This is a genomic window from Lentzea sp. NPDC055074 (genome assembly GCF_053608005.1).
Map to the genome: position 1 here is coordinate 1 of NZ_JBSGUQ010000014.1, position 57,671 is coordinate 57,671.

Annotated in this window: 49 protein-coding genes and 1 riboswitch (1 of these 50 running past the window's edge); of the genes, 26 read left to right on the forward strand and 23 right to left on the reverse strand. The window is 69.2% G+C overall.

Going from position 1 to position 57,671, the window contains the following annotated elements; genetic code table 11:
- Positions 1–263: 263 nt before the first annotated feature.
- Positions 264–950, reverse strand: a complete 687-nt coding sequence (locus ACWF7A_RS28105) for an NUDIX hydrolase (RefSeq protein ID WP_452253485.1) — start codon at positions 948–950, stop codon at positions 264–266.
- A 49-nt stretch (positions 951–999) separates the two neighbouring features.
- Here ACWF7A_RS28105 and ACWF7A_RS28110 point away from each other — a divergent pair, with 49 nt between their 5' ends.
- Both ACWF7A_RS28110 and ACWF7A_RS28115 read left to right on the forward strand, forming a co-directional pair.
- Complete coding sequence (locus ACWF7A_RS28110; RefSeq protein ID WP_452253486.1) at positions 1,000–1,947, forward strand: SPFH domain-containing protein; 948 nt, start codon at positions 1,000–1,002, stop codon at positions 1,945–1,947.
- Complete coding sequence (locus ACWF7A_RS28115) at positions 1,944–2,795, forward strand: hypothetical protein (RefSeq protein ID WP_452253487.1); 852 nt, start codon at positions 1,944–1,946, stop codon at positions 2,793–2,795. The genes ACWF7A_RS28110 and ACWF7A_RS28115 overlap by 4 nt, the downstream gene beginning before the upstream one ends.
- Here the strand turns inward: ACWF7A_RS28115 and ACWF7A_RS28120 are convergent.
- On the reverse strand, positions 2,727–4,004 hold the full coding sequence (locus ACWF7A_RS28120) for an MFS transporter (RefSeq protein ID WP_452253488.1): 1,278 nt from the start codon (positions 4,002–4,004) through the stop codon (positions 2,727–2,729). The genes ACWF7A_RS28115 and ACWF7A_RS28120 overlap by 69 nt on opposite strands.
- Positions 4,005–4,091: 87 nt before the next feature.
- On the opposite strand from ACWF7A_RS28120, the gene ACWF7A_RS28125 reads away from it, so the two are divergent.
- The 3 genes from ACWF7A_RS28125 (at position 4,092) to ACWF7A_RS28135 (ending at position 7,428) form a co-directional block, all read left to right on the forward strand.
- Complete coding sequence (locus ACWF7A_RS28125; RefSeq protein WP_452253489.1) at positions 4,092–4,961, forward strand: SGNH/GDSL hydrolase family protein; 870 nt, start codon at positions 4,092–4,094, stop codon at positions 4,959–4,961.
- Between the two features lie 166 nt (positions 4,962–5,127).
- Positions 5,128–5,445, forward strand: coding sequence for an SSI family serine proteinase inhibitor (locus ACWF7A_RS28130; protein ID WP_452253490.1), 318 nt, complete (start codon positions 5,128–5,130; stop codon positions 5,443–5,445).
- Positions 5,446–5,550: 105 nt separating this feature from the next.
- Positions 5,551–7,428, forward strand: a complete 1,878-nt coding sequence (locus tag ACWF7A_RS28135) for an ABC1 kinase family protein (RefSeq protein WP_452253491.1) — start codon at positions 5,551–5,553, stop codon at positions 7,426–7,428.
- A 172-nt stretch (positions 7,429–7,600) separates the two neighbouring features.
- On the opposite strand, the gene ACWF7A_RS28140 is transcribed toward ACWF7A_RS28135, so the two are convergent.
- Positions 7,601–8,005 (reverse strand): hypothetical protein, encoded by a 405-nt coding sequence (locus ACWF7A_RS28140; RefSeq protein WP_452253492.1) that lies wholly within the window; start codon positions 8,003–8,005, stop codon positions 7,601–7,603.
- A 70-nt stretch (positions 8,006–8,075) separates the two neighbouring features.
- On the opposite strand from ACWF7A_RS28140, the gene ACWF7A_RS28145 reads away from it, so the two are divergent.
- The 3 genes from ACWF7A_RS28145 (at position 8,076) to ACWF7A_RS28155 (ending at position 11,170) form a co-directional block, all read left to right on the forward strand.
- Positions 8,076–8,726, forward strand: a complete 651-nt coding sequence (locus ACWF7A_RS28145; protein ID WP_452253493.1) for a TVP38/TMEM64 family protein — start codon at positions 8,076–8,078, stop codon at positions 8,724–8,726.
- A 422-nt stretch (positions 8,727–9,148) separates the two neighbouring features.
- Positions 9,149–10,738, forward strand: coding sequence for a TROVE domain-containing protein (locus ACWF7A_RS28150; protein WP_452253494.1), 1,590 nt, complete (start codon positions 9,149–9,151; stop codon positions 10,736–10,738).
- 78 nt (positions 10,739–10,816) lie between these two features.
- Complete coding sequence (locus ACWF7A_RS28155; RefSeq protein WP_452253495.1) at positions 10,817–11,170, forward strand: winged helix-turn-helix transcriptional regulator; 354 nt, start codon at positions 10,817–10,819, stop codon at positions 11,168–11,170.
- Between the two features lies 1 nt (position 11,171).
- Here the strand turns inward: ACWF7A_RS28155 and ACWF7A_RS28160 are convergent, their stop codons facing one another.
- Positions 11,172–12,536, reverse strand: a complete 1,365-nt coding sequence (locus tag ACWF7A_RS28160; protein ID WP_452253496.1) for an L-serine ammonia-lyase — start codon at positions 12,534–12,536, stop codon at positions 11,172–11,174.
- A 43-nt stretch (positions 12,537–12,579) separates the two neighbouring features.
- Positions 12,580–12,963: a glycine cleavage system protein GcvH gene (gene gcvH, locus ACWF7A_RS28165; RefSeq protein WP_452253497.1), complete on the reverse strand. Its 384-nt coding sequence runs from the start codon at positions 12,961–12,963 to the stop codon at positions 12,580–12,582.
- A 64-nt stretch (positions 12,964–13,027) separates the two neighbouring features.
- Positions 13,028–13,120: riboswitch (glycine riboswitch) on the reverse strand.
- 225 nt (positions 13,121–13,345) lie between these two features.
- Here gcvH and ald point away from each other — a divergent pair.
- The gene (ald, locus tag ACWF7A_RS28170) at positions 13,346–14,458 is read left to right on the forward strand and encodes an alanine dehydrogenase (protein ID WP_452253498.1); all 1,113 of its coding nucleotides are present in this window, start codon (positions 13,346–13,348) and stop codon (positions 14,456–14,458) included.
- 55 nt (positions 14,459–14,513) lie between these two features.
- On the opposite strand, the gene ACWF7A_RS28175 is transcribed toward ald, so the two are convergent.
- A complete protein-coding gene (locus tag ACWF7A_RS28175; protein WP_452253499.1) occupies positions 14,514–15,191 on the reverse strand; it encodes a TetR/AcrR family transcriptional regulator in 678 nt (225 codons plus the stop codon).
- A gap of 10 nt (positions 15,192–15,201) precedes the next feature.
- Positions 15,202–16,650 (reverse strand): MFS transporter, encoded by a 1,449-nt coding sequence (locus ACWF7A_RS28180; protein WP_452253500.1) that lies wholly within the window; start codon positions 16,648–16,650, stop codon positions 15,202–15,204.
- Between the two features lie 343 nt (positions 16,651–16,993).
- Between ACWF7A_RS28180 and ACWF7A_RS28185 the strand changes: the two genes are divergently transcribed.
- The 8 genes from ACWF7A_RS28185 to ACWF7A_RS28220 all read left to right on the forward strand — a co-directional run bounded on the left by ACWF7A_RS28185 (position 16,994) and on the right by ACWF7A_RS28220 (position 28,899).
- Entirely contained in the window at positions 16,994–17,176 is a 183-nt protein-coding gene (locus ACWF7A_RS28185; protein ID WP_045312139.1) for a hypothetical protein, read from the forward strand.
- Positions 17,176–17,613 (forward strand): hypothetical protein, encoded by a 438-nt coding sequence (locus ACWF7A_RS28190; RefSeq protein WP_452253501.1) that lies wholly within the window; start codon positions 17,176–17,178, stop codon positions 17,611–17,613. The genes ACWF7A_RS28185 and ACWF7A_RS28190 overlap by 1 nt, the downstream gene beginning before the upstream one ends.
- A 22-nt stretch (positions 17,614–17,635) precedes the next feature.
- Complete coding sequence (locus ACWF7A_RS28195) at positions 17,636–18,598, forward strand: ABC transporter ATP-binding protein (protein WP_452253502.1); 963 nt, start codon at positions 17,636–17,638, stop codon at positions 18,596–18,598.
- Complete coding sequence (locus ACWF7A_RS28200) at positions 18,598–19,470, forward strand: ABC transporter permease subunit (RefSeq protein ID WP_452253503.1); 873 nt, start codon at positions 18,598–18,600, stop codon at positions 19,468–19,470. The genes ACWF7A_RS28195 and ACWF7A_RS28200 overlap by 1 nt, the downstream gene beginning before the upstream one ends.
- A gap of 26 nt (positions 19,471–19,496) precedes the next feature.
- Positions 19,497–23,240, forward strand: coding sequence for an ABC transporter ATP-binding protein (locus ACWF7A_RS28205; protein ID WP_452253504.1), 3,744 nt, complete (start codon positions 19,497–19,499; stop codon positions 23,238–23,240).
- Positions 23,241–23,826: 586 nt separating this feature from the next.
- Complete coding sequence (locus ACWF7A_RS28210) at positions 23,827–24,660, forward strand: hypothetical protein (protein ID WP_452253505.1); 834 nt, start codon at positions 23,827–23,829, stop codon at positions 24,658–24,660.
- Positions 24,661–24,954: 294 nt separating this feature from the next.
- Entirely contained in the window at positions 24,955–28,641 is a 3,687-nt protein-coding gene (locus ACWF7A_RS28215; protein WP_452253506.1) for a multifunctional oxoglutarate decarboxylase/oxoglutarate dehydrogenase thiamine pyrophosphate-binding subunit/dihydrolipoyllysine-residue succinyltransferase subunit, read from the forward strand.
- A 78-nt stretch (positions 28,642–28,719) separates the two neighbouring features.
- Positions 28,720–28,899: a DUF6104 family protein gene (locus ACWF7A_RS28220; RefSeq protein ID WP_030471325.1), complete on the forward strand. Its 180-nt coding sequence runs from the start codon at positions 28,720–28,722 to the stop codon at positions 28,897–28,899.
- A gap of 1 nt (position 28,900) precedes the next feature.
- Here ACWF7A_RS28220 and ACWF7A_RS28225 read toward each other — a convergent pair whose 3' ends face one another.
- The gene (locus tag ACWF7A_RS28225) at positions 28,901–29,893 is read right to left on the reverse strand and encodes an aldo/keto reductase (RefSeq protein WP_452253507.1); all 993 of its coding nucleotides are present in this window, start codon (positions 29,891–29,893) and stop codon (positions 28,901–28,903) included.
- Positions 29,894–30,049: 156 nt separating this feature from the next.
- Between ACWF7A_RS28225 and ACWF7A_RS28230 the strand changes: the two genes are divergently transcribed.
- Positions 30,050–31,213, forward strand: a complete 1,164-nt coding sequence (locus ACWF7A_RS28230) for a S8 family peptidase (RefSeq protein WP_452253508.1) — start codon at positions 30,050–30,052, stop codon at positions 31,211–31,213.
- 38 nt (positions 31,214–31,251) lie between these two features.
- Here the strand turns inward: ACWF7A_RS28230 and ACWF7A_RS28235 are convergent, their stop codons facing one another.
- Positions 31,252–32,136: an XRE family transcriptional regulator gene (locus ACWF7A_RS28235; RefSeq protein ID WP_452253509.1), complete on the reverse strand. Its 885-nt coding sequence runs from the start codon at positions 32,134–32,136 to the stop codon at positions 31,252–31,254.
- Between the two features lie 177 nt (positions 32,137–32,313).
- Here ACWF7A_RS28235 and ACWF7A_RS28240 point away from each other — a divergent pair, with 177 nt between their 5' ends.
- Positions 32,314–33,486 carry a S8 family peptidase gene (locus ACWF7A_RS28240; protein ID WP_452253510.1) on the forward strand — a complete coding sequence of 391 codons (1,173 nt, stop codon included), beginning with the start codon at positions 32,314–32,316 and terminating at the stop codon, positions 33,484–33,486.
- Between the two features lie 130 nt (positions 33,487–33,616).
- Here ACWF7A_RS28240 and ACWF7A_RS28245 read toward each other — a convergent pair whose 3' ends face one another.
- The 8 genes from ACWF7A_RS28245 to ACWF7A_RS28280 all read right to left on the reverse strand — a co-directional run bounded on the left by ACWF7A_RS28245 (position 33,617) and on the right by ACWF7A_RS28280 (position 42,958).
- Positions 33,617–34,498 (reverse strand): hypothetical protein, encoded by an 882-nt coding sequence (locus ACWF7A_RS28245; RefSeq protein WP_452253511.1) that lies wholly within the window; start codon positions 34,496–34,498, stop codon positions 33,617–33,619.
- Between the two features lie 66 nt (positions 34,499–34,564).
- Entirely contained in the window at positions 34,565–35,698 is a 1,134-nt protein-coding gene (gene hutI / locus ACWF7A_RS28250) for an imidazolonepropionase (RefSeq protein ID WP_452253512.1), read from the reverse strand.
- Positions 35,695–36,969, reverse strand: a complete 1,275-nt coding sequence (locus ACWF7A_RS28255) for a formimidoylglutamate deiminase (RefSeq protein ID WP_452253513.1) — start codon at positions 36,967–36,969, stop codon at positions 35,695–35,697. Before ACWF7A_RS28255 ends, hutI begins: the two co-directional genes overlap by 4 nt.
- Positions 36,966–38,135, reverse strand: coding sequence for an allantoate amidohydrolase (locus tag ACWF7A_RS28260; protein ID WP_452253514.1), 1,170 nt, complete (start codon positions 38,133–38,135; stop codon positions 36,966–36,968). The genes ACWF7A_RS28255 and ACWF7A_RS28260 overlap by 4 nt, the downstream gene beginning before the upstream one ends.
- Positions 38,135–39,781, reverse strand: coding sequence for a urocanate hydratase (hutU, locus tag ACWF7A_RS28265; protein WP_452253515.1), 1,647 nt, complete (start codon positions 39,779–39,781; stop codon positions 38,135–38,137). The genes ACWF7A_RS28260 and hutU overlap by 1 nt, the downstream gene beginning before the upstream one ends.
- Positions 39,778–41,283, reverse strand: a complete 1,506-nt coding sequence (hutH, locus tag ACWF7A_RS28270) for a histidine ammonia-lyase (protein ID WP_452253516.1) — start codon at positions 41,281–41,283, stop codon at positions 39,778–39,780. The genes hutU and hutH overlap by 4 nt, the downstream gene beginning before the upstream one ends.
- A 239-nt stretch (positions 41,284–41,522) precedes the next feature.
- Positions 41,523–42,434, reverse strand: coding sequence for a hypothetical protein (locus tag ACWF7A_RS28275; RefSeq protein WP_452253517.1), 912 nt, complete (start codon positions 42,432–42,434; stop codon positions 41,523–41,525).
- Positions 42,431–42,958: a SigE family RNA polymerase sigma factor gene (locus ACWF7A_RS28280; protein WP_452253518.1), complete on the reverse strand. Its 528-nt coding sequence runs from the start codon at positions 42,956–42,958 to the stop codon at positions 42,431–42,433. Before ACWF7A_RS28280 ends, ACWF7A_RS28275 begins: the two co-directional genes overlap by 4 nt.
- A gap of 113 nt (positions 42,959–43,071) precedes the next feature.
- On the opposite strand from ACWF7A_RS28280, the gene ACWF7A_RS28285 reads away from it, so the two are divergent.
- From ACWF7A_RS28285 to ACWF7A_RS28300, 4 genes are read left to right on the forward strand one after another with little or no spacing between them, the layout of a single operon-like run.
- Positions 43,072–43,857 carry an IclR family transcriptional regulator gene (locus ACWF7A_RS28285; protein WP_452253519.1) on the forward strand — a complete coding sequence of 262 codons (786 nt, stop codon included), beginning with the start codon at positions 43,072–43,074 and terminating at the stop codon, positions 43,855–43,857.
- 36 nt (positions 43,858–43,893) lie between these two features.
- Complete coding sequence (locus tag ACWF7A_RS28290; protein WP_452253520.1) at positions 43,894–44,316, forward strand: MarR family winged helix-turn-helix transcriptional regulator; 423 nt, start codon at positions 43,894–43,896, stop codon at positions 44,314–44,316.
- Between the two features lie 10 nt (positions 44,317–44,326).
- Positions 44,327–45,169, forward strand: a complete 843-nt coding sequence (locus ACWF7A_RS28295; RefSeq protein ID WP_452253521.1) for a haloalkane dehalogenase — start codon at positions 44,327–44,329, stop codon at positions 45,167–45,169.
- A gap of 9 nt (positions 45,170–45,178) precedes the next feature.
- A complete protein-coding gene (locus ACWF7A_RS28300; RefSeq protein ID WP_452253522.1) occupies positions 45,179–46,165 on the forward strand; it encodes a GNAT family N-acetyltransferase in 987 nt (328 codons plus the stop codon).
- Between the two features lie 31 nt (positions 46,166–46,196).
- On the opposite strand, the gene ACWF7A_RS28305 is transcribed toward ACWF7A_RS28300, so the two are convergent.
- From ACWF7A_RS28305 to ACWF7A_RS28320, 4 genes are read right to left on the reverse strand one after another with little or no spacing between them, the layout of a single operon-like run.
- The gene (locus ACWF7A_RS28305; RefSeq protein ID WP_452253523.1) at positions 46,197–47,093 is read right to left on the reverse strand and encodes an ABC transporter substrate-binding protein; all 897 of its coding nucleotides are present in this window, start codon (positions 47,091–47,093) and stop codon (positions 46,197–46,199) included.
- Positions 47,090–47,755 carry an ABC transporter permease gene (locus ACWF7A_RS28310; protein WP_452253524.1) on the reverse strand — a complete coding sequence of 222 codons (666 nt, stop codon included), beginning with the start codon at positions 47,753–47,755 and terminating at the stop codon, positions 47,090–47,092. The genes ACWF7A_RS28305 and ACWF7A_RS28310 overlap by 4 nt, the downstream gene beginning before the upstream one ends.
- A gap of 5 nt (positions 47,756–47,760) precedes the next feature.
- Positions 47,761–48,399: an ABC transporter permease gene (locus ACWF7A_RS28315; protein WP_452253525.1), complete on the reverse strand. Its 639-nt coding sequence runs from the start codon at positions 48,397–48,399 to the stop codon at positions 47,761–47,763.
- Positions 48,396–49,478 (reverse strand): ABC transporter ATP-binding protein, encoded by a 1,083-nt coding sequence (locus ACWF7A_RS28320; RefSeq protein ID WP_452253526.1) that lies wholly within the window; start codon positions 49,476–49,478, stop codon positions 48,396–48,398. The genes ACWF7A_RS28315 and ACWF7A_RS28320 overlap by 4 nt, the downstream gene beginning before the upstream one ends.
- A 206-nt stretch (positions 49,479–49,684) precedes the next feature.
- Here ACWF7A_RS28320 and ACWF7A_RS28325 point away from each other — a divergent pair, with 206 nt between their 5' ends.
- Positions 49,685–50,848, forward strand: a complete 1,164-nt coding sequence (locus tag ACWF7A_RS28325) for an RNA-guided endonuclease InsQ/TnpB family protein (RefSeq protein WP_452253527.1) — start codon at positions 49,685–49,687, stop codon at positions 50,846–50,848.
- 83 nt (positions 50,849–50,931) lie between these two features.
- A complete protein-coding gene (locus tag ACWF7A_RS28330; protein ID WP_452253528.1) occupies positions 50,932–52,482 on the forward strand; it encodes a bis-aminopropyl spermidine synthase family protein in 1,551 nt (516 codons plus the stop codon).
- On the opposite strand, the gene ACWF7A_RS28335 is transcribed toward ACWF7A_RS28330, so the two are convergent.
- Positions 52,444–55,545 (reverse strand): EAL domain-containing protein, encoded by a 3,102-nt coding sequence (locus ACWF7A_RS28335; RefSeq protein ID WP_452253529.1) that lies wholly within the window; start codon positions 55,543–55,545, stop codon positions 52,444–52,446. The genes ACWF7A_RS28330 and ACWF7A_RS28335 overlap by 39 nt on opposite strands.
- Positions 55,546–55,848: 303 nt before the next feature.
- Positions 55,849–57,045 (reverse strand): NAD(P)-dependent malic enzyme, encoded by a 1,197-nt coding sequence (locus ACWF7A_RS28340; protein ID WP_452253530.1) that lies wholly within the window; start codon positions 57,043–57,045, stop codon positions 55,849–55,851.
- 337 nt (positions 57,046–57,382) lie between these two features.
- Between ACWF7A_RS28340 and ACWF7A_RS28345 the strand changes: the two genes are divergently transcribed.
- Positions 57,383–57,671: the start of a dTDP-4-dehydrorhamnose 3,5-epimerase family protein gene (locus ACWF7A_RS28345; protein WP_452253531.1), read on the forward strand. The gene runs 311 nt beyond the window's last position; 289 of the gene's 600 nt are visible here — the first part of the coding sequence; the start codon lies at positions 57,383–57,385; the stop codon falls past the right edge of the window.

Consider the following 57,671-nt stretch of genomic DNA (forward strand, 5'->3'; position numbering starts at 1 on the left):
GGTGTTGGGTGTTTGGGTTTACAACTCGACACGCTTTTCGTCGAGTTGACACCCCTACCTCCATGTGGCCCGCTCTTGGCTCGGCTCGTGATGGGACCCCACCGCCGACGCCACCATTCAAATCAACAGGCAGCCGCTCCAAGCAACAGGCGTGCCATCTACCACCGGCAGCGCTGGCGCCCTGATCAGATTGCCGGGGGTCTGGGGGCAGAGCCCCCAGGGGAAGCACGCAACAGCAACCCGCCGCACGCAACAGCACCACCCTACGGACCAGGCGCCCGAACCAACGGAGGACTCAACACCCCAACCTCCCCCCGCCGGTACAAAGCAGCCGGCCGCCCCCCATCCCGACTGGTACTCCCCCCGGAAGGCACCAAAAACCCATCCACCCCAGTAACTTTCCGATGAAAGTTGCGAGGATCCAAAGAAACCCCCCAAACGATCTCGTAAACCCTCCGCAACTCGGCCACGGTGAACTCCGAAGCACAAAACGCAGTCCCCAAAGCCGTGTACTCCAGCTTGGCCCGAGCCCTCTCCACCCCATCGCTCAAGATCCGAGCGTGGTCGAAGGCCAGCCCGGAAACCTCCTCCACCGCGACCCAGGACGCGGCAGCGGCATCACTCCCGGCCACAGGCACAGGAAGATCAGGCGCCAACGCCAGGTAGGCGACAGAGACCACCCGCATCCGAGGATCCCGCCCAGGTTCCCCGTACGTCCCCAGCTGCTCGAGATGCAGCCCGGAAACCGAGGTCTCCTCAGCGAGCTCCCGACCGGCAGCGGCGTCGACGGACTCGTCAACCCGAACGAACCCCCCGGGCAGCGCCCACTGCCCGAGATACGGCTCCTCCCCCCGCCGAACCAGCAGCGCGCACAACGCATCCCCCCGCACGGTCAGCACCACGAGGTCGACCGTGACAGCGAAGGGAGGGAAATCACTTGGCTCGTACACCACGGCAGTATAGGCTTATCGTCAGTTTGACGACAAGGAGACGAGCAGCATGGCCGACATCAGCACCTACCCGGGACTCCGCCACCTCAGAGGAGCCCCCACCGTCCACATCCGACACGTCCGGAAGGGCGAGATCATCCACGAGGGCACGGGCCTGAGCTTCTGGTTCCGCCCCAGAACCGCGGTCCTGAGCGAGGTCCCCATGGACGACCGAGAGCTCCCGATGCTCTTCCACGCCCGAACACAGGACTACCAGGACGTGACGGTCCAGCTGACCGTCACCTACCGCTGCGCCAGCCCGGAGACGGCCACCGCGAGGATCGACTTCTCGATCGACCCGGACACGGGAACCTGGCGCCAGGACCCGCTGAGCCAGATCGCGAACACCCTCACCGAGAGCACCCAGCAGCACGCCCTCAAGACCTTGGGCACGGCGACCCTGGAAACCGCCCTCGAGACAGGTGTGGAACGGGTCAAGCAGGCAGTGGCCGAGAACCTGAAGGCGGACCACATCGGCCTGGAGATCATCGACGTCCGAGTGGTCGCCATCCGCCCGGACGCAGACCTGGAGAAGGCTCTCCAGACCACCGTCAGGGAACGAGTCCAGCAGGAGGCCGACAAGGCCACCTACGAACGCCGGGCCATCGCGGTGGAACGAGAACGAGCCATCAGCGAGAACGAGCTCCAGAACCAGATCGAGCTCGCAAAGCGGGAAGAGCTCCTGGTCGTCCAACGAGGCGCCAACGCCCTGAAGAAGGCCGAAGACCACGCCAGGGCGAGCAGAATCGCCGACGACGCCAAGGCCGACGGCATCCGCAAGCTGGCGGAGGCCGAAGCCGCGGGCGAGAAGGCGAGGCTCGACGCCTACAAGGAGATCCCGCAGAGCACCCTCTACGCCCTGGCGGCCAAGGAACTGGCGGGCAACCTCCCGGAGATCGGCAGCATCACCCTGACCCCGGACATCATCCAGCCCATCCTGAACCGGCTCGCGCGATGAGCCTCGCGCCGCGAATCGTGCTGGTGCACAGGCGCACCGAGCTGACAGAGTTGTTGGCACGACACGGGACGCGAGGGCAGGTCGAGTTCTTCCTCAAGTCCCGCAACAGGACTCTGGACGAGGTGGTGGAACGTGACGAACAGGCCAGGAGGGCGTTGGGAGACGTCGGCGCCGCGATCCCGCTGGACTGGCGCCGTGGCGTCGTCGAGCGGGAAGACCTGTCGCGGTTCCTGTTCGCGCCCGAGGACGTAGTCGTCATCGTCGGTCAGGACGGGCTGGTCGCCAACGTCGCCAAGTACCTCGACGGCCAGCCCGTGATCGGCATCAACCCGGACAGGGGCGTGCTCGCCCGGCACTCCCCGTCCGAGGCCGCGGAACTCCTGCACAGCACGAACGACACCGAGGACCGCACGATGGTCGAGGCCAGGTCGGACGACGGCCAGACCCTCTACGCCCTCAACGAGATCTACGTCGGCCACCCGAGCCACCAGACCAGCCGCTACCGCATCGCGAACGAACGCCAGGCCTCGTCCGGCATCCTCGTCGGCAGCGGCACGGGTGCGACGGGCTGGTGCAGTTCCGCCCACCGGGAGAGGAAGAGCCCGCTCACCCTCCCGCAGCCGACCGAGCACCGCCTCGTCTGGTTCGTCCGGGAAGCGTGGTCGTCACCCAGCACCGGCATCACCCACACCGAGGGCGAGATCACCGACCAGCCGCTGGACGTCGACGTCGAGTCCGACGGCCTGGTGGCGTTCGGCGACGGCATCGAGAGCGACGCGCTACGGCTGAGCTGGGGCCAGCGGCTGAGCATCGGACTCGCCACCCGCCGGCTCCGCCTCGTGCGCTGACCCGATCACCAGCAGGCACACCCCGGACAGCACGGCACCGCAGATCAGGTACAGCGCGATGGCCCAGGTTCCGGTGCGCAGCAACGACTGCGCGACCAACGGCGCGAGCCCGCCGCCGAGCACCGCGCCCAGCTGGAAGCTCAACGCCACGCCGCTGTACCGCACGCGGGTCCGGAACAGCTCGGCGAAGTAGGCGGCCGACGGACCGAACAACGCGGCGGAGCCCACGAACCCGAGCACCATCGCGAAGGTGAACCAGCCCGAGTCCGTCAGCCAGAACAACGGGAACGCGAACCCGGCCTGGAAGATCGCCCCGCCGAACATCACCGGCAGCCGTCCGATCCGGTCCGACAGCAGTGCGAACGCGGGCACGGCGACGACCTGCGCCATCGACCCCACCACGGTCGCGATCAGCAGGTCGTCCGCGGAGATCTTCAGCGCCGTGCGCCCGTACCCGATCATGAACACGCTCAGCACGTAAATGAAGATCGTGAAGCCGAGGTTCACGCCGGCGCCCAGCAGCACCACGCGCCACCGGTCGCGCAGCACCTCGGCGATCGGCAGCCGCGCCTTCTCCGCCCGCGCGAACCGCGGCGACTCCGTCACGCGCAACCGGATGTAGAGCCCGATCCCGACCAGCACGATCGAGAACAGGAACGGCACCCTCCAGCCCCAGCTCAGAAACTCCGGCCCGGACGCGCGCGAGGACAGGTACATCGCGAGGTTCGCGAGCACGAGCCCGACCGGCGACCCGATGAACACCCAGCTGCCGTACCAGCCCCACCGCCCCGGCGGCGCGTGCTCGACGGCCATCAGCGACGCGCCGCCCTGCTCGCCGCCCATGAAGAAGCCCTGCACGATCCTCAGCAGCACCAACAACAACGGCGCGAGAATCCCGACTTGGGCGTAGGTCGGCAGCAGGCCGATCGCCGCCGTCGACACCCCTGTCACCGAAAGAGTGATCACGAGCATCGGGCGACGCCCGATCCGGTCCCCCAGGTGCCCGATCACCGCTCCGCCGAGCGGTCGGGCGAAGAAGCCGGCGCCGAACGTCGCGAACGCGAGCAGCACACCGACGCGCGAGTCGAACTGCGGGAAGAAGATCTTGTCGAACACGAGCGCCGAAGCCGTGCCGTAGAGCAGGAAGTCGTACAGCTCGATCGTGTTACCGACCGCCGATGCCGCCGCTACTTTGCGTACCCCCGTCATCGTTCCAGCCTGGTCGAGGGATTGACACTGCGCAATGGTCCGGTCACCCTTCGTCCTACGTTCCTACTCTTCAGTAACGAGGTAGCAATGACGCGCCGAGTGACTGTTGTTTCCCTGCTCACGGCCCTGATCGCGGCCATGGTGGCACCGCACGCCAGCGCCGCCCCGCAGTACCGGAACTACGTCTCGCTCGGAGATTCGTTCGTGTCGGGACCGTTCATCCCCCTGCAGCGGCTCGATCCGCTGAGCTGCTTCAAGTCCACTCAGAACTACCCGTCCGTCCTCGCGAAGAGGCTCGGCATCGCGAACTTCACCGACATCTCCTGCGGTGGCGCGCAGACCAAGGACATGGCGGGCGTCCAGTCGGGCATCCCCGGCCAGTCCGTGACCCAGTTCTCCGCCCTGAAGGCCGACACGGACCTCGTCACGGTGTCCATCGGCGGCAACGACATCGGCTTCTCCGACATCATCCTGACCTGCGCCGGCAAGAGCGTGCTCGACCCGAACGGCGCTCCCTGCAAGGCGAGCTACGGCGACTCGCTGGCCCAGCGCGTCGACGCCACCTCCGCCAAGGTGGCCGCCGTGCTCGCGGGCATCAAGCAGCGCAGCCCGAAGGCCAAGATCGTCGTCGTGGGCTACCTGCGCATCCTGCCGTCGTCCGGCGGCTGCTGGCCCATCGTCCCGATCTCCCGGGGCGACGTGCCGTACCTCGACAACGTGCAGAAGCAGCTCAACGGAATGCTCGGCGCACAAGCGAAAGCGGCCGGTGCCACGTTCGTGAACCCCTACGACATCAGTTCCGGTCGCGATACGTGTGCGGCACCGTGGGACAAGTGGGTCGAGGGCATCATCCCGACGAGCCTCGCGTTCCCGGTTCACCCGAACGCCAAGGGAATGGCTGCGGTGGGTAAGCAGGTCGCCGCCGCGCTCGCCGGGACGGAACTGACCGGCGTCTAGTTGCACGCACTTTCGGCGGTTTACACGATGTGGTGTTTACCGCTCAGTTGGTTGGAGTTCCGGGTCCTTGCCGCGCCAGAGTGTTGGCATGGCAAGGACCCGAATCTTGTTTGCCTGTCTCGCGCTCGCCGCCCCGCTCATCCCCGCGACGGCACACGCAGCGCCTTTGACAGCGCCCCTCCTCCCCGCATCCGGCCTGGTGCTGTCGGTACAACCGGAGATGGGCACGCTCAGCACCACGCAGCTGAACTGCGAACCCGCAGGCGGACTGCACCGCAACGCCGCACAGGCGTGCGACCAGCTCATGCCCGTCGAAGGTGACTTCCGCAGACTGGAAGAGACCGGCGCGATGTGCACGATGGAGCTGAACCCGACCAAGGCGACCCTGCGCGGCAAGTGGCGCACGAAGAGGATCGACTTCCAGCAGGTGTTCTCGAACCCGTGCGTGCTGCGCGCCTACACCGGCAAGGTCTTCGACTTCTGACCCCCTGACCGCGTCACCGGTTGTTCCAGCGCACCGCCGTAGTGCTGGAACAGCCGGTGGCGTTCAGCCGGTGGCCCTCAGCTCCCACCACCTAGGCTGCCGATCATGGGGGACTTCCTCGTCTACACGATCGGCTTCCCGATCACGTTCCTGCTGCTGGTCCTGGGCATGGCCCTGGCCGCACGGCGGATCCTCGGCCTGCGCGTCGGCCTGATCCGCACCGCGCTGATGTGCGCGCTCGCGATGTCCATCGCGACGACGATCTTCGGCGAGACGAGCACGGAGCCGTCCGCCGCCCTGGTCACCGTCCAGCTCGGGCTGTCGATCCTCGTGGTGATCGGCCTGCTGGCGTTCGCCGAGATCATCGTGCCGACCGGCTCGATCCCGCCGCCCACCGAGTGGTGGGGCATGCTGCGCCGCCGCGTCGCACGCACCCGGCGGTACTCGCGGATCACCGCGATCGCGGTCCGGCACGGCCTCGGCCCCTACCTGCGCGGCCGCGAGCGGACCTCCACCGGACTCTCCCGGTCGCTGCGGCTCGCGTTGCAGGACGCCGGCGTCACGTTCGTGAAGCTCGGCCAGGTGCTGTCCACCCGCGCCGACCTGCTGCCCCAGGACTTCGTCGACGAGCTGAGCCTCCTGCAGGACAAGGTGCCCGCGGCGAGGTGGGACCAGGTCCAGGCGGTGCTCGACGCCGAGGTGGGCCTCGACGCGTTCCGGGAGGTCGATCCCGAACCCCTGGCGGCCGCGTCGATCGCGCAGGTGCACCGGGCCGTGCTGAAGTCCGGCGCCGAGGTCGTCGTGAAGGTGCAACGGCCGGACGTCCGCGCCACCGCCGAAGGTGACCTGGACATCGTCACGCGGCTCGCCGAGAAGCTGCAACGCACGCGCTGGGGTGCCGCGCTCGGCATCCGCGACCTGGCGGCGGGGTTCGCCGCCGCGTTGCGCGAGGAGCTCGACTTCAAGATCGAGGCCCGCAACATCACGACCGTCGCCGCGGCCTCGGACTCGTCCGTCGGACTGCCCCACGTCCACCTGTCGACGTCCCGCGTGCTCGTCATGGACCGCCTCGACGGCGTGCCGTTGCGCGGCGCGTCGGAGAACGAGAGCCTCGCGCGCACGCTGCTGCGGTTCGTGCTGCGCCAGGTGATGCTCGACGGCGTCTTCCACGCCGACCCGCACCCCGGCAACGTGCTGCTGCTCGCCGACGGACGCCTCGGCCTGCTCGACTTCGGCTCGGTCGGGCGGATCGACTCCGCGCTGCGCTCCGCGTTGCAACGGCTGCTGCTGGCGATCGACCGCAGTGACCCGGCGGGCCTCACGGACGCGTTGCTGGAGCTGACCTCACGGCCCGAGGACATCGACGAGCAACGGCTGGAGCGCGCGCTCGGGCAGTTCATGGCCCGGCACCTCGGCGCGGGCATGAGGCCGGACGTGGAGATGTTCGGCGACCTGTTCCTGATCGTGTCGCGGTTCGGCCTGAGCATCCCGCCGGAGATCGCGGCCGTCTTCCGGGCCCTCGCGACGCTGGAGGGCACGCTGGCGGTGCTCGCGCCGGGCTTCAACATCGTCGTGGAGTCGCGGTCGTTCGCCGCCGAGCAGATCTCCGACCGGCTCACGCCGGAGTCGGTGCAGCGGACCATGGCCGAGGAGCTGCAGGCCGTGCTGCCGATGCTGCGCCGGCTGCCGCGGCGGATCGACCGGATCACCGGGGCGGTGGAGCAGGGCCGCCTGAGCATGTCGATGAGGCTGTTCGCGGACGAGCGCGACAGGTCGTTCGTCACGGGCCTGCTGCACCAGGTGATGCTGACCGCCCTGGGCGCGACCGCCGGCGTCATGGCCGTGCTCCTGCTCGGGTCGACCGGCGGCCCGCAGATCGCGGCGGACGTCGGGCTGCACCAGGTGCTCGGCTACAACCTGCTGATCATCGCGGTGCTGCTGGGCCTGCGCGTCGTCGTCACGGTGCTCAGACCACGCACCTGAGTTACGTACCTAGTGGTGTGACCAGGAACGTCGGCGAGGTAGTCCACGCTCAGCAGGGCACCTCGCGGCACCGCCCCCACGCCCCCGTACAACCAGTACGAGGACGTGGGGGCGGCACCACGATGCACCCGTCTGACCGCGGATCCCCCCGGCAACGTTCCAGGCCACACCACTAGAACTGTCTGCGGTAGACGGAGACGTCGTCGCGCCACACGCCGAACGCATCCGGTGCGGACTGGACGACCGTCATCTCGTTGAGGTGACCGAGCACCCGCCAGGCACGCGCAACCGCTTGCGCCCCCGCGTACGCGATCGTGCAGAAGCGGCGCGGTTCCACCACCGTGCGCACGCGGTCGACGTGGCCGACGCTCATCGGCGTGTCCTGCCACAGGTCCAATGTGTACCCGGTGCGGATCGGGTCACCGGACCCCAGCACGCCCTCGATGGTGACGACCAGCCTGTCGTTCTCGAGCCTCAGGTCGTAGTGACCGCTGCGCGGCGGCGTGCCGCCGGTGTAAGCGGAGCGTGCCGGGTCGAGCACCCAGTGCCCGAGAAAAGGCACGAGATCGTCACTCATGTGTGTCCCTTCGCGGAACCTGCGCCACTGGCGGATTGTCCGGCGGATCGACGTGGGCGACCATCACCCGATGAGTTATGAGACGGGCGTTCGGTGGAAGTGGATACCGGCCGTCGTGCTCGGCTTCGTGCTGCTGAGCTGGATCGTGTTCGAGGCACTGGACCTCATCGACTTCGACGGCGTCGTCACGTGGGTGCGTGGCATCGACCCGGTGTGGGCGGCGGCGGCGATCTTCGGCCTGCTCGTCGTGGACGTGCTGCTGCCCGTGCCGTCCACGCCGCTCATCGTGCTGGCGGGAACGGCACTCGGCCTGCCCTTCGGGCTGGCACTCGCGGTCGTCGGATCCCTGGGTTCCTCTGCCGCAGGGTACGCCCTGGGCCGGTTCGCGGGCCCGTGGCTGGTGCGCCGGGTGGTGACCATCGAGGAGCTGACCGAGATGCGGCGCTGGGGGCGTCAGTTCGGCCCCTGGTTCTTCGGGGTGGCGCGCGGCATCCCGATGATGGCGGAGACCGTGTCGGTGTCCGCCGGGGTGTCCAGGGTGTCGTTCCGGACGTTCATGTCGTTCACACTCGTCGGAACGCTGCCGATCTGCGCCGCCTACGTGTTCGCGGGGTCGCAGGCCGACACCGTCGAGCAGATCGTGATGATCAGCGCCGTCGGATTCCTGCTGACCGTCGGACTCTTCTACCTCCTGCGCCGGCTCGTGAAGGCGGCGCCTTAGGAAAACCCTTTGCGCGGTGTGGTTGTATGAATGTGCGCCCGGTGCGCAGCGGAGGGTTACTTCGGTGAATTCTCAGGTTCAACTCCTGAGGCCGGCTCCGGCCGGTCTCTGCTCACCCCGGTGGGCACGTCACCTTCCGTGATTTGATCTCGGGCGTCCACAAACTCCACACCTCACGCAGTTAAATCGCTGGTGCGGCGTGGTTGTATGGAAACAGGGAGCACACAACTTCACACGTGTCCGGTGCGAAGCAGAGGGTTACTTCCACTGTTAATGGGCGGGTTGCGGGTTCGAATCCCGCCAGACGGGAAACCGGCTGTAGCTCAATCTGGCAGAGCAGCAACGTACCTTCCGCGACCTTGATCTCGGACACGCGTGGATTTGTGGGCTCCCTTTCTATTTGTCCTGAGGGGGAAGAGCCGATGGCGAAGTTCAACATCTTCCGCGCACGTCCGGCGGGCACCAGCCCGGTCGCCACGGCGCAGGAACCGACCGGCCGGACCTACGAGGGCGGCGACGGCTACGCGCGCGACACGAAGTCCGAGCTGTTCCTGCTCGCCGTGTCGAACATGGGCGGCGAGGACACCTTCTACGAGTCCGGCAGCAAGCGCGACGACCGCTTCACCCGGCTCGTGCACGCCGCGGCGCTGGCGGATCCCGAGTGGACCGCCCGCCTGCTCGCGTGGCTGCGCAACGAGGCCAACATGCGCACGGCGTCGCTCGTGGGCGCGGCGGAGTTCGTGTACGCGCGGCTCCTGTTCGAGTCCACCGCGGGCGTCACCAACCGTGCCGTCGTGGACTCCGTGCTGCAGCGGGCCGACGAGCCGGGCGAACTGCTCGCCTACTGGACGGGCAAGCACGGCCGCAGCGTGCCGAAGCCGGTCAAGCGCGGCATCGCCGACGCCGTCGGACGCCTCTACAACGAGCGCGCCGTCCTGAAGTGGGACAGCGACGCCCGCGGCTTCCGCATGGCCGACGTGCTGAACCTCGCCCACCCCTCTCCTGCCGCACCGTGGCAGGGCGCGCTGTTCCAGCACGTCCTGGACCGGCGCCGTGACGCGGACGCCGCCGTGCCCGAGGGCCTGCGCGTGGTCGCGGCCCGTCGGGAGCTCATGGCGTGGCCGGTCGAGCAGCGCCGCGCGTTGTTCTCGCGTCCCGACGCGGTGGGCGTGCTGCGTTCCGCCGGCATGACGTGGGAGGCCGTGTCCGGATGGCTGCAGGGCCCGCTCACCCGTGAGGTGTGGGAGGCGCTGGCACCGTCGATGGGCTACATGGCGCTCGTCCGGAACCTCAGGAACTTCGACGAGGCCGGCATGTCCGACGAGGCCGCGGCCGCCGTCGCGGCACGCCTGGCGGACCCGGGCCAGGTCGCGCGCTCGCGACAGTTCCCGTTCCGCTTCCTGTCCGCCTACGAGGCGGCGCCGAGCCTGCGCTGGGGCCACGCCCTGGACCAGGCGCTGCAGGCGTCGCTGTCGAACCTGCCCGCGCTGCCCGGCCGGTCGCTGGTCCTCGTCGACACCTCGGCGTCGATGACGCACCGCACGATCTCGGCGCGGTCGAAGGTCACCCCGGCCAAGGCCGCGGCGGTCTTCGGCGTCGCACTGGGAGCGAAGGGCGAGCAGGTCGACGTGGTCGGCTTCGCGGACGGCACGTTCCGGCACGACGTGAAGCGGGGCGCCTCGGTGATCCGCGAGGTGGACCGGTTCCTGAAGCGCATCGGCGAGGTCGGCCACGGCACCGACATCACCGGGTCGCTCAAGCGCTCCTACCGGGGCCACGACCGCGTGTTCATCATCTCGGACATGCAGACGATCGGTGGGTACGCGGGGCAGGGCGTCTCGGACGCGGTGCCCGCGCACGTGCCGATCTACGGGTTCAACCTGGGTGGCTACGGCAACGCCGCGTACGCCACCGGCAAGGCGCACCGCCACGAGTTCGGCGGCCTGTCGGACGCGACGTTCAGGATGGTCCCCCTGCTCGAGGCGTGCCGGAACGCAACCTGGCCGTTCTGAGGTGTGTGAGAGCTCTCCTGACGCGGAGAGCTCTCACACTTACTATCAGTTAGCGTTGTGACCAGCTATGATACTGTTATGGAGTACAACGTGTTCGCGAAGGCGTGCCCCTCGCGCCCCACGCTGGAGCACGTCACGGGCAGGTGGGGCGGCCTGACGCTCGGCGTGCTCGTGGACGGTCCGCTGCGCTTCAACGAGCTGCGCCGCCGCGTCGACGGGGTCAGCGAGAAGATGCTCTCGCAGACGTTGCAGGCCCTCGAGCGCGACGGGCTCGTGCACCGGGAAGCCCAGAACACGAACCCGCCGCGCGTCGACTACAGCCTGACGCCGCTCGGGCGCGAGACGGCGGACAGGCTGCTCGCGCTCATCCACTTGCTGGAGGCGCGCATGCCGGACGTGCTGGCGGCTCAGGCCGCTTACGACGCCCGCTGACCTAACACTCGATGACGTTCACGGCGAGGCCGCCGCGTGCCGTCTCCTTGTACTTGACCGACATGTCCTTGCCGGTGTCCCGCATGGTCTTGATGACCTTGTCGAGCGACACGAAGTGCGAGCCGTCGCCCCGCAAGGCCATGCGCACAGCCGTGATGGCCTTGATGGACGCGACGGCGTTGCGTTCGATGCACGGGATCTGCACCAGGCCGCCGATCGGGTCGCACGTCAGCCCGAGGTTGTGCTCCATGGCGATCTCGGCGGCGTTCTCGACCTGTTCGGGCGTACCGCCCAGAACCTCGGCGAGACCGCCGGCGGCCATCGAGCAGGCCGAGCCGACCTCGCCCTGGCAGCCGACCTCGGCGCCGGAGATCGACGCGTTCTCCTTGAACAGCACGCCGATCGCGCCCGCCGTGAGCAGGAACCTGACCACGCCGTCGTCGGACGCTCCCGGCACGAACTTCGTGTAGTAGTGCAGGACCGCGGGGACGATGCCGGCCGCGCCGTTGGTCGGTGCGGTGACGACACGGCCGCCTGCCGCGTTCTCCTCGTTGACGGCCAGCGCGAAGAGCGTCACCCAGTCCATGACCCGCAGCGGGTCGGTGACGAAGTGCTCCTTCTCCAGCGTCCTGCGCATCTCGGCGGCGCGGCGGCGCACCTTCAGGCCGCCCGGCAGGACGCCGTGCTCGGTGCAGCCGCGTTCGACGCACTCCTGCATGACGTGCCAGATGTGCAGGAGTCCTTCGCGGACCTCGGCTTCCGTGCGCCACGACAGCTCGTTGGCCATCATGATCTCGCTGATCGACAGGCCGGTCTCGCGGCAGCGCGCGAGGAGCTGGTCGCCGGTCAGGAACGGGTGTGCCAACGGCGTCGAGTCGGGCTTGATCCGGTCGGTGCCCGACGCGTTCTCGTCGACGACGAAACCGCCGCCGATCGAGTAGTAGACGGCGTGCTCGACCGACTTCCCGCCGCTGAACGCCTCGAAGCTCATCCCGTTGGGGTGCAACGGGAGTGACTTGCGGCGGTGCATGACGAGGTCGCGGTCGTGCACGAAGTCGATCTCGTGCGCGCCGCCGAGCTTCAGCCGGCCGCCGGAGATGATCTCTTCGACGCGGTGGGCCGCGGCCGCGGGGTCGACTTCTTCGGGCAGGTTGCCTTCGAGACCCAGGAACACGGCCTTGGGACTGCCGTGCCCGTGTCCGGTGGCGCCGAGCGAGCCGAACAGCTCGACGTGCACGCGGTCCACTGAGGACACTCCGTCGCCGAGCTTGTCGACGAACATCGCGGCCGCGCGCATCGGTCCGACCGTGTGGGAGCTGGACGGTCCGATGCCGACGGAGAAGAGGTCGAAAACGCTGATCGCCACTGATCAGTCCTTCGTGGTGGTGGAGCGGTCAGTCAGGCCCATGTCAGTCGGACTTGGTGAGCTCGGCGTACTTCGCCGCCGTGAGCAGGTTCTCCGCCGAGTCCACGCGGACCCTGAAGAGCCAGCCGGCGCCGTACGGGTCGCTGTTCACGACCGCCGGGTCGTCCACGACGGCGCTGTTGACCTCGATCACCTCACCGGTGACGGGCGAGAACAGGTCGCTGACGGACTTGGTGGACTCCAGCTCGCCGCAGACCTCGTTGGTGACGACCTCGGCACCGACCTCGGGAAGCTGGATGTACACGATGTCGCCGAGGGCGTCGGCGGCGTACTCGGTGATTCCGCAGGTCAGCGGGTCCTGGGTGCCCGGCGTCCAGTCGACCCACTCGTGCTCGACGGTGTAGAGCAGGTTCTCGGGGAACTCCACGGCGGCGACTCCTCTGGCTGTGACGGATCAGGAAACTTGCGCCCCCTCCGCCGTGCAGAGTTGCCTACCCCGAGTGGTCTTGCTGCCTGAGAGTGTGCGGGAGCTTGCCCCTTCGGCGCCCCGACCGGTTCGTCGAGGTCTCTCCCACGCGGGTTCTGGCGCTCGCGCGCCGCGGCCGGTGTTCAGTTGTCCGCGGCGAACGCTATGTGCGGCCCCCGCCGAGTGTCAACGCGGGATGGTCCAGGGGAACGCGAACGAGGCTCAGGTCGCTCTGTCCCAGACGAACAAACCAGGGGGTGGCAGATAGTGCTGCCAGCACAGTGACATGGCCTCGCGACTGGCCCACATTATGAGATGTCGGCCACCGAACGGAGGAGTCATCGTGCGGATCGCAGTTCCCCGCGAGATCAAGAACCACGAGTACCGCGTCGCTCTCACCCCTGCCGGTGCGCACGAGCTGACCAGCCGCGGGCACGACGTCTACGTCGAGCAGGGCGCCGGTCTCGGTTCCGCGATCACGGACGAGGAGTACCTCGCCGCGGGCGCCAAGATCCTCGCGACCGCCAACGACGTGTGGGCCGAGGGTGACCTGGTTCTCAAGGTCAAGGAGCCGATCGCGGAGGAGTACCCGCGTCTCCGTGCCGGTCAGACCCTCTTCACGTACCTGCACCTCGCCGCCGACAAGCCGCTGACCGAGGCGCTGCTCGCGTCCGGCACCACGGCCATCGCCTACGAGACCGTGCAGCTGCCGAACCGCTCGCTGCCGCTGCTCGCCCCGATGTCCGAGGTCGCGGGCAGGCTGGCCCCGCAGGTCGGCGCGTTCGCGCTGATGAAGCCCTCCGGTGGCCGCGGCGTGCTGCCCGGTGGCGTCCCCGGTGTCGCCCCGGCCCGCGTGGTCGTCATCGGCGGCGGCGTGGCGGGCGTCAACGCCGCCACCATCGCCGTCGGCATGGGCGCGGACGTGCAGATCCTCGACACCAACGTCGACCGCCTGCGCCAGATCGACGCCCAGTTCCAGGGCCGGCTGCGCACGCTCGCCTCGAACTCGTTCGCCATCGAGCAGGCCGTCCGCGAGGCCGACCTGGTCATCGGCGCCGTGCTCGTCCCCGGTGCCGCGGCCCCGAAGCTCGTGTCGAACGCGCTCGTCGCGGACATGAAGCCGGGTTCGGTGCTCGTCGACATCGCCATCGACCAGGGCGGTTGCTTCGAGGACTCGCGCGCCACCACGCACGCCGAGCCGACCTACGAGGTCCACAACTCGGTGTTCTACTGCGTCGCGAACATGCCGGGCGCCGTCCCGCGCACCTCGACCTACGCGCTGACCAACGTGACGCTGCCGTACGCGGTCGCGCTGGCCGACAAGGGCTGGACGCGGGCGCTGAAGGACGACCGTTCGTTGGCCCTGGGTCTCAACGTGCACGCCGGTCAGCTGACCAACGGCCCGGTGGCCGAGGCGACCGGTCTGCCGCACACGCCGCTCGAGAGCGTGGTCTGAAAGCCAACTGAATGAATGAGGCCCCCGCACGCGTGAACCGCTGCGGGGGTTTCGCCTATCTGAGGGCGGCTACGCGGGCCTTGATGCCGTCGATCACGCAGTCCAGTCCGAACTCGAACTGCCCGTCCAGCGTCCACAGGTCCGGCTCGTCCAGCATCGCGACGTAGCGGGGGTGCTCGTCCCGGTAGAGGTCGGCGATCTTCGCCAGGTCCGGCGGCGAGTCCATCCCGCCGCGCCCGAGGAAGTTGACCTCCGCGATCGCGTGCCCGTTGACGAAGCTGCCCACCGCGGAGATCGACTGGGCGGCGGCCACGGTCGAGAGCCCGGCACGCAGCATCGGCTCGAACATGGCGTCCGCGTACGCCACCGCGTTCGGGCCGAACGTGTTGAACTCCCCGATCCCGCGGATCCACCACGGGTGCTTGAGCGCGAGCTGGCGCAGCTCGTGCATCATCCCGCGCACCGCGGTCTCCCAGTCGGCCTCGGGATCGGGGAGGGTGAACTCGCCGTAGACCTCGTCGAGGCAGAGCTCGATCAGCGCGTCCTTCGTCGGCACGTGCCAGTACAGCGACATGGGGGCGGCGCCCAGTGCCGCCGCGAGCTTGCGCATGGACAGCTTCTGCAGGCCGTGCTCGTCCAGCATCTCCATCGCCTTGCGGACGATCGCCTCCCGGCTGAGGCCGAGAGGCTGACCGCTGCTGGGCCGGGGTTTGCTGAACCAGACGCTGTCCACGCCGACGATCCTATGCACGCCTGAGCAACACGCTGGCCACAACACCTCCCAGGAACACCGCGATCGCCCCGATCACGAGGCTCACGCTCATGCCGTCGGAGAACGCCTCGCGCACGACGGTGATGTCCGCGCCGCTGTGCAGCGCCTCGGAAAGCGACCGGCCCGGAACTCCGTCCGGCAACGAGGCCACGAACCGCGCCGACAGCAGCGCACCGAGCACCGCGATGCCGAACGAGGAGCCCAGCTCCGTCAGCGTGCCCGACAGCCCGGACGCGATGCCGGCGCGTTCCGGCGGGATCGACCCCATCAGCGCGTTGACCGCGACCGGTTGGGACACACCGACACCCACGCCGATCAGGATCAGACCGGCCAGCGTCGGCGGGTAGGTCGTGCCGATCGACAGCAACGCCACGCCGGCCGCGACGATCGTCATGCCCAGCAGCATCGCCGTGCCCGCGCCGAGCTTCATCACCAACTGCCCCAACGTGTTGCTGGTGACGAGCAACGCGATCGCCATCGGTGCCACCCGCACACCCGCCTCCAGCGGGCTGTAGCCGAGCACGCCCTGAAGGTGTTGCGTCAGCAGGAAGAGCGAGCCCGCCATGCCGAACGCCGCCAGCACGCCCGACGCCACCGCGCCGGTGAAACGGCGGTTCCGGAAGAACCCGAGGTCGAGCATCGGGTCGGCGGTGTGCCGTTCCCACAAGGCGAAACCCGTCATCGTGACCAGGCCGATCGCGACCGGCACGCCGAACTCGGCCGAGCCGAACCCGTGCTCCGGCACCTCGATCACCGCGTACACGATCGACACCATGCCGATGATCGACAGGATCGAGCCGAGCACGTCCGGCTTGCGCACGGTCGGGTCCTTGGACTCCGGCACCAGCATCGCGACGGCCGCGACCGCGAGGACCGCCACCGGCACGTTGATCAGGAACACCGAGCCCCACCAGAAGTGCTTGATCAGCGCGCCGCCGATCACCGGCCCGGCCGCGAAGCCGAGGCTCGTGACAGCGGCCCAGATGCCGATGGCCTTCGGGCGTTCCTTGTCGTCGAAGAGCTGCATCAGCACGGCCAGCGTGCCCGGCATCAGCACGGCGGCGCCGATGCCCATGAAGCCGCGGGCCGCGATCAACGCCTCGGACGAGCTCGCGTAGGCCGCGACCGCACTGCCCGTGCCGAACAGCACCAGGCCCACCAGAAGTGCGCGCTTGCGGCCGAACCTGTCGCTCAGCGACCCCGTCGTGAGCAGCAGGCCCGCCAGCGCCAGCGAGTAGGCGTTGATCATCCACTGGATGTCGGCGGTGCTCGCGCCCAGGCCCGTGGAGATGGACGGGATCGCCACGTTGAGCACGGTGTTGTCCAGCACCACGACCATCACGGACAGGCAGAGCACGCCGAGCACGGCCCAGCGTTGCGGGTGCGGGTGCACCACGGCCTTCTCGGTCGTCGAAGTCATCGTTCCTCCCCCTTACGGTGTACGAGGAACTTACAGCGTACGAGAGGGTAGGGCGCAACAGGATTGCACTCAGAACGGAAAGGTTTTTTGGGAAAAATAAAGGGCGGCCGCGCTCAACCAGCCTGGGGGTCACTGGGAGCGGGGCCGCCGTGACCAAATATAGCGGGCCTTGGCGCACCGCGCCCAGCACCCCCACCGAAACGCGACCCGAAAGTTTCCCCGAGTGGACCACTGCCCGTGTCCGGCTCGTCCAGCAAACGAGTGAATTCCCGAGTTCGCGGTGCGGCGAGCAGGGGGTTCGGCCGATGAAGACGGAGTCGGGTGTCCCTCGAAGGGAGATTCCATGGCTGAACCACAGGGATGGATCCACTGCCACGACCCGTTCGGTCGCGACAGGTCCATGACCGTTCTGGTGGAGAACGACCGGGTTCTGCTCGTCACGCCACCAGGCGAGACCGCTGTGATGTCCGCCACCCAGACGCGCCGGCTGGGCTCTTTGCTCGACCAGGCCACGGCGAAGATGTGATGGACGAGACCCTGCGCGACGCGGTGCTGCAACGCCTGGCACTGCTGGACAAGGTCGCCGAGCACGGTGAGGCCGAGGCGCTGGTTCCGCTGGCCCGCGCGGAGATCCACCGCCTCGCGGACGGCTGGCGGCTGCTCCTGACGGTGCACCAGCCCGACGAGGACGGCCGGTGCAGGGCCTGTCCCGGCTGGCTGCGGCGCCGCCGGTGGCCGTGCCAGATCTGGAACATGGCGCACCAGCACCTGATCGGCGAGGGACTGCCCCATCGCGAGCGGCGGCGGCCGTTGCGCAACCCTTTCACTCGATCAGGTGTCATCGAACTGCCGGAGGAGACACCGGCCGAGATGACCACCGAACTGCCGGTCCTGGCCGACGGTCCACCGGTCGTGCACCGGGCGCCCGTCGTGTCTCGTCCCAAGCACGCCTTGCCGGAGTGACCTTTCAGGCAGGATGGGCCGCATGCATGACGGCAGCGGCCTCATCGCGGTCCAGAACCTGACCAAGCAGTTCGGTCCGGTGGCCGCGGTGCAGAACCTGAGTTTCACCGTGTCACCCGGCAGCGTGACGGGCTTCCTCGGCCCGAACGGCGCGGGCAAGACGACGACCCTGCGGATGTTGCTGGGTCTCGTGAAACCCACGGCCGGCACGGCGACGATCAACGGACGCCCGTTCCACCAGCTCGGCCAGCCCGGCCGCGTGGTGGGCGCGGTGCTGGAGGCGCAGGGGTTCCACCCCGCGCGTTCCGCCCGCAACCATCTGCGCGTGTACGCGGCGGCCATCGGCGTGCCGGACGCTCAGGCCGACCAGGTCATCGGCCTGGTCGGCCTGAGCACCGCGGCCGACCGCAAGGTGGGCGGGTTCTCGCTCGGCATGAAGCAGCGGCTGGCGCTGGCCACCGCGTTGCTCGGCGACCCCCAGGTGCTCGTGCTGGACGAACCGGCGAACGGGCTCGACCCCGAGGGCATCGCGTGGCTGCGGACGTTCCTGCAGTCCTACGCGCGCATGGGGCGCACGGTGCTGATCTCCAGCCACCTGCTGGCGGAGGTCGAGCAGACCGTCGACCAGGTCGTGATCATCTCGCGTGGTCAGACGATGTTCTACGGGCCGTTGGAGCAGTTGCGGCAGTCGCAGCAGAAGCGCGTTCTCGTGCAGCCGTCGGACCACAACGCCCTCGCGAACGCACTGCGTGCTGCGGGCGTGCAGGCCATCGAGCAGCTGCCCGACGGCAGGCTCGCGGTGTCCGGTGTGGACTCCAGGCAGGTCGCCGACACCGCGTTGCAGGCGGGCGTGTCGATCTACGGCATCCAGGAGGAGCAGGTCGACCTCGAGCGACTGTTCTTCCAGCTCACCAGTGGCCAGTACGCCGGGTACGCGCCGGCTCCGCAGAATCCGTATCAGCAGCAGCAGGGTGGTTGGGCCTGATGGGCAACCTCGTACAGGCGGAGCTCCGCAAGACCACGACGACCGGGCTGTGGTGGGGTCTGCTGATCCCGACCGCCGTGCTGGCGCTCGGCTGGGGGCTCGCGACCGGCCTGCTGGGACAGTTCTTCGTGGACCTCGCGTCGAGCAGCGACGTCGACGAGGTGTCGGACTTCATCGGCGTCACGCCGGAGCAGTGGAAGATCTCGCTGTTCGGCATGGCGCGGGCGATCAACATCTCGACGATCTTCCCGATGATCTTCGGTGCGATGGCGATCTCGGGTGAGCTCAGCCGCCGGACGATCACCACCACGTTCCTGACCGCGCCGTCGCGCATGCACGCGTTGCTGGCGAAGATGCTGGTCTACGTCCTGTGGGGCGCGATCTACGGCCTCGCGATCATGCTGTTCCTGGGCATCGGCGTGGTGCTGACGAGCGACTCGGGCCAGCTGCCGGACGCCGGTGGCTGGGTGATGCTGACGCTCGTCTGCGTGCTGTCGTCGATCCTGATGACGATGTTCGGCGTGGGCGTGGGCGCGCTGGTCCCGAACGTCGCGGGGGCGGTCGTGCTCCTGCTGCTGTACTTCGTGGTGATCGAGAACGTGCTGCACGGCGTGCTCGCGTACCTCGAGGTGCCGGCGGTGATCGGCTTCCTGCCGAACGGGTCGATCAACGGGCTGACCGGCTCGGTCGCCGTCGACATGTTCCTGTCCGCGGCGGGGGTCGTGCCGCCGGAGATCGAGGACGTGCTCCGCGCGATCGCCGGTGCCGTCGGGGCGCAGGACTGGTGGCTGTCGGGAATCGTGTTCCTCGGCTGGGCCGGCGTGGTGTTCGCGGGCGGCTGGGCCGCCACCCAGGCCAAGGACATCACCTGACCTGCGGTTCCTGACGTCACAGTTTTATGTCGGACCCCGAACGTACTGTGGGTCCCGTGACGAAGGGCTGGATCCGCCGACTGACCGCGGCGTGCTGGCAGCACCCCCGCCTGGTGGTGCTGTCGCTGCTCGCCGCGGTCGTCGGCGTGGGTCTTCAGGCAGCGGGTCCGTTGCTGCTCAAGACGGCGATCGACGACTCGACGGGCGGCCGCACCGATCGGCTGTGGCCACTGATGGTGGCGTTGATCGTCCTCGAGGTGCTGACCTTCGGGTCCGCGTTCCTGCGCCGCTATCTGGGCGGACGGTTGGCGCTGGGCGTGCAGCACGACCTGCGGCTCGGCGTGTTCTCGGCGGTGCAGCGGCTCGACGGCGCGAAGCAGGACGAGATGCGCACCGGACAGATCGTGTCGCGCTCGATCACCGACCTGCAGCTGGTGCAGTCGCTGCTGATGATGGCGCCGCTGGCCGTGGGCACGGTGGTGTTCGCGCTGGCCGCGCTCGCGGCGATGATCTACCTGTCGATCCCGCTGACGATCATCGCGGTGATCGTGCTGCCGCTGGTGGCGTGGCTCGCCGGGCGCACCCGGCTGACGCTGTTCCCCGCCACGTGGTCGGCGCAGCAGCGGGCCGCCGATCTGGCGCAGCACGTGGAGGAGACCGTCACCGGTGTCCGCGTGGTGAAGGGCTTCGGCCAGGAGGCGCGGGAGGTCGCCCGGCTGGAGAAGCACGCGAAGTTCCTGTTCGCGGAACGGATGCGGGCCGCGCGGCTGTCGTCGAAGCCTCTCGCCACGGTGACGGCGCTGCCGTTGCTCGGCCAGGTCGCGGTGCTGGGCCTGGGCGGCTGGCTGGCGTTGCACGGCCAGGTCACGCTGGGCACGTTCCTGGCGTTCACGACGTACGTGGCGAACCTCGTCGGGCCGACCCGGTTGCTGTCGAGCCTGGTGGTGTCCGCGCAGCTGGCCCGTGCCGGGGTGGAGCGCGTGTACGAGCTGATGGACTCGCAGCCGGACGTGACGGACGGGCCCGGTGAGGTGCCCGACGGCCCGCTCGGGGTGTCGTTCTCCGGCGTGTCCTTCGGTTATGCCCGCAGCGAGCCGGTGCTGCAGGACTTCTCGATCTCGGTCGCGCCGGGCGAGACGCTGGCGCTGGTGGGCACCGCGGGCTCGGGCAAGTCGACGGTGTCGTTGCTGCTGCCCCGTTTCTACGACGTGCACACCGGCTCGGTCCGGGTGGGCGGCGCGGACGTGCGCACGCTGAAGCTGGAGTCGTTGCGCGGCGCGGTGGGCGTGGTGTTCGAGGAGGCCTTCCTCTTCTCCGACACGGTGTTCTCGAACATCGCGTACGGCAGCCCGGACGCCTCCCGCGAGGAGGTCGAGCGTGCCGCGAAGGCCGCCGAGGCCCACGACTTCATCGACGCCCTGCCGCTCGGCTACGACACGGTGGTCGGCGAACGCGGTCTCACGCTGTCCGGCGGCCAGCGCCAGCGCGTCGCCCTGGCCCGCGCCCTGCTCTCCGACCCGCGCATCCTGGTGCTGGACGACGCGACGTCCGCGGTGGACAACGCGACCGAGGCGGCGATCCACGCGACGCTGGCCTCGGTGACGGCCAACCGCACCACGCTCCTGGTGGCGCACAGGCGTTCCACGCTCTCCCTGGCCGACCGCATCGCCGTCCTCGACGCGGGCCGCGTGGTCGACATCGGCACGCACGCCGAGCTCACGGCCCGCTGCGCCCTCTACCGCGACCTGCTGGCGGGCCCCGGCGAGGCGATCGAGTCCGCCGCACCGGTCAAGACCGGCGAGCTGTGGCCGGAGCTGTCGCAGCAGGAGCTGGACGACCGCCTGATCGCCGAGGCGAAGACGTCGACCCCGGCCGCGTCCGGCAGACGCGGCGCCGGTGGTGGCGGCGGAGGCGTCGGCGGCGGCATGGCGGCCCTGGCCGGCGGCCCACCCACTCCCGAGCTGCTGGCCCAGGTCCGTTCCCTGCCCCCGGCCACCGAGGTCCCGGTCCTGCACGGCGAGGACCCGAGGGCACCAGATCCCGCCTTCCGCCTCGCCCGCCTCCTCAAGCCGGTCCGCTGGGCCTTGGGCGGCGTGGCTGCCCTGGTGGTGCTCGACGCCCTGGTGGGCATGGGCATGCCGTCACTGGTGCGCCTGGGCATCGACGGAGGCGTGGTCGGCGGCGCCGAGTCGTCCCTGTGGCAGGCCGTGACGCTCGGCGTGGGCCTGGTGGTCGTCGGCTGGCTGACGACGGCGGGCAGCACGGTCTTCGCCGCCCGCCTGGGCGAACGCCTGCTCTACCTGCTGCGCGTCCGCAGCTACGCCCACCTGCAGCGCCTGGGCCTCGACTACTACGAGCGCGAGATGGCCGGCCGCATCATGACGAGGATGACGACGGACGTCGACGCCCTCTCGACGTTCCTGCAGACAGGCCTGGTCACCGCGGTGATCAGCCTGATCACGGTCGTCGGCATCACCGCGGCCCTGGTGGTCACGGACACCTCGCTGGCCCTGATAGCCCTCTCGGTGCTCCCGATCCTGGCCGCGGCGACGGTGCTCTTCCAACGCCTCTCCTCCACCGCCTACGCGGAAGCCCGCGAACGGGTGAGCGCGGTGAACGCCGACCTCCAGGAGAACGTCTCGGGCCTCCGCGTCTCCCAGGCCTACACAAGAGAACGCCGATCGGCAGAGGCTTTCGCCGAACGCAGCGACGCCTACCGCCGCACCCGCCTGCGGGCCCAGCGCTACATCGCCACGTACTTCCCTTTCGTGGCAATGCTCTCCGGCGTGGCCCAAGCAGTGGTCCTGGCAGTAGGCGCCCACCGCGTGGCGACGGGCAGCCTCACCCCGGGCGTCCTGCTGGCGTTCCTGCTCTACCTGGGCCTGTTCTTCAGCCCGATCCAGCAACTGTCCGGCGTCTTCGACGGCTACCAGCAGGCCAGGGTGGGCCTGCGCAGAATCGGCGACCTGCTCCGCACCCCCACCACGGTCGAGCCCCCAGCCACCCCGACACCGGTCCCGCCCCGCCTGAAGGGCGAGGTGGAGCTGCGCAACGTCAGCTTCACCTACGCAGGCGCGGACACCCCGGCCCTGGACAACGTGACGCTCCACGTCCCCGCAGGCGAAACGGTGGCCCTGGTAGGCGAAACAGGCGCGGGCAAGTCGACCTTGGTCAAACTGATAGCCCGCTTCTACGACGCCACAACAGGCACAGTCCTGGTAGACGGCAGGGACATCAGAACCTACGACCTGAGCGCCTACCGCCAACGCCTGGGCGTAGTCCCCCAAGAGGCACACCTCTTCGGAGGCGACCTGGCCACCAACGTCGCCTACGGCCGCCCAGAAGCAACAGAACAAGAGATCCAGAAGGCGACCGAGGCAGTAGGCGCCCTCCCGATGGTCGCCACCCTCCAGAACGGCTTCCGCCAACCGGTAGGCGAACGAGGCAACCACCTCTCAGCAGGCCAACGCCAACTAGTGGCCCTGGCGAGAGCAGAACTGGTGAACCCTGACCTCCTACTCCTGGACGAGGCGACAGCGGCCCTGGACCCGGCCACAGAGTCCGCAGTCCTGGCAGCCAGCGACCACCTGGCAGGCGCCAGGACCACCTTCGTGGTCGCCCACCGCCTGGCCACAGCAGCAAGGGCAGACCGAATAGTCGTCCTGGCCAACGGCCGAATAATCGAACAGGGCACCCACGCGGACCTCTTATCGGCCAACGGCACCTACGCCCGCCTGTGGCACCACGGCGACACCCCGGAAGCGGCCTGACCCATAGAAAAAGGCTCCAGCGCCAAATCCGAGGGCGGGTCCGAGGGTGAGCAACCCTCCCGAAAGGGAACTGGCGAACCGAGGCGTCACTCCAAACCACCAGGGCAACGCCGAAGGCGAGCCACCTCCACATGGAACGGGCGAAGCCGAAGGCGAGCCACCCTGCCACCAACGGCAATGGCGAAGCCGAGGCGTGCCTACCTCTCCCCGCCAGGCAACCGGCGACAAAGGTGGGCACCGCGCGATTGGGGCTTGACCTTGAGGGGCTGGATGCGACCGTGGCAGGGATCGGCTGGGTTCTTATGCCCAGCTTTTAAAGGTCCGATATGGCATCCAGCTAGAGGCTCAAGGTCAAGCCCCAATCGCGATCGTCGCGAAGCGGCGATGCCCCGCACCGCCACGTCACGACCCACGCAACCACCCACACAAGGCGACACAACGCACGGCAGGCGACCACCCCGCTGGAACCGCCACCAACCCAACTCAAGCCGACCACCGCACAGGCCCCACGCCACCTGGCCCCACGCCACCTGGCCCCACCCCACCTGGCCCCACGCCGCCGCGCCCCCACCAGACCGGAGCCCACATGCGCCCCAAAGTCCTCTACGTCTCCAACCTGGCCTACCCGGCCAAAGGCCGCCGCTACTGCGACGAGGACATCTACCTGACCTCACATCTGAGAAAACACTTCGACCTGGCCATCTGCCATCCAGAAGACGCCACCGCCCTGATGCCCCCGCACGACACGGTCGTGGTCCGCAACAGCGGCCCGACAGCCGACTACGAACTGGCCTACCAAGCCTTCCGAGCAGAGGCCAAAGCCACGAACCAACGCGTCTACAACCCGCTGACGGGCAAGGGCGACATGGCCGGCAAGCAGTACATGGTCGACCTGACCACCGAGGGCTACCCGGTCATCCCCACGGTCGACCAGGCGGCGAACCTGGACCGCCTCCCCCACGCGACCGAGTACGTCGTGAAGCCCAAGGCAGGCGCCGACTCCCACGGCCTGGAGTTCGTCCCGGCTGAAAACCTCCACACCAACCTCGGCGACAAGGCTCGCGACAACGAGCAGGTCCTCGTCCAGCCCAAGGTCGATTTCCAGTACGAGGTCTCGTTCTACTTCGTGGACCACGACCTCCAGTACGCCCTGTACGCCCCGGACCCGGCACAGAGATGGGACCTGACCCACTACGAGCCCACCCAAAAAGACCGAGATTTCGCGCAGCGGTTCATCGACTGGAACGACCTGGACCACGGCATCCAGCGCGTCGACGCGTGCCGCACCCAGCAGGGCGACCTGCTGCTGGTCGAACTGGAGGACCTGAACCCGTACCTCAGCCTGGACCGGACGACCGACGAGGCCAGGACGAGCTTCACCGCGGCGATGGCCGCGTCGATCCTGAGTTCACTGGACTGAACAAGATCAATCCGCAGAGCCGCGATGTTGTACCTATCGTGAACTGATCAGTGCGCTCGGTGCGTATGCCCGTCCAACAGCTCAGCGAGCATTACCCGATCGGGAGGCGACGTAGTGAGACGCACATCAAGAACTGCTCAACTGCGGGTGACGACGGGCCCGTCCTGATCGATCCTGTGACCGAGCACTCCTTGCCATGTGCCTCCAGCGTGTGAAGGCCCGGGCATGGGGGACTAACCTGGCTACCGCATGAGTCAACACCAAGAGCGAGATGGATAGAGGCGAGCGACAGCCGTGTCCAGCAGCAGTCCTGCGTCACAGTTCGGGCCGAACGAATGGCTCGTCGAGGAGATGTACGAGCAGTTCCTCGCGGACCCGTCATCGGTAGACCCGGCATGGCACGACTTCTTTGCCGACTACAAGCGTGCGGGTGCCAACGGTAGCGCCGCCACGGCCAGCGCGGGTGGCTCCACCACGACCGCGACCGTGACGCCGCCGGCTGCCGACAACGGCAAGCCCGCGCCCGCGGCGGCACCCAAGCCGGCCGCCGCCGCGCCGAAGCCCGCGGCCACGCTGCCGCAGACCGGCAAGCCGGCGCCGCAGCAGGCAGCGAAGGCAGCCCCGGTCAAGCCGAGCGCGCAGCCCGAGCAGAAGCAGTTGCGCGGCGCCTCCGCCGCGATCGCGAAGAACATGGAGCTGTCGCTCACCGTTCCGACCGCGACCAGCGTGCGCGCCGTGCCCGCGAAGCTGCTGGCCGACAACCGCATCGTCATCAACAACCACCTGAAGCGGACGCGCGGCGGGAAGGTCTCCTTCACGCACGTGATCGGCTACGCGGTCGTGCGGGCGCTGCAGGCGTTCCCGAACATGAACCGCCACTACGCCGAGGTCGACGGCAAGCCGTTCGTCGTCACGCCGGAGCACGTCAACTTCGGTCTGGCGATCGACCTGCCCGGCAAGGACGGCAGCCGCACGCTGGTCGTCGCGTCGGTCAAGGGCTGCGAGAACATGACGTTCACGCAGTTCTGGCAGGCCTACGAGGACCTGATCCGCAAGGCCCGCGGCGGCTCGCTGACGGCGGACGACTTCTCCGGCACCACGATCTCGCTGACCAACCCCGGCACGATCGGCACGAACCACTCGGTGCCGCGTCTGCAGGCCGGTCAGGGCGCGATCATCGGCGTCGGCGCCATGGAGTACCCCGCGCACTTCCAGGGCACCAGTGAGCAGGCGCTCACGGACATGGGCGTCAGCAAGATCATCACGCTGACCTCCACGTACGACCACCGCATCATCCAGGGCGCGGAGTCGGGCGAGTTCCTCAAGCGCGTCCACCAGCTGCTGCTGGGCGAGGACGGCTTCTACGACGACATCTTCGCGTCGCTGCGGCTGCCCTACGAGCCCATCCGCTGGGTCGCGGACATCCCCGAGGGCGCCGTCGACAAGACCGCCCGCGTCATCGAGCTGATCGACGCGTTCCGCACTCGCGGTCACCTGATGGCCGACACGGACCCGCTGAACTACCGCCAGCGCTCCCACGCCGACCTGGACGTGCTCAGCCACGGCCTGACGCTGTGGGACCTGGACCGCGAGTTCCCGGTCGGCGGCTTCGCCGGCAAGGAGCGGATGAAGCTCCGCGACATCCTGGGCGTGCTGCGCAACTCGTACTGCCGCACCGTCGGCGTCGAGTACATGCACATCCTCGAGCCCGAAGAGCGCCAGTGGATCCAGGAGCGCGTCGAGGTCCCGCACGAGAAGCCGCCGGCCACCGTGCAGAAGTACATCCTCAGCAAGCTCAACGCGGCTGAGGCCTTCGAGACGTTCCTGCAGACGAAGTACGTCGGCCAGAAGCGCTTCTCGCTCGAGGGCGGCGAGACCGTCATCCCGCTGCTCGACGCGGTGCTCGACAAGGCCGCCGAGCACGAGCTCGACGAGGTCGTCATCGGCATGCCGCACCGCGGCCGCCTCAACGTCCTCGCGAACATCGTCGGCAAGCCGATCTCGCAGATCTTCCGCGAGTTCGAGGGCAACCTCGACCCCGGTCAGGCGCACGGCTCCGGCGACGTGAAGTACCACCTCGGCGCCGAGGGCAAGTACTTCCGCATGTTCGGCGACGGCGAGACGAAGGTGTCGCTGACGGCGAACCCGTCGCACCTCGAAGCGGTCGACCCGGTGCTCGAGGGCATCGTGCGCGCCAAGCAGGACCTGATCGACAAGGGCGGCGACTTCTTCCCCGTCCTGCCGGTCGCCATGCACGGTGACGCGGCTTTCGCCGGTCAGGGTGTCGTCGCCGAGACGCTGAACCTGGCGCTGGTCCGCGGTTACCGCACCGGTGGCACGGTCCACATCGTCGTGAACAACCAGGTCGGCTTCACCACCGCGCCGGAGAACTCGCGGTCCTCGAAGTACTCGACCGACGTCGCGAAGATGATCGGCTCGCCGGTCTTCCACGTGAACGGCGACGACCCCGAGGCCTGCTACTGGGTCGCGAAGCTGGCCGTCGAGTACCGCCAGGCGTTCGCCAAGGACGTCGTGATCGACATGGTCTGCTACCGCCGCCGCGGCCACAACGAGGGCGACGACCCCTCGATGACGCAGCCGGCGATGTACGACGTGATCGACCAGAAGCGCTCGGTGCGCAAGACCTACACCGAGTCCCTGATCGGCCGCGGCGACATCACGGTCGAAGAGGCCGAGAAGGCACTGCAGGACTTCTCCAGCCAGCTGGAGCACGTCTTCAACGAGGTCCGCGAGCTCGAGAAGCACCCCGTGACGGTCAGCCCGTCCGTGGAGGCCGAGCAGCAGATCCCGGCGAAGCTGCCCACGGGCATCACCCGCGAGGTGCTGGAGCACATCGCGGACGCCCACGTGAACCTGCCGGAGGGCTTCACGCCGCACGCGCGCGTCAAGCCGGTGCTCGACCGCCGCGCCAAGATGGCGCGCGAGGGTGGCATCGACTGGGCGTTCGCCGAGCTCCTCGCGTTCGGTTCGCTCGCGATCGAGGGCCGCAACGTCCGCCTGGCCGGTCAGGACTCGCGCCGCGGCACGTTCGTGCAGCGCCACGCGACCCTGATCGACCGCAAGACCGGCGCGGAGCACACGCCGCTGCAGCACCTGTCCGAGGACCAGGGCAAGTTCATGGTCTACGACTCGGTGCTGTCGGAGTTCGCGGCCGTCGGCTTCGAGTACGGCTACTCGGTGGCGAACCCGCAGGCGCTGGTGCTGTGGGAGGCGCAGTTCGGTGACTTCGTCAACGGCGCGCAGCCGATCATCGACGAGTTCATCTCGTCCGGTGAAGCCAAGTGGGGTCAGCGTTCCGACGTCGTGATCCTGCTGCCGCACGGCCACGAGGGCCAGGGCCCCGACCACACGTCGGGCCGCATCGAGCGCTGGCTGCAGCTGTGCGCCGAGGGCTCGATGACCGTCGCGGTGCCGTCGACTCCGGCGAACTACTTCCACCTGCTGCGTCGCCACGCCCTCGACGGCGTCGACCGGCCGCTGATCGTGTTCACGCCGAAGTCCATGCTGCGCCTCAAGGCCGCGGTGTCCGGGACGGACGAGTTCATCAACGACCGCTTCCACTCGGTCATGGACGACCCGACCATCAAGGACCCGAACGCGGTCACGAAGGTCCTGCTGTGCAGCGGCAAGATCTCCTACGAGCTGCACGCCGAGCGCGAGAAGCGCGGCGGCGGCGACGTGGCGATCGTGCGCGTCGAGCAGCTCTACCCGGTCCCGGCCCGCAAGCTGACCGAGACCCTGGAGCGCTACCCGAACGCGAAGGACGTCCGCTGGGTGCAGGAGGAGCCGGCGAACCAGGGTGCCTGGCCGTTCTACGGTCTGGCCCTGCCGGAGCTGCTGCCCGAGCACCTCGGCACCGTCCGCCGCGTGTCGCGCCGCCCGATGGCCGCCCCGTCGGCCGGTTCGAGCAAGGTGCACGAGGTCGAGCAGCGCGAGATCATCACCCGCGCGTTCGAGTAAGTCCCGCATGACGCGAACGAGCCGCCGGATCCACTGGGTCCGGCGGCTCGTTTTCTAAGCCCTCACAGGAGTTTTCGCATGTACCACACCGATCGCGGCATCGAGGAGCTCGAGAAGCGGCGCGGCGAGGAGGAGGTCACGTTCGCGTGGCTCGCCGACAAGCTGCGGGAGTTCGTCGACGCCAACCCCGACTTCGAGACGCCGATCGAGCGCTTCGCCACGTTCCTGGCGCGCGACGACGACGACTTCGAGGACTGACCTACCAGGCGTAGGCCTCCGGCGCCGGCTTCGACCCGTTCGGCCCCGGCGCCGGGAACAGCTCGTCGAGCTTCGCCAGCACCTCGGTGTCGAGCTTCAGCTCGGCCGCCCGCAGCGAGTTGTCGAGCTGCTCGATGGTGCGCGGCCCGATGATCGGCGCGGTCACCCCGTCCTGGTGCAGCAACCAGGCCAGCCCGACGTTGGCCGGGTCCTCCCCGATCTCGGCGCACAGCTTCTCGTAGGCCTCGATCTGGTCGCGGCTCTTCTCCAACGCGTCGGCGGAACGCCCTGAGGCCGAACGGGAAACGCCACCCTCGCGCTGCTTGCGCAGCACACCGCCCAGCAACCCGCCGTGCAGCGGCGACCACGGGATCACGCCGAGGCCGTAGTGCTTGGCCGCCGGCAGCACCTCCAGCTCGGCCCAGCGGGTCATCAGGTTGTAGATCGACTGCTCGGACACCAGGCCGAGGAACCCTCGGGTGCGCGCGGCCTCGGCTGCCTGGGCGATGTGCCAGCCCGCGAAGTTGGACGAGCCGAAGTAGATGACCTTGCCCTGCTGGCGCAGCACCGAGAAGGCTTCCCAGATCTCGTCCCACGGCGTGTCCCGGTCGACGTGGTGCATCTGGTACAGGTCGATGTAATCGGTCTGGAGGCGCTTCAACGACGCGTCCGCGGCGCGGCGGATGTTCAGCGCCGACAGCTTGGTCTCGTTCGGCCAGTCGCCCATGCTGCCGTAGAGCTTGGTGGCGACGACGGTCCGCTCGCGGCGGGTGCCGCCCTGGGCGAACCAGTTGCCGATGATGGTCTCGGTGACGCCCTCGCCCTTCTTCCAGCCGTAGACGTTGGCCGTGTCGAAGAAGTTCAGGCCGTGCTCGTGGGCGCGATCCATGATCGCGTGGCTGTCGGCCTCGGAGGTCTCGGGACCGAAGTTCATCGTGCCGAGGCACAGGCGGGAGACGGACAGGCCGCTGCGACCGAGGTTGGTGTACTCCATACCCCCACCCTGCCTCGCGGCGCGGCATTGTGCCACGTGGAGCTGCTCCAGCTCGCCACAGATTTGACAGTATTCGTCGCCAAATTTTCTGCCCTGTCATTTCACCCGCTCGTGAAGTTACGTTTCATCGCGTTCGCCCCTTGCCTGGAGGACCCGATGAGAATCAAGATCTGCATTGCGGCCGCATTGTTCGTCGCCGTTCTCCCCACCCCTGCCGCCCATGCGGAAAAAGACGTCGTCGGCACCGGCGACGCCGTGGCGAACAGCTACATCGTCGTGCTGAAGGACGGCGCCAAGGCCTCCCCGCAGGCTCTGCTGAGCAGGTACGAGGGCAGGATCAAGCGCAGCTACAAGGCCGCGATCAGCGGTTTCTCCGTGCACGAGATGTCCGAGAAGCAGGCGAGGCGGCTCGCGGCCGATCCGAGCGTCGCCTACGTCCAGCGCAACCTCAGGATGCGCAGCCAGGACACGCAACGCGGCCCGGTCTGGGGCCTCGACCGCATCGACCAACGCGCTCTCCCGCTCGACAACGGCTACACCTATCCGGCCGGCGCGGCGCAGAACGTGCACGCCTACGTCATCGACTCGGGAATTCGGACCACGCATTCCGAGTTCGGCGGACGCGCGTCGAACGGCTACGACTTCATCGACGACGACCCGGTCGCGGACGACTGCAACGGGCACGGCACGCACGTCGCGAGCACCCTCGCGAGCAGGACGTTCGGCGTCGCGAAGCGAGCCCAGGTCGTCGGCGTCAAGGTGCTGGCCTGCAACGGTTACGCCGACGCGGACAGCGTGCTCGCCGGCATCGAGTGGGTCACCGCGAACGGGGTGCGCCCCGCGGTGGTCAACATGAGCCTCGGCGCCGAGGGCCAGAACCCGGCCGAGGAGGACGCCGTCCGCCGCTCGATCGCGGCCGGGTTCACCTACGTGCTGGCGGCGGGCAACTCCGGCAGGGACGCGTGCGGCTTCACCCCGGCCCGCACACCGGAGGCGATCACCGTCGGCGCCACGAGCTCCAACGACGCCCGCGCGGTCTACCCGAGGTGGTCGTCGAACTTCGGGCCGTGCGTCGACATCTGGGCTCCCGGCGGCGACGTCCAGGCCGCGTCGCGCAACGGCGACTTCGCCTCCGAGGTCCGGGGCGGCACGTCGATGGCGTCCCCGCACGTGGCCGGTGCGGCCGCGTTGTACCTCGGCGCGAACCCCGGCGCGACGAACCAGCAGGTCCGCGACGCCCTCGTGAACGGCGCGAGCACGCCGAACCTGCGCGACCTCCAGGCCGGATCCCCCAACAGGCTGCTGCGCGTCGGGAACTGAACCCGGCGCACAGTCGTGGGAGTAGCGAGCGAGGGCCGCTACTCCCACTCCCACTTGATGCCGTAGACCCAGCCGGGCTGGGCCTCGTGCACGACGAGGTGAGCGGAGGCGGTCGTGCCGATCCACAGCTCACGGGTGTCGACGTCCGGCGCACCCGGTTCGGGGCGGCTGAAGCTGTGACACCGCACGGGAACCGCGTCCGGGTGGAACTCGACCTCCAGCACGTAGTCGCGCAGCGGCCGGACGAACCGGCGGTCCGCGGAGACGCTGTCCGCGCCGGGGTCGGAGGTGTACCTCAGGTCGACGAGCGCGGTGTCCCCCGCCCGCAGCACGCGGTCGAGGATGATCTCCGCGACGTACAGCTTGTGCTCGTCGTCGCTGCGCACCCGGCCGACCCGGCACGACCTCTCGGCGAAGATCCCGCCGGGAGAGCGGTCGTCCTCGTCCGCGTACTTCGCGACGAGGATCCGGTCGACGCCGTCCTCGAAGGCCTCGATCACCGAGCTGGTCCGCATCTCGACCTCGCGCCGGTCCGGGCCGATCACCGTCAGGTCCCGGACGGAGAGGTACTTCGCGGGGTACGGCAGGAGCTTGTCGACGCGGGCGATGGCGCGGCCGAGGTCGATCGCGGCCTCCTGCCAGATCCCCTCCAGCGCGGCGGCCCGCTCGACCCACCGCCCCCGCGGCCGTTTGTCGCCGAGACTGCCCGTCAGCGCTCCCGGTGCCACCCGCAGGATCTCCTCGAGGGCGGCGACGGCCTGCAGCGACTCGGGTCGTTCCGGACGGCTGCGGCCGCGGCGCCAGTACGAGAGCGTCGACAGGCTCACCTGCAGACCGCGCAGCTCCAAGTGGTGCTGGATCCGCTCCAGGCTGAGGCCGCTGGTCTCCACGGCCTTCGTCAACGCCTCGGCGAATTCCTGCACGCCCGAATGCTACGGCCAGTGATCGAATCCGGCTCGGCCAGCCACGGCGAGTACCTGAAAACGGTATCGACACAGTTTTGACAGTATTGAGAACTGAAGTTTCGAACCTGTTATCCGAAGCACATGTCGAGTTAGTTTCTTCGTGTTCCCCAGTTCATTCCCTGCCAGGAGGAACCCATGGCACTTCGGCGTCATGTCGCCATAGCCGCGGCATTGGGCATCGCTTCCACAGCGATGTGGACGCCCACCGCGATCGCCGAACAGTCAGTGCTCCCCGGCGCGGGCGCACAAGCGGTCGAGGGCAGCTACATCGTGGTGCTGAAGGACGGAGCGCGCACCCCTGCCAGCGCGTTGGCGTCCCGCTACCAGGGCAACGTCAAGCACACCTACAGCGCCGCGCTGAACGGGTTCTCGGTCACCGGAATGTCCGAACGTCAGGCGCGCCGCCTCGCGGCCGACCCGGACGTGCAATTCGTCGAGCGCAACACGTTCGCCACGATCCAGGCCACCCAGTCGAACCCGACGTGGGGTCTCGACCGGATCGACCAGGCGAACCTGCCTCTGAGCAAGTCCTACACGTACCCGAACACCGCGTCGAACGTGACCGCTTACGTTCTCGACACCGGAATCAGGAAAACGCATTCCGAATTCGAGGGCCGCGCTTCCGACGGTTACGACTTCATCGACAACGACGCCGTCGCCCAGGACTGCCAGGGCCACGGAACGCACGTCGCCGGCACGGTCGGAGGCAAGACCTACGGCGTCGCGAAGAAGGCCAAGCTCGTCGGCGTCCGCGTCCTCGACTGCAACGGCAGCGGCGCGTGGGACGGCATCATCCGCGGCATCGACTGGGTGACGGCCAACGGCAAGAAGCCCGCCGTCGTCAACATGAGCCTCGGTGGCAGCGGCACGAACAGCTCGCTGGAGAACGCCGTCAGGCGCTCGATCAGCGCGGGCTTCACCTACGTGCTGGCGGGCGGCAACAGCGGCCAGGACGCCTGCAACTTCACCCCGGCCCGCACGCCTGAGGCGATCACCGTCGGCGCGTCCGACCGCACCGACAAGCGGTCGATCTACAGCGCGGGCTCGTCGAACTACGGCAGTTGCCTCGACATCTGGGCGCCGGGTAGCGACATCATCTCCGCCTCGCACAGCACCGACACCGGCACGCGGTCCATGGGCGGCACGTCGATGGCCTCCCCGCACGTCGCCGGAGCGGCCGCGCTCCACCTGAGCGCGAACCCGTCCGCGACGCCCGCCCAGGTGCGCAACGCCCTGGTCGGTGCGGCCACGCCGAACAAGCTGACCGACATCAGGACGGGTTCGCCGAACCTGTTGCTGAAGGTCTAGGAACCTGCTGTCGCCGCCTCCCTGCAGCGGTGACGGCCATCCTGGGCGCCCTTGATGAGCAGGCCGAATGCGGCTCGGCCGAGCGCATCGTTTCGACTGGGGGCGCTTGCGGTGGGAGTGGGAGTAGCGGCTACTCCCACTCCCACCGCACTCCATAGATTCCGGGCTTCGAGTTCCGCACGTGGATGTGCGTCGACGCCGTCGTCCCGATCCACAGGTCGTTGAGAGCGGTCTCCGGCTCGTGCAGCGAGGGCCGGGCGAACTGGAAACAGCGAGCGGGCACCGCGTCCGGGCGGAAGTCGATCTGCAGCGTGTAGTCGTTCACCGGACGCAGGAACCGCCGGTCGCACACCTCGCTGTCGGCCCCCGGTCTCATCCGGACCGTGTAGTCGACCAGAGCCGTCTCTCCCGCTCTGAGCATCCGGTCGAAGAGGATCTCCGCGACGAGGAACCCCGTCGAGTCCTCGCTGCGCACCCTCCCGAGCCGGCACGGCGGGCCCGCCTCGATCGACGGGACGCCGAGGTCCGTGGCATCGGCCAGCTGGATGGCGAGGAACCTGTCGACGCCGTCCTCCAGCGCCTGGATCACGCCCGTGCAGTGGTTCGAGACCTCACGGCGGTCCGGCCCGACGACCTGCCGGTCCTGGACGCTCAGGTAGGTGGTCGCGGTCGGCTGCAGGCGGTCGATGCGCGACATGACCTCGCCGAGGTCGGTGGCCCGCGAGTCCCACATGTCCTCCAGGGACAGCGATTGGTCCACCCAGCGGCCCCGTGGCCGCTTGTCGCCCAGCCGGTCGGTCAGGAAGCCCTCACCGAGGTCGAGCAGCTCCTCCAGGGCAGCGACGACCTTCAACGACTCCGGGCGTTCCGGACGGCTGCGGCCGCGGCGCCAGTAGCTGAGCGTCGAGATGCTGACCTGCATGCCCCGGGCGGCCAGGTGGTGCTGGATGCGTTCGAGGCTGAGGCCGCTGTTGTCGACGGCTTTCGTCAGGGCCTCCGCGAAATCCACCACGGGGACACCGTACGGCCCCGCACCTTCCGCCAACAGGCCCACACGAAGGGTGCTGAGACTCCTGTCTCAATTGGTGCGCACGCCCTTATGCCACACAGAGTGGGTCAAAGGAACTCCCGGACGATAGGCCAGGTGCGTGATCGAGGGTGCGTCCAGCACGTGTAGATCAGCCCTCGTACCAGGCCTGATGACCCCGACGTCGGTGCGCCGCAACGCTTGTGCGCCGCCGGCCGTCGCCGCCCAGACCGCTTCCTCGACGCTCATCCGCATCTGCAGGACCGCTGTCGTCACGCAGAACGCCATCGACGAGGTGTACGACGAGCCGGGGTTGCAGTTGCTGGCGAGCGCGACCGTGGCCCCGGCGTCGAGCAGGGCGCGGGCGGGCGGCAGCGACTGGCGGGTCGAGAGGTCGCACGCCGGGAGCAGCGTCGCGACCGTGTCCGACGACGCCAGCGCGTCGACGTCGTCCGCCGACAGGTACGTGCAGTGGTCCACCGACGCGGCGCCGAGCTCGACGGCCAGCCGCACACCGGGGCCCTCGCCGAGCTGGTTGCCGTGGACGCGCAGGCCCAGGCCCTTCTGCCGCGCGGCGACGAGGACGGCCTTCGACTGGTCGTAGTCGAACGCGCCCTTCTCGCAGAACACGTCGGCCCAGCGCACGAACGGCGCGACGGCGTCGAGCATCTCGCCGCGGACCAGCTCGACGTACGTGTCCGCGTCCTCGCCCGGCGGTACCAGGTGAGCGCCGAGGAACGTGACCTCGTCGGCCTGCTCGGCGGCGATGCGCGCGGACCGCACCTCGTCGGGGACGTTCAGGCCGTAACCGGTCTTCGTCTCGACGAACGTGGTGCCCTGCCTGAGCGCTTCGGCGATGTGCCGGCGCAGGACCGCGGCCAGTTCCTCGTCGGACGCGGCACGGGTCGCGCCGACGGTCACGGCGATACCGCCCGCGGTGTAGGGCTTGCCGGCCATGCGCGCGCCGAACTCGGCGGTGCGGTCGCCCGCGAACACCAGGTGGGTGTGGCTGTCGACCCAGCCGGGCAGCACCGCGCGGCCCTCGACGTCGACGCGTTCGTCGGCGGCCGGAGCACTCGAGGCGTCGCCCACCCAGGCGATCTCGGAACCGTCGATCACCAGCGCGTCCCCGGTGGACTCGCTGTTCGTGGTCAGCTCACCGATACCGGTGATCAGCACGCTCATGCCCACAGCTCCTCGATCGCGTCCGACAGCAGCCTGCCGACGTCTCCCAGCTTCTCGTGCACGCCCCCGCTCGCGACCACCCGGCCGCCGACCACCACGGTGTCCACATCGGACGCCGTCGCCGACATCAGCACCTGCTGCGGCAACGAACCCGCGGTGCGCGGCGTCGAGCAGCTGATGGCCACGAGGTCGCACGGCAGGCCGGCCTCGATGCGTCCGGCGTCCCAGCCGATCGCCGAGTGACGGGTGGCCGCGTCGAGCAGTTCGGCAGGCGAGAAACGGCCTCGCTGGCCGGTCCTGAGCCGCTCGTTGTGCTCCAGGGCGCGGGTCTCCAGCAGCGGGTCGATCACCGCGTGCTGGTCGCTGCCCAGCGACAACGGGCTGCCCGCGTCGGCCAGTTCACGCGCCGGGCCGATGCCGTCGGCCAGGTCCGCCTCGGTCGTCGGGCAGAAGCACGCGCCGGTGCCCGAGGCTCCGAGCAACCCGATGTCCTCTGGCGTCAGGTGCGTGGCGTGCACGGCCGTCGTGCGCGGGGACAACGCGCCGGCCTCGTGCAGCAGACCGGTCGGCGTCCGCCCGTAGGCGGCGAGACAGGCCTCGTTCTCGGCGGGCTGCTCCGACAGGTGGACGTGCAGCGGCGCGTCCGGAAATGCCTGTGCCACCGTCGAAAGCTCGGCACGCGGCACCGCGCGGACCGAGTGGATCGCGGCACCGACGCGCATCACGTCGTCGGACTCCAGCTCGCCGACCCGCGAAGCCCACGCTTCGGCCGTGCCGTCGGAGAACCGCTGTTGCACCTCGTTGACGGGCTGGTCGATGCCGCCCGCGAGGTAGCAGGTGTCGAGCAGCGTCAGCCGGATCCCGGCATCGGACGCCGCCTCGCGCAACGCGTAGCCGAACTCGTTCGACCTGTCGTGGACGTAGTGGAACTCGCCCACGGCCGACACCCCGGCGAGCGCCATCTCGCCGTAGACCGCGCGGGCCAGGCGGTAGTACGACTGCGGGGTGAGGCGAGAGGCCAGCGCATACATGCCCTCCCGCCACGTCCAGAACGTGCCGCCACCGTCGTGCGTCCGGCCGCGCAACGCCCGGTGGAACGCGTGCGAGTGCGCGTTCGCGAAGCCCGGCACGACGACGCCGTGCAGCCGCCGCACCCCCAGCGGAATCGTGTCCACTGTGGACACCTGCGCGATCACGCCGTTCTCGACCCTGATCAGGACGCGTTCGGCGAGCCCGGAGGGCAACCAGGCCCGCTCGCACCAGAAGTTCATGAGCCGAGGTGTTCGATCGTCGCGGCCAGCGCCCGGACGCCCTCGTCGACGTCGGCCTGCTCGGCGAACTCCTCCGGCGCGTGGCTCACGCCGGTGGGGTTGCGCACGAACAGCATCGCCGTCGGCACGTGCTCGGCGAGGATGCCCGCGTCGTGACCCGCACCGGTCGGCAGCGCCGGAACGCCACCGAGCGCGCCCGCGATGTCGTCCCGCAGAGCCGAGTCGAAGTGCACCGTGTCGCCGTACGACTCCTCGGTGATCCGCAGCTCGCAGCCCTCCTCCTTGGCGGCCGCGTGAGCCGCCTCGGAGATCTCCGCGACCATCGCACGGGTGCGTGCGTCGTCGCTGTCCCGCGCGTCCAGCCAGACGTCCACGGTGGACGCGATGACGTTGGTGCCACCGGGGTTGGGGACGAGCCTTCCCACGGTGGCACGTCCGCCACCCCTGGCCGCCTTCCTGGCGGCGAGGACGAGCTGTGATGCCGGGAGCATCGGGTCACGACGGTCTTCGATCAACGTCGCTCCGGCGTGGTTGCCCTCACCGGAGAACGTGAAGCGCCACCGGCCGTGCGCGAGGATGCTCGAAGCGACGCCGACCGGAACGGTCAGGCCGCGGCCCTGTTCGACGTGCAGCTCGACGAACTGGCCGATGCGCTTCAACGCCTTCTCGTCACGACCGGCCAGATCGGGGTTGTAACCGGCCGCCTTCATGGCCTCGGCCAGGGTCACCCCGTCCGGGTCCTTGAGCCCCAACGCCTTCTCCGGCGAGATGGCCCCGGTCAGGAGCCTGCTGCCGAGACAGGCGACGCCGAACCGGCCGCCCTCCTCCTCGGCGAAGACCGTGATCGCGAACGGCCGCGCCGGCGTGAACCCCTTGGCCTGCAGGAGGTCCACGGCTTCGAGAGCCGAGGTCACCCCGAGCGGGCCGTCGAACGCGCCACCTCCGGGCACCGAGTCGAGGTGGCTGCCGGTGATGAGCGCGTTGTCGCCGCGCTCGCCCCACCACGCCCAGAGGTTGCCGTTCTGGTCGGTCTCCACGTTGAGACCGCGCCGGACCGCCTGCTCCACGAACCAGTGCCGCAGTTCGAGCTCGGGCTTGTTGTAACCGTGGCGCGAGTAGCCGCCGCGCTTCGGGTCCTTGCCGACGTCCGCGATCTGGTCGAGCATCAGCCCTCCATAGGGATGCGGACGCCCTTGTCCGCTGCCACGGTCTTGGCCTCGTCGTACCCTGCGTCCACGTGCCGGATGACGCCCATGCCGGGGTCGTTGGTCAGCACGCGCTCGATCTTCTGCGCGGCCAGCTCGGTGCCGTCCGCGACGGTCACCTGGCCGGCGTGGATCGACCGGCCGATGCCCACGCCACCACCGTGGTGGATCGACACCCAGGTCGCACCCGAGGCCGTGTTGACCAGGGCGTTGAGCAGCGGCCAGTCCGCGATCGCGTCGGACCCGTCGGCCATCGCCTCGGTCTCGCGGTACGGGGAGGCCACCGAGCCGCAGTCGAGGTGGTCGCGGCCGATGACGATCGGCGCGGACAGCTCGCCGGACGCCACCATCTCGTTGAACTTGAGGCCCGCGAGGTGCCGTTCGCCGTAGCCGAGCCAGCAGATGCGGGCGGGCAGGCCCTGGAACTCGACGCGCTCCCCCGCCATCTTGATCCAGCGGTGCAGCTGCTCGTTCTCCGGGAAGAGCTCCAGGATCGCCTTGTCGGTCTTGGCGATGTCGGCCGGGTCGCCGGACAGCGCGGCCCAGCGGAACGGGCCCTTGCCCTCGCAGAACAGCGGGCGGATGTAGGCGGGCACGAAGCCGGGGAACGCGAACGCGCGCTCGTAGCCGCCGAGCTGTGCCTCACCACGGATCGAGTTGCCGTAGTCGAACACCTCGGCGCCGCGGTCCATGAACCCGACCATCGCCTCGACGTGGTCCGCCATCGACTTGCGCGCGCGGTCGGTGAACTCCTCGGGCTTCGCGGCGGCGTAGTCCTGCCACTCGTCCAGCGAGACACCGACGGGCAGGTACGCCAACGGGTCGTGCGCGGACGTCTGGTCCGTGACGATGTCGACGGCGACCTCGCGGCGCAGCAGCTCGGGGAGGATCTCCGCCGCGTTCCCCACGACACCGACGGACACGGCCTCACCGGCGGCCTTGGCGGCCAGCACGCGCTCGATGGCGGAGTCCAGGTCGTCGGCGATCTCGTCGAGGTAGCGGGTCTCCAGGCGACGCTGGGCGCGGTGCGGGTCGACCTCGATGCACAGCGCGACGCCCTCGTTCATCGTCACGGCGAGAGGCTGCGCACCGCCCATGCCACCCAGTCCGGCGGTGACCGTCAACGTGCCCCTGAGCGTGCCGTTGAAGCGCTTGGTGGCGACGGCGGCGAACGTCTCGAAGGTGCCCTGCAGGATGCCCTGGGTGCCGATGTAGATCCACGAGCCGGCGGTCATCTGCCCGTACATCGTGAGGCCCTCGGCCTCCAGGCGGCGGAACTCGGGCCAGTTCGCCCAGTCCGGCACGAGGTTCGAGTTCGCGATGAGCACGCGCGGCGCCCACTCGTTCGTGCGCATGACACCGACCGGACGGCCGGACTGCACGAGCAGCGTCTCGTCGGCCTCGAGGTTCTTCAGCTCGCGGGTGATCGCGTCGAACGACGGCCAGTCGCGCGCGGCCTTGCCGGTGCCGCCGTAGACGACGAGGTCCTCGGGACGCTCGGCGACGTCCGGGTCGAGGTTGTTGTGGAACATCCGCAGCGCGGCCTCGGTCGACCAGTTCTTCGCGGACAGTTCGGTGCCGCGGTCGGCGCGAACGGTGGTCATCACAGAACTCCACTTCGGATGAGGGCCTCGGCGGCGGCGATCTCGGGGGCGAGGTGGCGGTCGGGACCAGGTCCCTGGACCGTCTCGCGCAGCTTCGCCACGGCGGCGGCCGTCGCGGGGGCGGGCTTGAGGGGCGCGCGCAGGTCGAGAGCCCGTGCGGCGGTGAGCAGTTCGATGGCCAGCACGGTCGTGAGACCGTCCACGGCCTTGCGCAGCTTGCGAGCAGCAGACCAACCCATCGACACGTGGTCCTCCTGCATCGCGGAGGACGGGATGGAGTCGACGGACGCCGGCACCGCGAGGCGCTTGAGCTCGGACACGATCGCGGCCTGCGTGTACTGGGCGATCATGTGGCCGGAGTCGACGCCGGGGTCGTCCGCGAGGAACGGCGGCAGGCCGTGCGAGCGGGAGACGTCGAGCATGCGGTCGGTGCGACGCTCGGCGATCGAGGCCACGTCCGCGAGCGGGATGGCCAGGAAGTCCAGCGCGTAGGCCACGGGGGCGCCGTGGAAGTTGCCGTTGGACTCGACGCGGCCGTCCGCCAGCACGACGGGGTTGTCGATCACGGACGCCAGCTCGCGGTCGGCCACCGTCGCCGCGTACGCCACGGTGTCGCGGGCCGCGCCGTGCACCTGCGGGGAGCAGCGCAGCGAGTACGCGTCCTGGACGCGGGTGCAGTCCGGGCCGCGGTGCGAGGCGACGATCTCGGAGTCCCGCAGGAACGCGAGCATCCGGGCGGCGCTCAGGTTCTGGCCGGGGTGCGGGCGCAGCGCGTGCAGCTCCGGCTCGAAGACGCGGTCGGTGCCGAGCAGGGCCTCGACGCTCATCGCGGCGGTGAGGTCCGCGATGTCCAGCAGCTTCGTGAGGTCGGCGATCGCCAGCGACAGCATGCCGAGCATGCCGTCGGTGCCGTTGATCAGCGCGAGGCCTTCCTTCTCGGCCAGCTGCACCGGTTCGATGCCCGCTTCGGCGAGTGCCTCCGCGGCGGGCACCAGCTCGTCGCGCGAGTTGCGGACCATGCCCTCGCCCATGAGCGCCAGCGCGTTCGCGGACAACGGCGCGAGGTCGCCGGAGCAGCCCAGCGAGCCGTACTCGTGCACGACCGGCGTGATGCCGGCGTTCAGCATCCCGGCCATCGCGTCCACAGTGGACAGCCGAACGCCGGTGTGGCCGGTCGAGAGCGTGCGCAGGCGCAGCAACATCAGCGCCCGGACGACCTCGCGTTCGACCTCGGGACCGGAACCGGCGGCGTGCGAGCGGATCAGCGACCGCTGCAGCTGGGCACGGCGGTCCGGCGGGATGTGCCGGACGGCGAGCGCGCCGAACCCGGTCGAGACGCCGTAGGTGGGGCGTTCGGCCGTGGCGAGCTGTTCGATGTGGCCGCGGGCGGTGGTGACCGCCTCCCTGGCCGCCGCGGTGATCTCCACCGGGGCGCCGTCGCGGGCGACGGCATGAACGTCCTCGAGGGTCAGAGGCTTCGGACCCAGCTCCACCGGTTGTCGCATGCAGACATCACAGCGCTCCGGGGCCGACTCAGCGACCCCGGAGCGCGGATGGGTGTCTGGGACTCCAGACAGGGGCTAGGGCGTGTCCCGGAAGTCCCGTCGGGCGGCAGTGGCGGCCGAGGGCCACGGAGACGGCACCGCCGCGACGCCCGAATACGCCCGGTATGAGGGCGTGGCGGCGGCACCGCCTCCGGGTCTCTCGCCAGCGCCTCTCACCGAACGAACTTGCAGGACAGCGCCTAGAGGCCCTTGCCGATCCAGCCGGTGTCGGGTTTGCCGGCGAGCTCGACCTCGTTCACCAGCTCGACCAGCAGGTCGGACCAGTCACTGGCGGTCGCCGAGATCCACAGGCCGCCGTCCTGGACGGCCACGGTGTTGCCGTTGCGCACGCCCTGCTTGCCGCGCACGGTCAGCGGTTCGTTCGGCGCGGGCAGCTCCGGCTTCTCCGTCGCCACCTGCACGGAGATCGAGTCCCTGCCCAGCGACGCCTTCCACCTGTCCGGCGCTGTGCCTCGAACGACCTGGGCGTGCTTGCCTTCGAGCTTGAACGGCGGCTCGTACGCGATCTTGGCGTCGGCTCGCACCGACTCGGCCACGCGCAGGGCGACCTCGCGTGCGTCGCCCATGCCGTTCACGGACACTTCCAAGACGTCCTGCGCCTTCCAGACGACGGTCGCGGCGTCGTTCCTGACCTGCGCCCGTGCCTCCAGGCCGCGGACGGTGGCCAGGTCCCACCCGTTGACGTCCGGCATACCGCCGAGCGTTCTGATCACAACGCCCGGAGTGCCGTAGGGCTCGGCGCCCGGCGGGCCCCACACCCTCGTGGGTGTCGTGTTCGTGGCGCGGAGGCTCTCGACGAACCCGGTCGGCAGCCAGTGCGGCGCGTACTTGAACGCACCGCCCTTGCCCTCGTCCCGCACGAGCGCGGCGGCGGCGTCGTTCGTGTTGGGCGGCGTGTACCTGTCGCTGGCGATGACGCCCGCGAAGATCAGGACGGCGACCGCGGCCATGCCGGCCGTGGCGATCAGGAAGATGTTGTTCCGCTGCCGCTTGCGCTTGCGTCGCAGGGCGTTGAGCGTCGGCCCGGGGTGCGGAGTGCGTTCGGCCAGCTGGCCGAGTGCCTCCTTGATCAGCTGTTCGGTGTCGTTCACGACAGGCCCTCCCCGATCCGCAACCCGACACCAGCGGGTTCCGGCGTGTGGTCCAGGCGGAGTGTGGCCAGCGCACGCGAGATGTGGCTGCGCACTGTTCCCTCGGCACAACCGAGCATCTGTGCGATCTCCGAGTCCTCGTAGTTCTCGTAGTAGCGGAGCACGACGGCGGCCCGCTGTTTGCGGGGGAGCTTCGCGATCCGCTGCAACATGGCTTCCCGCTCGTCGTAGTGGTGCGTCTTGTCTGCGACGGGCGGGGTGACGGACTCAAGGGTGGTCATGCAGAGGGCGACGTCCTTGGCGGCCCTGCGTCTGCGCCACGAGAGGTACTCGTTGGTCACCATGCGCTTGACGTAGGCGTGAGGGAGGTCGACTGAACCGATGCGATCCCACTTCTGCTGCGCACGCAGCAGCACTTCCTGGACCACGTCCTGGGCCAGGTGCGGGTCGCACGTGAGCACGGTGGCATAGCGCAGCAACGGGGTTACCTGTTCCGCCACGAAGTCATCGAAACTCGGTGTCAATCCCGACCCCCTTCAAAACCGTCACACCCCTCCAACGCTCCCCGGGCGTGTTCTGTTGAGTGTGCCCTGATGTAGTAACGGCGTGGGCTGCATCACGTGGGAAAATCACGGATGTGGGCAGCAGCAGTGACGTTCCCGCGCTCCGGCGTGGGCTAGCGGTCCTCCGGCTGCTGGCGGGCAGACCGGGGCCCGTCTCCGCGGCATCGGTCGCGCGTGAGCTCAACCTGCCCAGGTCAACGACGTACCACCTGCTCTCGGAGCTGACCGAGGCCGGCTTCGCGACGCACTTCCCCGAGGAGAAGCGCTACGGCCTGGGCGTCGCGGCGTTCGAGCTCGGCTCGGCCTACCTCCGCCACGACCCGCTGGAGCGCCTGGCTCGCCCGCTGCTGCGCAAGCTCGCCGATCGGATGGAGAAGGTGGCGCATCTGGGTGTACTGCACGGAGCGGAGGCCCTGTACCTGGTACGGGAGCAGCCCCGGCAGCCCCAGTCGATCGTGTCCGACGTCGGCGTCCGGCTGCCCGCCCACCTCACCGCGTCGGGTCGCGCGATGCTGGCACACCTGCCTCCCGCGCAGGTCAGGGCGTTGCTGCCGTCCGTCGCGGCGTTCGTCGACCGGACCGGGCGCGGGCCGCACAACCTCCCGGCACTGCGCCGGCTGCTGACGCTGGAACGCCGGCAGGGCTGGTCGGTCGAGGACGGGTTCGTCACGGCGGGGTTCGCCTCGGTGGCGGCGCCGGTGTTCGACCACGGCGAGCGGCCGATCGCGGCGATCACGCTGACGTTCCGGCACGTGTGCGACACACCGTGCGGCCAGACATGGCCTGACCTGGCCAAAGAGGTGCGCAAGGCGGCCGAGGAGCTGACGGTCCGGATCGGTGGCCACGCGGCTTCGAGTTAGTAGCCATGTACATAGTATCCATGTACCGTATCTGTCATGAGCAGTGCGGGACCGACGCCTGGGCACCTCGTGTGGCGTCTGGCGATGAAGTGGCGGACGGCCGTCGACCGCGCGTTGGACCCTCTCGGGCTGACGCACGCGCAGTACGTCGTGCTGTCGTCTCTGGTCGCCCTCGACAAGCCGTCGCAACGCGAACTCGCCGACCACACCGGCCTCGAACCGCTGTACGTCTCGAAGCTGGCGCGGTCGCTGGAGGCCGCGGGGTTCGTCTCGCGCACCCGTGACGCCGTCGACACCCGGACCATGCGGCTGGCCCTGACCCCGCACGGCCTCGACGTGGTCGAACCCGCGATCACGACGGTTCGCTCCCTGATGGACCGCCTGCTGACGCCGCTGGGGGACAGAACCGACGCCCTGTCCCGCGACCTGACCGCACTGCTCGCCGTCCCCCTCGACTGAGGAGCCAGCGATGCCCGTCGTCCCCGTTCTCGACTCGACCATGCACTACGAGGAGCACGGCGACACGCCGTTCGTGTTCCTGCACGGCAACCCCGCCTCGTCGCACATCTGGCGCAACGTCCTGCCGGAGCTGGGCGGGCTCGCCCCCGACCTCATCGGCATGGGCAGATCCGGCAAGCCGGACATCGGCTACTCGTTCGACGACCACTCCCGCTACCTCGACGCGTGGTTCGACGCCCTCGAACTGGACCGCGTCGTGCTGGTCGGTCACGACTGGGGAGGCTCTCTGGCGTTCGACTGGGCGGCCCGGCACCCGTCCCGCGTCGCGGGCGTCGCCTTCTTCGAGACGATGCTGAAGCCCATGAACAGCGCCGACCTGCCGCCGGCCGCACGGGAACGGACGCGCCGGTTCCGCACACCCGGCGTGGCCGAGGAACTGGTGCTGGACCAGGACACCCTCGTGCGTCAGGCCTTCACCGGCGGCGTGCGCACGCCCGTCTCGGACGAGGACCTGGCCACGTACCTGGCGCCGTTCCCGGACCGCGAGAGCCGCCGCCCGTTGCTGGCGTGGGTGCGACAGCTCCCGGTCGACGGCGACCCTCCGGCGCTCATCCCCCGCATGCAGGCCTACGGCGAGTGGCTGACTGCGTCACCCGTGCCGAAGCTTTTGATGACCTTCGAGAACTCTCCGACGCTGGCCATCGGTCCCGCGCTCACCGCGTGGTGCCGGGAGAACATCGCCGCGCTGGACGTCGTCGCTCTCGGCGAGGCCGGGCACCACGCGCAGGAGGACAAGCCCAAGGAGATCGCAACCTGCATCACGGCCTGGGCAGAACAACACAACCTTGCTTAGATCGAAGGTATGGGGGCAAAAGACAAGCAGTACCGCGGGACGCTGGAGGAGCTGGACTTCGCTTCCGCGTCCGAGGAGGACCGGCGTGGCCTCTACGAGGTCTTGGCGGCCTGGGCGGTCGAGGGGACTCCCGGCAAGGAGCGGCCGCTGTACGAGGCCTGCGTCGCCAGGTGGGAGCTTCACGACGACCTCGGCTTCGAGCCGCCGCGCTTCGTCGTCGCGCGGGAGGATGGAAAGATCATCGGCTACGGCGAGGTGCGGATCTCGCTGACGGAGGCGAACGCGCACCTGGCCACCGCCAACGTTGTCGTGCTGCCGGAGCAGCGCCGCCGCGGCATCGGTACGGCGTTGCTCCGCGCGGCGCTACCCCTGATGGACGGCCGCACCGTCGTCGAAGCCTGGAGCGTGTTCGCGGACAGCCCGGCCGAGGCGTTCGCCGCCGCGCACGGTTTCCGCGTCGTCTCCACGATGACCAGGCAACGGCTCACCCTCGGAGAGCCGCCAGAGGTCGGTGAGCTCCCGGCGGGGTACGAACTGGTCACGTGGCAGGGCGCGGCACCGGAGGCCGTCGTCGAGGCGTACGTCGAGGCGCTCAACGGCATCAGGGACGCGCCGCAGGGCGAGACGTCGCTCGACCTGACGCGCAACACGGTCGAGAGCATCCGGCGGGAGGAGGCCGAGACCGTCCCGGCCCGCTGGATCGTCCTCCTGCTGCACGAGGGCGAGGCCGCCGGCGTCACGGTCGTCGAACTGAACCCGGCCGTGCCGACCGTGGCCGAGCAACTGCACACGGTCGTGCTGCCCGCCCATCGCGGCCGGGGGTTCGGCAGGCTGATCAAGGCGTCCATGCTGCACAACCTGAAGGGCGTCGAAACGATCTACACGCGGACCAGCAGCGACAACGAGCACATGCTGCGCGTGAACCACTCGCTGGGCTACGAGGACCGCTTCGTCTACATGGGCGTGCAAGCGAAAACCGCCGACCTGCAGGCGTGAGGCCTGCGGGCCGGCGGTTCTCAGGGGCCGATCAGATACCGGCGGAGGCGAGCCACTCCTTGGCGACCTTCTCCGGCTCCGGCTTGTCCGGCGACGAGAGCTTCTGGTTGAGGTCCAGCAGCGTCTTCGTGTCGAGCTTCTTCGAGATGGCGTTGAGGGTGTCGCGGACCTGCTGCGACGCCTTCTTCTCGTTGATCAGCGGCAGCACGTTCTGCGCGGCGAAGACGTTCTTCGGGTCCTCCAGCACGACGAACTCGTTGGCCTTGATGGCCGCGTCCGTCGTGAACAGGTCGGCCGCCTGCACCGTGTTGTCCTTCAGGCCGGCGACGGTCACCGGGCCGCCGACGTCGAGGACCTTGAACTCCTTGAACTCACAGGCGTACTTGGCCTTCAGGCCCGGCAGGCCGTCCGCGCGGTCCTGGAACTCCGGCGGGCCGCCGAACACCAGGTCCTTGCAGTACGGCACGAGGTCGTCGATCGACTTCAGGCTGTACTGGGCCGCGATCTGCTTCGTGACGACGACCGCGTCCTTGTCCTCGGCCGAGGACTTGTCGAGCACGATCAGGTTCTGCGGCAGCGCCTTCTTCAGTGCCTCGTACACCTCGTCGGAGCCGACCTGCGTCGCCTCCTTGTTGATGTACTTGAGCAGCACGCCGGTGTACTCGGGGATCAGGTCGATCGAGCCGTCCTGCACACCCTTGTAGTACAGCTCGCGGTTGCCGATGTTCAGCTTCTTCGACACCTTGACGCCCTTGGCGGCCAACGCTTCCGCGTAGATCTCCGCGAGCAGGCGCGACTCGGGGAAGTTGCCCGAACCCACGACGATCGTGTCCGTCGGTGCCGGGTTGTTGGCGCCGCCCGTCAGCGGGTCACCACCGCACGCCGACAGAAGCATCACGGCTGCGACAGCCGTGGCGATGCGCTTCATCTCTTTCCTCCGCTTCCCACTGGACGCAGCCCTGGTGAGACCGTCAGCCGTTGCAGGCCGGCGAACCCCAGGTCGACGAGAACGGCGAGCAGTGCCACGAGCACCGCGCCGGCGAGCATCTGTCCGAAATCCTGCAGGGCGAGGCCGTCGAAGACGAACCTGCCGAGACCACCGGCACCGGTGTAGGCGGCGATGGTGGCGGTCGCGACCACTTGCAGCGCGGCGCCGCGGAAACCGCCGTAGATCAACGGAAGCGCGTTCGGGATCTCCACCTGGAGCAGCACGCCCGACTCACGCATGCCGACGCCCCTCGCGGCGTCGACCGTCACCGGGTCCACCGCGCGGATGCCGGCGTACGTGCCCGCCATGATCGGCGGGATCGCCAGCAGCACCAGCGCGACGTACACCGGGAAGTCACCCAGACCTGCCCACAGCACGACGAGGATCAGCACCGCCGTGGTCGGCAGCGCCCTCAGCGCGTTGGAGAGCCCGACGATCACGAACCCGCCCTTGCCGGTGTGACCGACGAACGCGCCGAGCGGGATCGCGATGAGCGCGGCGATCACCAGGGTCAGCAGCGTGTACCCGAGATGTTCCAGCAACCGCACCGGGATCCCGGTCGTGCCGGACCAGTGCGCGGGGTCGAAGAGCCAGCCGCCCACTCAGCTCACCTCCCCACCCGTGCCCACGGCGTGAGCAGCCGTCCGATCAGCAACAGCAGGCCGTCCGCGAGCACCGCCAGCACGACCGTCCCGATCAGACCCGCGAGGACCTTGTCGCTGTTGTCGGTCTGGTAGCCCTCGGTGAAGAGCTGGCCGTAACCGCCGAGGCCGACGAGCGCGCCCACGCTCACCATGCTGATGTTCGACACGGTCGCGACCCTCAGGCCCGCGATCGTGACCGGCAGCGCCAGCGGGAAGTCGACGGTGAGGAACCTGCGCAACGGCCTGAACCCCATCGCGTTCGCCGCGGCGATCACGTTGCCCGGCACCGCGGACAGCGCGTCCGCGACGGACCGGATCATCAGCGCCACCGTGTAGACGGTGAGCGGCACGATGACGTTGATCTCGTCGAGGATCTTCGTGCCGATCAGCACCGGCGTGATCACGATCAGCGCGATGGACGGGATCGTGAAGAGCACGTTGGCGAACGGGAAGAGCACCGCGCGTGCCCTCCGCGACCGGCTCGCCCACCACCCGATCGGGATGGCGAGCACGAAACCGACCAGCACCGGCACGACGGAGAGCCGGAGGTGCACCTCGGTGACTTCCCAGAACCTTTCCCAGTTCTCGAAAATCCAGGTCACTTCGGGACCTCACCCGCCGCGCGGGCCTTCGCGAGGGCCTGGATCACGTCGTCCGCCCGGACGACGCCCGTGACGGCGCCGGCGTCGTCGACCACCACGCCGAGCGCGGACGGCGAGCTCAGTGCCGCGTCGAGCGCGCCCCGCAGGCTGGACCCGTCGTAGAGCGAGCCACCGGAGATGAGGTCGCGTTCGCCGACCTCGACCTCACCGTCCACACCGGACAGCCAGCCCCTGGGCCGGTTCTGCTCGTCGACGACGAGCGTCCAGTCGGTGATGGTGACGCGCTCACCGATCCTGGCCGTCGCGACGGGGTGCACGGGCACCTCGGCGTGCAGGAACGTGAGGGTGCGGTAGCCGCGGTCGCGTCCGACGAACGAGGCCACGAAGTCGTTGGCGGGCGCGCTGAGCAGCTCCGTCGGCTTCGCGTACTGCGCGAGATGTCCGCCCGTCTGGAACACCGCGACGCGCTCGCCGAGCTTGAGCGCCTCGTCGATGTCGTGCGTGACGAACACGATCGTCTTGTCGAGTTCCGCTTGCAGGCGAAGGAGTTCGTTCTGCAGGTCCTCGCGCACGACCGGGTCGACGGCGCTGAACGGCTCGTCCATGAGCAGCACGGGCGGGTCGGCCGCGAGCGCGCGGGCGACACCCACGCGTTGCTGCTGACCGCCCGAGAGCTGAGCCGGGTACCGCTTGCCGAAGTTCGCGTCGAGCCCGACGATCTCCAGCAGCTCCGCGGCCCTCGTGCGCGCCTTGCGTTTGTCCCAACCGGACAGAAGCGGCACGGTCGCGATGTTGTCCAGCACGGTCCGGTGCGGGAAGAGCCCGGCCTGCTGGATGACGTAGCCGATGCCACGCCGCAGCGTGGGCGGGTCGACGGTGAGGACGTCCTTGCCGTCCACCAGGATCGTGCCCGAGGTCGGGTCGATCATGCGGTTGACCATGCGCAGCGACGTCGTCTTGCCACAGCCGGAAGGACCGACGAACACCGTAATGGTGCCCGCCTCGACCGCGAGGTCGAGCTCGTCGACAGCGATGGTCCCGTCCTCGAACCGCTTGGTTACGGCCCGGAACTCGATCACCCTTCGGATCCCTCCGGTCGTGACGACCACCCCGATTGGGCCGCCCTGGATGTAGATCCCAAAGACCTTAACTCGTTCGGCGTACCCCGGCACAGCGTTCCACTATGTGACAGACCGCAGGTTTGGTTTCAGTTTGATCGACCGCGAGTAGCCGAACCGACGCGCACCGTCCCGATCAGCGGGTCCAAACGATTACAATGGTCGGCATGCTCGCGCGGTATCGCTACAGGATCGAACCGACAGTGGTTCAGCGCGACGTGCTGGCGCGAACGTTCGGATGCGCTCGCGTGGTGTTCAACGACGCGATTCACTGTCGGGAAGCCGCCCGGCGCGCCGGCGAGAAGATCAGTCCGGCTGAGGTGCAGCGACGCGTGATCACCGAGGCGAAACTGAATGCAGACCGCGTGTGGTTGCACGACGTCGCATCAGTGGCACTGGTGCAATCGGTGCGTGACGCGGACAGGGCGTATCGGAACTTCTTCGAATCCCTGGCGAAGCGACGCAAGGGCCGCCCCGCGGGACGACCGAGACTGAAGTCTCGCAAGGACTCCAGGCAGTCGTTCCGGCTCACCCGCAACGGGTTCGTCCTGCGTCCTGACGGCAGCCTGTACCTGGCCAAGGTCGGTGACGTGCGCGTGCGTTGGTCCAGGGCCTTGCCGTCCGAACCGAGCTCGGTCACAGTCATCCGGGAACCGGACGGCCACTACTACGCGTCGTTCGTCGTGGATGTGGATCCGACTCCATTCCCCCCGACCGACGCGGAAGCCGGGATCGATCTCGGCATCACGCGGTTCGCCGTGGTGGCCGGGGCAGAGGGGCAGTTTCTGGACCTTCCCAACCCGAGGCACTTCGTGCGCCTGCTGAGCAGGCTCGCACGGCTGGACCGGGAGAAGCACCGCCGCCTCAAAGGCAGCTCGAACCGCGAGAAGACGAGAAGAAAGCTGGCGGTGCTGCACGGGAGAGCTGCTCGCGCCCGGCGGGATCATCATCACAAACTGGCCCTCACCCTGGTCCGCGACAACCAAGTGGTCTACGTGGAGGACCTGAACATCGCGGGGATGCTTGCCAACCGCTCGTTGGCCATAGCCATCTCCGATGCCGGATGGGCTCAGTTCATCCAACTTCTACGAGAGAAGGCCGAACGTCACGGCCGAACAGTGCACGCGGTCTCCCGTTGGCTTCCCAGCTCGAAGACATGCTCCAGCTGCGGACATCTCATGACCACCATGCCGCTGGGCACCCGAACGTGGACGTGCCCTGGATGCAGAACGCGGCACGATCGGGACCACAACGCAGCACTCAACATCCTCGCCGCCGGGCAGGCGGAGAGGCGAAACGCCCGTGGAGCCCAGGTAAGTCCTCCCCTCTGAGAGGCGCCGGGCGAAGAAGCAGGAAGCACCTCCTGGACCTTCGGGTGGGGGGAGCATGTCAAGGGCCGTATGGTTTACCGCTTGTGACGATCGATCAGGTCCGGCAGTTGGTGGCGGAACGCGGCGTGCACGCCCGCAAGCTCCGCGAGGTGTTGTCCCTGCTCAGTGAGGACTGGCACCCGCTGGCAGAACTCGTGCGCCTGCCCGCCGTGCCGCGCCGCACCGTGCAGGACCTGCTCAAGGCGCTCGGGGACGACGCCGAATCTTCAGGTGATCGTTACCGCATCGCTCCCGGCCTGGTCACGGCGTACCGCGCGGAGTTCGGCGTCTCCGGTGTCCGTGACCACACCGACGTGCTGCGGCAGATCCTCGTGGACGTCGCGGACGTGCCGCCGCCGTTGTCCTCGTTGGACCACGTGCAGGCGACGGCCGAGACGGCGCTCAACCGCGCGGTGTGGCTGGACTCGACGTACGAGCTGTCGGGCAAGCGGTTGCTGTGCCTGGGCGACCACGACCTGACGTCGCTGGCCGTCGCCGCCGTCAACCCGACCGTGTCGATCACGGTCGTGGACCTCGACGAGCGCCTGCTGGAGTTCATCGACTCGCGGGCGCAGGCGCGAGGGCTCGACATCCGGACGTTGCACTGCGACATGCGTTTCGGGCTGCCCCAGGCCGTCCTCGAGTCCGCGGACCTCGTCTTCAGCGACCCGCCCTACACGCCGGAGGGCATGGGCCTGTTCGCCGGACGCGGCATCGAGGCGTTGGAGGACATCGCGTCGGGCCGGCTGCTGCTCGCCTACGGGTTCTCCGACCGCACGCCCGCGCTCGGCCTGAAGGTGCAGCAGGAACTGCAGAAGCTCGGGCTGGTGTTCGAGGCGATCCTGCCCGCGTTCCACCGCTTCGACGGCGCGCAGGCCATCGGGTCCGCCGCCGACCTCTACGTGTGCCGTCCGACGGGCCGTCGCGCGGTCGCCGGGGGCACGCGGATCTACACGCACGGCGCGCAGTCCGTGGAGTCGTCCGGCCCGTCGCAGGAGGCGCTGGCGGCGTTGTCGGAGCTGGCACCGCGCCCGGAGTCCTCGCCGCCGCCGAAGCCCCGTGCGGCGGGCTGGGCCGAGCCCGTCGGCAAGGGCGCGGCCTCGCTCGCCGTGGACCTCTCCGCGGACCCCGGGCCGTGGCTGCTGCGGACCCTCCTCGCCTCGTCACCCGCGCGGCTCGCGTGCCTGGTGCCGAACAACCACCCGGCGGTGTCGTCCGAGGCCGGGCAGAAGGAACTGCAGGAGCTGGTGGCGACCCGGTTCAAGTTGAAGTTCCTGCGCAACAACCCAGATGGCAAGACCACGATCGTCGTCGCCGATCAGGTCCTCGCCGGGACGTTGTCGCTCGGCGAGCGCACGGTCCGCGAGGTGCTGATGAAGGCGCACGGCAAGCTGCGCAACGTCTGGCGCGAGGCGTTGATCACGGCGGCGCAGGGCGTGCTGACCAAGCGGCAGGCCGCGGAGATCGTCGACAACGCGTCCGTGTCGCAGGAGGACCTCGACCTGCGGTTGATCGACCTGCCCAAGCACCGGATCGCGGCGCTGCTGCCCGAGGTCTCAGCCAGCGCGGGGTATGTGGAGCGGCCCGAGAGCTAGCACCGCGCGGAACTCCTTGGGCGGCACCGGACGCGAGAACAACCAGCCCTGGTACGCGTCCACGCCCACACCGCGCAGGACGTGGAACTGGGTCGCGGTCTCCACGCCCTCCGCGACGCACTTGCGGCCCATCGCCCGTGCCATGTCGACGACGGCGCGGGCGACGGCGAAGTCCGAGGAGTCGTTGCCCACGCCCGAAACGAAGCGCCGGTCGACCTTGATGATCTGGGCCGGCAGGTCCTTCAGGCGCGCGAGCGACGAGTAGCCGGTGCCGAAGTCGTCCACGGCGAACTGGACGCCGCGCTTGACCAGTTCGTCCATCGACTGGCGGACGCGCGAGGGCAGGTCGACGAACGCCGTCTCGACCAGCTCCAGCACCACGCGCTCCCACGGGACGCCGGACTCCATGATCGCGGTCGACACGATGTCCACGAACTCCGGATCACCCGGCACGAGACCGGCGAGGTTCACGGCGACGGACACCGGACGGCCGTCGGGCGCGGGCCAGGTCGCGGCCTCGCGCAACGCCGTGCGCAGCACCCAGCGGTCGAGCTCGCGCATCAGGTCGCCCTGTTCGGCGACCGGCAGGAACACGTCCGGCGGCAGCAGCCCGCGGTCCGGGTGCGGCCAGCGGACGAGGGCCTCCGCGGTCAGCACGGCGCCGTCGACGCCCACCACGGGCTGGTAGTGCAGCGCCAGGCCGTCGTGCTGCAACGCGTCGCGCAGCTGGCCTTCGAGGTGCACCTGGCGGTCGGCGGACGCGATCAACGCGGCGGAGGCCAGCGACACGCGGCCGGCGCCCGCCCGCTTCGCCTCGAACATCGCGGCGTCGGCGAACCGCAGCAGGTCGGCACCGTTGGCCCGCGAGCCGTTCGGGACGGCGGCACCGATCGACGCCGAGACCCGGACGAGCTGGCCGTGCACCGGGACGGCGGTCCTGAGCAGGGACGCGACGCGGGTGGCCAGGGCGTCGACGCCGCCGACCGAGTCGATGTCCTCGGAGATGATCACGTACTCGTCGCCGGACAGGCGGGCGGCGGTGCAGCCGTCGGGAAGGCCGCCCTCCAGCCGGCGTGCCAGGGCCACGAGGAGCTCGTCGCCCGCGTCGTGGCCGAGGGAGTCGTTGACGCGCTTGAAGTTGTCGATGTCGCAGAACAGGACGGCGACCTTGGAACGGCCAGGGCCGTCCAGCGCCTTGCCGAGGATCTCCTTCACCAGCGCGCGGTTCGGGAGGCCGGTCAGCTCGTCGTGGGTGGCCTGGTGGCGCAACGCCTCGGCGGCGCGGCGGCGTTCGGTGATGTCCAGGAACACGATCAGCCAGAAGCGGCGGCCGTCGTCCTGCACGGACAGCGCGATGTGCAGCTCGCAGTAGACCTTCTCGCCGTCGGGGCGGACGAGGATGCGCTGCGGGATCTTCTGCGTGCGCTCGGCGGCCCACTGCAGCCCCGGCGAGGTGTCCTCGGGGTGGGTGAGCTGCTCGGCGGTCATGCCGCGCAGCTGCTCCAGCTCCATGCCGAGCAGGTCACACAACGCGTCGTTGGCGTCGACCAGACGCTCGCCCTCGTCGAACAGACCGATGCCGACCGGCGTCACGGACACCAGGTCGGTGAAGCGCTGCGACGAACGCTTCATGCGCGCTTCGGCGGCACGTTGCTCGGTGACGTCCTGGGCGGTGCCTACGGCGAGCTGCTTGCCGTGCGGGTCGTGGACGATCATGCCGTGGCAGCGGAAGATCCGCGTCGCGCCGTCGTGCGGCCGCACCACGCGGTGCTCGCACTGGACGGCGACCTCGTCGACGGAGAGCTGGCGCCACAGGTCGTCGACCCACCCGCGGTCCTCGGGGTGCACGAGGTCGAGGTAGTACTGGTAGCTGCCCGCGACGTCGGCGGGGATGCCGTAGAGGTCGCGCAGCATGTCCGACCAGACGACCTGACCGCTCCCGGGGTTCCACTCCCACATGCCCAGGCGCGCGGCCTGCTGCGCGTCGGCCAGTCTTCGGCGGTCCTCGCGCATCTGGCGTTCCAGCTCGCGCGCCTCGGTGACGTCCTGGATGGTGCCGTGGTAGCGGTCGATGCGGCCGGACGGCGCGATCTCCGCGCGGGCCCGGCACATGTAGACGCGCTCGCCGACCTCGCTGCGGACCTCGACCTCGACCGGTTCGCCGTCGCTCGCGTGCAGCAACGAGTGGCGGATCGCCTTGACGGCCTCGCGGTCGTCCGGGTGCACGCCGCTGAGCAGGTCGTCGTCCGGGTGCATGCCCAGCTCGGCGTACATCTCCAGCAGCACTTCGCTGCGGTGCACGGCCCGCGTGCCCGTCTCGTACGCCCAGCTGCCGATCCGGGCGATGCGCTGCGCCTCGAGCAGCCGCGCCCGTTCCTGGGCGAGGTCGGTGGCCGCCCTCTTGGACTCGGTGATGTCGCGGATGTAGCCGGTGATCTTGTCGAGGGAGCCGGCGTCGTCCAGACGCGCCTCGGCGACGCCGCGGATCCACCGCAGCTGGCCGTCCGGGCGGACGATCCGGTACTCGATGTCGATCGGGTCGCCGGTGATCTCACGGCCGTGCCAGTACGTCTCGACCATGTGGTAGTCGTCCGGGTGCACGACGTCGAGGACGGCCTGCGCGCCCGGCACGACGGAGCCGCGGTCGAGGCCGAGGAGCTCGTAGTGCGTGTCCGACCAGACGGTCATGCCGGTGCCGGGGTCGAACTCCCAGGAGCCGAGGTTCGCGACCCGCTGCACCTTGCGCAGGCGGCGCTGTTCGTCCCGCAACGCGTCCGCGGCGGAGGCGAGGTCGGAGACGTCGATCAGCAGGACGGCCTGCAGGCCCGTGCCGGGGACGGCGTGCCGGGCGACGCGCACCGGCAGTTCGGTGCCGTCCGCGCGCAGCAACCGCAGGTCGGCGGAGTTGCCGAGGAGCAGGTCACTGAGCGCGTGGCCGACGAGGTCGTCGGCTCCCTGCGCGTTCGCGAGCTCCACAGCGGCGGGGTTCGCCTGCATGACGACGCCCTTGACATCCACGAGCAACGACGGCGCGTCGGGCAGGGTCAGCCCGTCCAGCGTCATCGGAGGTTTCCCGGACGCAGGGACAGCCGTCCGTGCACGGCCGTTCACCACCGTCGCGCGTCCCACCCACTTGGGCACCGGCCCACCCTCTCCCGCATCCACCGCCCGCGGCAATTCGGGTGGGCACGACAACGGCACCCGAACGGCGGCAAACACGAACCCTCTCCCCGGGAGAACTCCCGAGGAGAGGGACGGTAGCGCTTCAGAGCGTCATCGCCCACCCCTGCACGGGTTAACGAAAAGCCACGTCAGTGGTTCCGGTCTCCGTGGAGATGCAAATGAGTGGCGAATACGAGCGCGTGATCAGGCGACTCCGTCGGCCTTCGCCGCCACGGCCACAGCCGCTGCGACCTCGGGTCCGACGCGCGGGTCCAATGCCGAGGGCACAATTCGGTCTGGGCCCAAATCATCCTTCGCGACCGCGAGAATGGCATCCGCGGCGGCGAGTTTCATGCCTTCCGTGATCCGTCGCGCACCCGCGTCGAGTGCCCCGCGGAAAATGCCGGGGAACGCGAGCACGTTGTTGATCTGGTTCGGGAAGTCGCTGCGGCCGGTCGCCACGATCGCGGCGTGCCGGGCGGCGACCTCCGGGTGCACCTCGGGGTCCGGGTTCGACAGCGCGAAGACGATCGAGCCGGGCGCCATGCTCGCGATCAGGTCCTCGGAGACCTTGGACGACGAGACGCCGATGAAGACGTCCGCGCCGCGCAGGGCAACGTCGATGCCACCGTCGAGGTTCGTCCGGTTGGTGACCGCCGCGATCTCTTCCTTGATCGGGTTGAGACCGGCCCTGCCCGTGCGGACGATGCCGCGCGAGTCGAGCAGCGTGATGTCGCCGGCACCGGCGGCGAGGAGGATCTTGGCGATCGCGATGCCCGCGGCGCCCGCACCGGAGATGACCACCCGCTGGTCGGCGATGCTCTTGCCGAGGACGGTGTTCGCGCCGTTGAGCGCCGCCAGCGACACGACGGCGGTGCCGTGCTGGTCGTCGTGCATGACCGGGCAGTCGAGCGCCTCGATCAGCTTCTGCTCCAGCTCGAAGCAGCGCGGGGCGGACACGTCCTCGAGGTTGACCGCGCCGAACGACGGGCGCAGCCGGACGAGCGTCTCGACGATCTCGTCCACGTCCGTCGTGTTGAGCACGAGCGGGATGGAGTCGAGGCCGCCGAACGTCTTGAACAGCGCGGACTTGCCCTCCATGACGGGCAGCGACGCGCTCGGGCCGATGTCGCCGAGACCGAGCACCGCCGTGCCGTCGCTGACGACGGCGACGAGGCGGTGCGCCCACGTGTACTTGGCGGCCAGGGAGGGGTCCTCCGCGATGGCCTTGCTCACTCGTGCGACACCAGGGGTGTACGCGATGGACAGCGCCTTCGGGTCAGCGAGCGAGGCGGTCGCGCCGACCTCGAGCTTCCCGCCCAGGTGCGCGTTGAAGATCTCCTCGTCCGTCAACTGCGTCGGATCGGAGTTCTCGATACGGGCTTCGTTCACTGCTGTCACGGCGTCCCTCCTGCGGTGCGGGCGGCGTAGTGGCCCGGAAATCTCGGGCTCATCACCAAACGGCGCACCGGCCCAGCGTTGTCACGCCGGGTACACGGGGCCTGGAAACTCGGTCGATGCCCTCCGACGAGTTGCGTCGGAGAACCGCCCGAGTGCTGCGGGTGACGGGAAGTGTGGCAGGGTCCCGCGTCGCTGTCTGCGGCGGGGATCACACTTTTTCCGCAGGTCAGAGGGCATGTAGCAAGACGTCCGTCCGGTTTTCTGAACCGACCGGTCAGTTTCCGCTGGCAGGAAGCACCCGATCGGTCAAGAAAGATTGACGCCTTAGAGTGACGGCATGCAGGCGAGTTCGCTGAAAATTGACGGCGCGTTCGAGTTCACCCCTCGGACATTTCCCGACGACCGCGGCGTGTTCGTCTCGCCGTACCAGGAGGCCGCCTTCGTCGAGGCGGTCGGGCACCCGCTGAGGGTCGCCCAGACCAACCACAGCGTCTCCCGCGCGGGGGCGATCCGGGGCATCCACTACGCGGACGTGCCGCCGTCGCAGGCGAAGTACGTCTTCTGCCCGCGCGGCTCGTTCATCGACGTGATCGTGGACATCCGCGTCGGCTCCCCCACGTTCGGGC

What these genes read in the sequence shown, in the direction of transcription:
- ACWF7A_RS28110 (WP_452253486.1), top strand. Translation starts at nt 1,000, where the DNA reads ATGGCCGACATCAGCACCTACCCGGGACTCCGCCACCTCAGAGGAGCC.
- ACWF7A_RS28115 (WP_452253487.1), top strand. Translation starts at nt 1,944, where the DNA reads ATGAGCCTCGCGCCGCGAATCGTGCTGGTGCACAGGCGCACCGAGCTG.
- ACWF7A_RS28120 (WP_452253488.1), bottom strand. Translation starts at nt 4,004, where the DNA reads ATGACGGGGGTACGCAAAGTAGCGGCGGCATCGGCGGTCGGTAACACG.
- ACWF7A_RS28125 (WP_452253489.1), top strand. Translation starts at nt 4,092, where the DNA reads ATGACGCGCCGAGTGACTGTTGTTTCCCTGCTCACGGCCCTGATCGCG.
- ACWF7A_RS28135 (WP_452253491.1), top strand. Translation starts at nt 5,551, where the DNA reads ATGGGGGACTTCCTCGTCTACACGATCGGCTTCCCGATCACGTTCCTG.
- ACWF7A_RS28140 (WP_452253492.1), bottom strand. Translation starts at nt 8,005, where the DNA reads ATGAGTGACGATCTCGTGCCTTTTCTCGGGCACTGGGTGCTCGACCCG.
- ACWF7A_RS28145 (WP_452253493.1), top strand. Translation starts at nt 8,076, where the DNA reads ATGAGTTATGAGACGGGCGTTCGGTGGAAGTGGATACCGGCCGTCGTG.
- ACWF7A_RS28150 (WP_452253494.1), top strand. Translation starts at nt 9,149, where the DNA reads ATGGCGAAGTTCAACATCTTCCGCGCACGTCCGGCGGGCACCAGCCCG.
- ACWF7A_RS28155 (WP_452253495.1), top strand. Translation starts at nt 10,817, where the DNA reads ATGGAGTACAACGTGTTCGCGAAGGCGTGCCCCTCGCGCCCCACGCTG.
- ACWF7A_RS28180 (WP_452253500.1), bottom strand. Translation starts at nt 16,650, where the DNA reads ATGACTTCGACGACCGAGAAGGCCGTGGTGCACCCGCACCCGCAACGC.
- ACWF7A_RS28185 (WP_045312139.1), top strand. Translation starts at nt 16,994, where the DNA reads ATGGCTGAACCACAGGGATGGATCCACTGCCACGACCCGTTCGGTCGC.
- ACWF7A_RS28190 (WP_452253501.1), top strand. Translation starts at nt 17,176, where the DNA reads ATGGACGAGACCCTGCGCGACGCGGTGCTGCAACGCCTGGCACTGCTG.
- ACWF7A_RS28195 (WP_452253502.1), top strand. Translation starts at nt 17,636, where the DNA reads ATGCATGACGGCAGCGGCCTCATCGCGGTCCAGAACCTGACCAAGCAG.
- ACWF7A_RS28200 (WP_452253503.1), top strand. Translation starts at nt 18,598, where the DNA reads ATGGGCAACCTCGTACAGGCGGAGCTCCGCAAGACCACGACGACCGGG.
- ACWF7A_RS28205 (WP_452253504.1), top strand. Translation starts at nt 19,497, where the DNA reads ATGTCGGACCCCGAACGTACTGTGGGTCCCGTGACGAAGGGCTGGATC.
- ACWF7A_RS28210 (WP_452253505.1), top strand. Translation starts at nt 23,827, where the DNA reads ATGCGCCCCAAAGTCCTCTACGTCTCCAACCTGGCCTACCCGGCCAAA.
- ACWF7A_RS28220 (WP_030471325.1), top strand. Translation starts at nt 28,720, where the DNA reads ATGTACCACACCGATCGCGGCATCGAGGAGCTCGAGAAGCGGCGCGGC.
- ACWF7A_RS28225 (WP_452253507.1), bottom strand. Translation starts at nt 29,893, where the DNA reads ATGGAGTACACCAACCTCGGTCGCAGCGGCCTGTCCGTCTCCCGCCTG.
- ACWF7A_RS28230 (WP_452253508.1), top strand. Translation starts at nt 30,050, where the DNA reads ATGAGAATCAAGATCTGCATTGCGGCCGCATTGTTCGTCGCCGTTCTC.
- ACWF7A_RS28240 (WP_452253510.1), top strand. Translation starts at nt 32,314, where the DNA reads ATGGCACTTCGGCGTCATGTCGCCATAGCCGCGGCATTGGGCATCGCT.
- hutI (WP_452253512.1), bottom strand. Translation starts at nt 35,698, where the DNA reads ATGAGCGTGCTGATCACCGGTATCGGTGAGCTGACCACGAACAGCGAG.
- ACWF7A_RS28255 (WP_452253513.1), bottom strand. Translation starts at nt 36,969, where the DNA reads ATGAACTTCTGGTGCGAGCGGGCCTGGTTGCCCTCCGGGCTCGCCGAA.
- ACWF7A_RS28260 (WP_452253514.1), bottom strand. Translation starts at nt 38,135, where the DNA reads ATGCTCGACCAGATCGCGGACGTCGGCAAGGACCCGAAGCGCGGCGGC.
- hutH (WP_452253516.1), bottom strand. Translation starts at nt 41,283, where the DNA reads ATGCGACAACCGGTGGAGCTGGGTCCGAAGCCTCTGACCCTCGAGGAC.
- ACWF7A_RS28290 (WP_452253520.1), top strand. Translation starts at nt 43,894, where the DNA reads ATGAGCAGTGCGGGACCGACGCCTGGGCACCTCGTGTGGCGTCTGGCG.
- ACWF7A_RS28295 (WP_452253521.1), top strand. Translation starts at nt 44,327, where the DNA reads ATGCCCGTCGTCCCCGTTCTCGACTCGACCATGCACTACGAGGAGCAC.
- ACWF7A_RS28300 (WP_452253522.1), top strand. Translation starts at nt 45,179, where the DNA reads ATGGGGGCAAAAGACAAGCAGTACCGCGGGACGCTGGAGGAGCTGGAC.
- ACWF7A_RS28305 (WP_452253523.1), bottom strand. Translation starts at nt 47,093, where the DNA reads ATGAAGCGCATCGCCACGGCTGTCGCAGCCGTGATGCTTCTGTCGGCG.
- ACWF7A_RS28325 (WP_452253527.1), top strand. Translation starts at nt 49,685, where the DNA reads ATGCTCGCGCGGTATCGCTACAGGATCGAACCGACAGTGGTTCAGCGC.
- ACWF7A_RS28335 (WP_452253529.1), bottom strand. Translation starts at nt 55,545, where the DNA reads ATGACGCTGGACGGGCTGACCCTGCCCGACGCGCCGTCGTTGCTCGTG.